Source organism: Nocardia africana NBRC 100379 (genome assembly GCF_001612635.1).
In the GTDB taxonomy this organism is placed as follows: domain Bacteria; phylum Actinomycetota; class Actinomycetes; order Mycobacteriales; family Mycobacteriaceae; genus Nocardia; species Nocardia africana.
The window spans coordinates 683010-740308 of sequence record NZ_BDAV01000006.1 but is presented as its reverse complement, the minus strand read 5'-3'; the positions used below and the strand labels follow the sequence as shown (position 1 = coordinate 740308).

Here is a 57299-nt window from a genome sequence, read left to right as displayed (position 1 = left end):
CGGTGGCGCGCTGCAGCGAGTAGTTCGGATCGTCCTTGTTCAGCCAGTAGAACTCGTCGAGAACGCTCGCGCCCTCGATCTCGATCGAGGGCACCGATCGGAACAGATCCCACAGGCATTCGAAGTGGTTCTCCATCTCGCGGCCACCACGGATGACGAAACCCTTTGCCGGCTCCTTGATTCCGTCGAGCGCGCCGCCGGGCAGCTTCAAGCGCTCCAGGATGGTGATCCGGTCACCGGACATCTGCCCGTCGCGGATCAGGAAGGCCGCGCCCGACAGCGAGGCCAGGCCCGCCCCGACGAACCACGCCGTCTTGTCGTCGACGCCCTCGGGTTTGCGCGGGCGAGCGAACGCCTCGTAGTTGCCGCTGCTGTAGTACATCCGGGTCTTCTCCTGCCTGTAGGTTGTTCGCGCCCCGACTATCGAATGTGACTGTGCTGTAACCCCTTACGCGTTGTATCGATAGAAGCCCTCACCGCTGGCCAGGCCGAGCTTGCCCTTGTCGATGTATTCCGACTTCAGCCACTGCGCCAGCTTCTGGCCGTCCTCGCCGCTGTTGACCAGGATGTTGTACGGCGTGGTGAGACCGACGATGTCGAGGATCTGGAAGGGGCCGGCGGGTGCGCCGGTGCCGATGCGCCAGGTCTCGTCGACCGCCTTCGGCTCGGCGTAGCCGCCCGCCGCCAGCGCCATCGCCGAGTTGAGGAACGGCACGAGCAGCGAGTTGAGGACGTAGCCGGCCTTCTCCTTGTGCAGTTCGATCGGCACCATGCCGATGGCACGGGCGAATTCCACCACCGCCTGGTACACCTTCGGATCGGTGTCCTCGGTACCCATGACCTCGGCGGTGTTGAAGTGCCACACCTGATTCGCGAAGTGCAGAGCGAGGAATCGGTCCGGGCGCCCGGTGGCGTCCTTCATATCGCTGGGCAGCAGCGTCGAGGAGTTGGTGGCGAAGATGGTGTGCTCGGGCGCGAGTTCGCCGAGCCGGTGATAGGTGTCCTGTTTGATCGACAGCACCTCGGGCACCGCCTCGATGATCAGGTCCGCGTCCCGGGCGGCCTCGGCGAGATCGCTGGTGAGCGCGATGCCCGCGGCGGTGGCCTCGGCCTTGCCGTCGCCCGCGCCCGGTACCTGCTCACGGTAGGTGGCCGCGAGTTTGTCGAAACGCTCGTGCGCCGCTGTCAGCGCCTCGTCGTTGATGTCGTAGGCGGTCACCTCGAAACCGTGGAAGGCGGTCTGGAAGGCGATCTGGGATCCCAGGACTCCGGTCCCGAGGACGCTCACCTTGCGAATCGTGCCGGACATGTCGACTCCGTTCTGCGGACCGTGGCCCGCGTTGGTGTTCTTCAGATTCCGGTGGCCGCGGCGCTGCGGAAACCGGCGACGAGCTGAGCGATCTGGGCGTGCAGATCGTCGATGGGATCGTGGTGGGGGTGGATGCCGGTGGACGGGCGCACCAGTGCCATGTGCAGTACCGCGAAGAGACTGCGGCCCGCCAGGCGAGCCGCCTCCCGCTGCGCGGCCGTCGGCTCGCCGGAGTCCGCAACAGCGGTCAGCAGGATTTCGGCGAGGACCGACTCGAGCCGCGCCACCAACGCCAGCCCCTGTTCCCGGTAGGTTTCCTCGGGCGGGCCGAACAGCAATTCGCGCTGGTAGGCGATGGTGTTCTCGGTATTGCGCGCGGCCGCGACCAGGATCGGCCGCAGCAGTGCCGTGATCGCGCCGACCGGATCGGCGATATCGCGCGCGCGGCGGGCGCCGGTCTCGAGTGCCGACCGGAAATCCTCGTTGTAGACCATGAGCAACAGCTGGCCCTTGGACGAGGCGTAGCGGAACAACGTGCCCGCGGCGATATCGGCCCGATCGGAGATCTGCTGGGTGGTGACGGCGGCGAACCCGTGTTCGGCAAACAACCGCGCGGCCACCTCGAAGATCCGGCTCTGCTTCTCGCGCATATTGCGCGCCCGCCGCCCGACCTGCTGGCTCTGCTGTGTACTCGCCACCCGACACCTCCTATCGGTCAGATAAGAATGAGTGCACTCATTAATGAGCATACTCAGAGCTACTGGAAGCGCAACACGTCCAGCATGACCTCGGACATCTGTGCCGGTCATGGCCTCGTCCCAGGCGTGGCCCGTTCGTGATGGCCGGCCCGCCCGCGACAATGGACCGACCGTGGTCGCGGCGACCGCGGCAGCGAAGGAGGGCCACGATGGCCGAACGGGTGACCACCGAGCGTGAGATCACCGCGAGTGTCGATCTGTGCACGCCGCGGGGCCGGCTGAATCCCGACGCGGTGGGCTGGACTCGGCGGCCGCTGCACCGGGCGAATCTGCGCGGCTGGGGTCGCACCAAGCGGTGGGAGTACTGGGGCATCGTCACCCCCGGCCACATCATCGGAATCGTGCTGACGTCGCTGGATTACGCCGGGCTGCAGGGGATTTATATCCTCGATCGGGCGAACGGCACCGAGATCGTCAAGGATGTGGTGAAGGCGTTCGCCCGCGGTGTGCACCTTCCCGATCGCAGCGGTGTCGGCACCGCGTCCGGACATGCCGGCGATCTGGTGATCGAATTGCGAAACGATCCGGGCGGCACCAGGATTCACGCCGCCACCCCGCGCATCGATATCGATCTGACGGCCGGGCTGCCGGCGGGACACGAATCGCTCGGTGTCGTGGTGCCGTGGAGTGGAAAGCGCTTCCAGTACACCGTGAAGGATCTCGGCCGTCCGGTATCGGGCACCCTCACCGTGGACGGCGTCGCCTACGTGATCGACGACGGGTTCGCCGTCCTCGATCACGGACGCGGGAAGTGGCCGTACTCCATCGCGTGGAACTGGGCCGCGGGCTGCGGTCCGGAGACGGCGATCCAGCTCGGCGGCAGGTGGACCGACGGCACCGGTTCGACCGAGAACGCGCTGTTCGTGCGCGGCCGGTTGCACAAGATCGGCGATGAGCTGGAATGGGAGTACGACCGCCGGGATTGGTTGCGGCCCTGGCGGATTCGCGGCCCGCGCGTCGCCGTGGAGTTCACTCCCTTCCATGTGCGCGAATCCCGGACCGCGCTGGGAGTCCTGGCCAACGACACCCATCAGTGTTTCGGGCACTTCACCGGCCGCGCCCGCACCGACGAGGGGGACTGGGTGGAGTTCGACGGCCTCACCGGCTGGGCGGAAGAGGCGCGCAACCGCTGGTGATCCGAACGCTACGTACTCGCAACAGCTATCGCGTTCTCGGATGCGATGATCGGACTCGCACCCGTTTCTGATCGAGGTCGAGGAGACAGCAGATGAGCTTTCCGCAGCGGTACGGGCCGTGGGCGTTGGTGGTCGGTGCCGCACTGGGACTGGGGGCCGAATTCTGCCGTCAGCTCGCCGAGCGCGGCCTGAGCCTCGTCATGGTCGCGCTCGAGAAGGACGAACTCGACACGCTGGCAACGGATCTGGCCGACCGCTACGGAATCCGCACCCACACCGTCACCGGCGACATCACCGCGCCCGAGGTGCTGGAATCGGTGGCGCTGCTGGTCGACGACATCGAACTGGGCCTGATCGTCTACAACGCCGGGCTCTCGGTGTGTGGCATGTGGCTGGATACACCGCTGGAACGGCATCTGAAGACGATCGATATCAACGTGACCGCGATGATGACCGTGCTGCACCGATTCGTCCCGCCGATGATCGACCGCGGCCGCGGCGGGGTGATTCTGCTCAGCTCCATGTCCGGCCTGCTCGGCACCCCCATGTACGCCTCGTACGCGGGCACCAAGGCGCTGACACTGAATCTCGCCGAATCACTGTGGGACGAATGGCGTCCGCACGGCGTCGACGTCGTCGCGGTCGTGCCCGGCCCCACCGACACCCCGGCTACCGCGCCGACCAGCCGCGCACGGTCCGCAATTCCCCGAAGGTGATGCCGGTGGCCCCGGTGGTCGCCGCCGGCCTGGCCGCACTCGGCAGACAACCCTCGGTGATCCCCGGTCGCGCCAACCGCTTCAACGGCACACTGCTGTCCCGAATACTGCCCCGCAAGACCGCCGTCGCCCTCATGGGCAAGAACATGCGAGAGATATACGCCGGGAAATAGACGAAGGCGGCAGCGCCGGCCTGTCACGGAGCGTCCGAATGTCCTGGAGCCGAGTCGGATTCAGGAGGCGAAGCGCGCGTCGATCCAGGCGAGGGCGTCGGGGAGTGAGGCCTGCAGGATGCCGCGGTGGTCGGCGCCGGGGTAGGTCCGGTAGGTGACCTGCTGATCGGCCAGGCGCAGACGGGCGACCATCGCGTCGGTCGCGCGCGGGGGCACCGTCGTGTCGTCGCTGCCCTGCGCCACCAGCAGCGGCACGTCGATGCGCAGTGTGCTGGGATCGTTGTCGGTCAGGACGCGGAGGAGGGGTGTGGCGTCGCCGAGCGGACTGAACGCCGCGTCGGCGGGCAGGCCGCCCCAGCTGTCCGGCGCGCGCAAGGCGCCGAGGCATCCGGTGTCGGCCTCGGGCAGCAGGCTCAGTGCGCGCGGGGTCAGGAAGCGGGAGGGATCGATGTTCCCGGCGGTCTGCGCGCCGCGAATCAGTAACGGCAGGAACGCATTCGAGTTGCCGAGCGCGCCGGTCAGGGCAGCGCCCGCCCCGACCGTGCTCGCCAGCCGCTGCGCTCCGATGCCGAATTCCACCTGCGACGCCGGTGCGAGTGCCACCACACCGCGCAGATCGAGTCCGGGTGCCCAGGCGCGGGCCTGCGCATCGGTGAAGATCGCCGCCTGGCCGCCCTGCGAGTGGCCGATCGCCGCCCACCGCGTGCCGATCGACGCGTCGAGTTCGCGGGCGGCCAGCGCCATATCCGCGACGGCGCGCGCCTCGGTGGCGCCGATCAGGTAGCCGTGCGGGCCCGGTGTGCCGAGCCCTTGGTAATCGGTCTGCGCCACCGCGTATCCGGCCGCGAGCCAGCGCTGCTGTACCTCGCGCACCTGCGCGGTGTAGTCGTGGGCGGGGTAGTCGGGACCGGTGTCGCGCGAGGGGGCGCAGATATCGGCCACTCCGGTGGTGCCGTGCGCCCACGAGATGAGCGGCCAGCCGTCCGGTGGCGGTGTGCCGTCGGGCACCGCCAGCGTTCCCGAGACCGCGACCGGATGGCCCTGCAGATCCACCGAGCGATACAGCACGAGCAGATTCCGCGCCCCGGGCAGGCCCGGATCGCCGGTGATGCTGCGGGCCCGGATCACCGAGCCGTGCGGTCCGGCGATCGCCCCGGCCGGTGCGTCGTAGAAGGCCTGCCCCTCCCATGCGGCCGTCGTGTCGGAGGGGTCCGCCGACGCGGCGGCGGCCGCGGTCGCGATCGATGCCAATGCCGCGACGACCACCAGCGGACCGAGTCGCGCCCGGCGATTGCGGGCGATCTTGGCCGGTGTCGAATCGCGAGACATGGATCCAACATAACCGCGCCGTGTAGAGACCGACCACCGCGCCGGAACCATTGTGGCTCAACTTGTCTGCATATCGATACCTGCGCGCAACTAGGCGGTTCGACGTTCGTGCCGGGAACCGCGACGCCGTACGCTGAGAAATTGCTGCATCGAGCGGCATGCGCCGTCTGCCCGGCGTGACCACCGTCGGCCGCGATTGGCGTTACTTATTCGGAACGAACGATGCCGCCTCCCGTTCTCCCGGGTAATCTCGGCGCGGAAACCGCTCGCCGAGATGAAGTGGAGCGACCTATGACGGAATCGGTTGACGCGCATACCGCGGACGAGCCCGACCGGCCCATCCTGGTCGGCGTCGACGGCTCGGAGATTTCCTATCAGGCGGTGGCCTGGGCGGCGGTCGACGCCGTGCTGCACGGGCGGCGTCTGAACATCGTCACCTCGGCCACGCTGCCGACCGGTTTCGGCTCGGAGGTGTGGACCGGTGGGGCCGATTGGGTGCGCGCGGACGGTGAGCGCATCGTCGCCGAGGCGCGCCGGATCGCCGGATTGGTCGAGGGGCCGCTGGAGGTCGATGCCGAGCTGGTGTTCGATCCGATCATCCCGACCCTGATCAAACGCTCGGAACGGGCCTATCGCGTGGTGGTCGGCAGTCGCGGGCGTGGCGCCGTCCGGCGGGTGCTGCTCGGTTCGGTGAGTTCGGCGGTGGTGCAGCGGGCGAACTGCCCGGTCGCGGTGATCCCCGGAAATTCCGCGACCGACATGGTGACCGCGGCGAAGCCGGTGGTGGTCGGTGTCGACGGCACCGAGAACAGCGAACCCGCCATCGGCGTCGCCTTCGACGAGGCGTCGCGGCGGAAGGTGCCGCTGATCGCCGTGCACACCTGGAGCGATATCAGCCTGCCCGAGGTCGCGGTGGCCGGCTGGGACGCCGTGCGCGAATCGGAGCGCGCCGCTCTCTCGGAGAGTCTGGCCGGATGGCGGGAACAGTATCCGGATGTCGATGTGCGGCCGGTGGTCTGGGCCGATCGGCCGGCTCGTGCGCTGCTCGCCGAATCCGAACACTCCCAGCTGGTGGTGGTCGGCAGTCACGGCCGCGGCGGATTCACCGGCATGCTGCTCGGTTCGACCAGCCATGCCCTGCTGCAGTCCTCCGAATGCCCGGTGATCGTGGTCCGCAGGCGGTGAGACCGACGCCGGGCGGCAGACCGGCCGCCCGGCGATATCCGTCGATCACACCGCCGAGAACTCCAACTCCAACTCCGGCTCGTTCGCCGGCGCCATGCTCACCGGCAGCGCCGCGAGTCCGCGGATCAGCAGACTCCGACGCCAGATCGGTTCCCCGTACTCGGGGTCCAGGGACAGCTCCGGAATACGATCGAGCAGCCGGTTGATCGCGATGGTGGCCTCCATCCGGGCCAGGGCCGCGCCGAGGCAGAAGTGGATGCCGTGCCCGAAGGCGATATGCCGAGTGTCCGCACGATCGACGTCGATCCGATCCGGGTGGGTGAAGCGGTCGGCGTCGCGGTTGGCGGCCGCCAGCGAGATCATGATGAATTCGCCGGCGCCTATCTCCCGGCCGCCCAGCACGATCGGCCGGGTGGTGTAGCGCGCGGTGGCCAGGTGCACCGGCCCCTGGCTGCGCAGAATTTCCTCGACATAGGCCGGAACGGTTTCCGGCTCGGCCCGCAGCCGGTCGGCGATGTGCGGATTCCGCAGCATCTCGTAGACCGCGTTGCCGATCAGGTTGACCGTGGTTTCGTGCCCGGCCGCCAGCAGGAGCAACAGCATCGAGATCAGCTCGCTCTGGTCGAGCCGGTCGCCGTCCTCCTTCGCGACGATCAGCTCCGAGAGCAGATCGTCGCCGGGGCTGTCGGTACGCGCGGCGATCAGCTTCGTCATATAGGTGAAGAAACCGATGCCCGCGGTGGTGCGCTCCTCGATCGGCGCGGAATCGTTGACGACCACCGCCGTCCACGCGCGGAAATCGTCCTTGTCGTCGTCCGGAACACCCAGCAGTTCGCAGATCACGGCGACCGGTAGCGGAAAGGCATAGGCGTCCAGCAGGTCGACCCGATCGCGGGTGCCCATCTCCGCGAGCAGTTCGTCCGCGATGGTGGTGATGCGGGGACCCAGTTCGCGGATGGCGCGGCCGGTGAAGGCCTTGGTCACGAGTTTGCGCAGGCGAGTGTGCTGCGGCGGGTCCGCGAACAGCATATTGTCGTTGATCGCGCCGTTGAACTGGTCGACCGCGCCGTTCTGCGCCAGCACGGCCCGGCCTTCCGGGGAGCCGATCTTCTTGCTGATTCCGGGCTCGAGAAAGGCCTGCTTGGCGACGTCGTGATCGACCACCAACCAGCCCAGCACCCCGTCCAGCCGGATGCGATGGATCGGGCCGCGGGCCCGGAGCTCCCGGTAGACCGCGTGCGGGTCCTGGTAGAAGTCGTCGGTCAGTTCGAGGATCGCGTCCGCGGCCTGCACCGAATCCGAATATGTCACGTGCCAAAGTCCTTTCGATGTTCGATCGACATCCGATGTGCGGCCGATGCGGCGCCGCGGGCAGGCCGGAGACAGGACGAGTCGACACGGCGTAACGGCGCGGCAAACCCAGGGCGACGACGCAGCTGTGGAGGGCGTCCCGCCGGGCAGGCATCGGTGAGGGTCGAGCACTAGCACTCGGTCTATTGACCAGGAAAAGCCCATGGAGAGAACAACTTCGGCCTCCGCGACGAGGAAGCGGCCGGCCGTCCGAGCTGTTCGTCATGATCATCGCACACCGTCCGCACGGCCGGGATCACCGGTCTCGAGCGGCGTTGTGTGCCCGATTCCCGGGGGTGTCGGGTCTCCGGCGGGGTTCCGAAAAAAAATTTCCTAGCAAAACGAAGGGTCTCGAGGACCTGCCGAGACCGTCGAGCGATGTGGTGCGTGCACAAACCTGTACCCGATTCCGCGCGACACGAAACTTCCGGCCGGAAGTGAAACGTGTTGTCGAGCAAGGTAACTCGCCGAGCGTCACGCCGTTCGTCTCGCGGACTGCGGTCCGGTTCGAGGGAGCCGATTCCAGCTGGAAGTTGCTGAAAAGTAGCTATTTTCGGGCTGAAGTGCGGCTCCAGGTTTTAGAGGAGGCGCTTGCTTGAAAAGTGGACGCTTGATATGTTGCCTCGGTCACTAACCGGTACCGGCCGTGACCGATAACTCTCAGACGTGATTCCGGCGCCTGAGAGGCGATTGAACACGCTCACAAAAGGAGATTCATCGATGGGTTCGATGGGCGACTTGCTTACCGCGTTGATTCCGGCCCTGGGTTCCGCAGTCGCGGGTGACGGGCTCTGGGCAACCTTCCTCGGATCGCTCGGAAACATCGTCAAGTAATTCGACGCAACCGCTCGTATTCATCGGGTTGCGCGCGGTAACTCGATGCACGGATATGTAGGAGAAAGATATGGGATCGCTCATCGATATTCTGGGAATGGGCACACAGAGCGCCGGTTCGGTCGGAACCACCATCGTGAATGCGCTCATCACCCTCAGCGGTGGCACCCCGGCCGCCGGAAAATAATCCAGTTGTCGATTGTGGGGGCTCACTCGGACCGGGTGCGCCCCCACAGTGGTGTGTAGAGGTGGTAGTGGTGTCGAGCGGTAAGAGGACCGGCGTGGTACGCGTGATCGCCTGTCTGGGGGCATATCTCGGGGCGGCCGCCCTGCTGTGGACGTCGGTCGCGCCGACCGTCTTGGCCGCGCCGGCGGCGCACATCGTCAGCGAAACCGCAGGTCCTGGACGTGTCCTTCAGATCAGTGTCTACTCGCCGTCGATGGATCGCGCCATCGCGCTGCAGGTGTTGCGCGCGAAGGACACCGATACCCCGGCGCCCACGCTGTATCTGCTCAACGGCGCCGGCGGCGGCGAGGACGCCGCGACCTGGCTGGCGCAGACCGACGCCGCGGACTTCTTCGCCGACAAGCACGTCAACGTGGTGATCCCGATGGAGGGCGCGTTCAGCTACTACACCGACTGGCAACGCGACGACCCCGGCCTGGCGAAGAAGTTGAACAACAACGGCCGGAACAGGTGGGCCACCTTCCTCACCGAAGAGCTTCCGCCCGTGGTCGATTCGGCCTTCGGCGCCACCGGCGTCAACGCGCTGGCCGGCATCTCGATGGCCGGGACCTCGGTGCTGGATCTGGCGATCGAGGCGCCCGCGCTCTATCGGAGCGTCTCCGCGTACAGCGGTTGCGCGATGACCAGCGACCCGATCGGCCAGTCGTTCGTCAGCCTGGTAATCAGCCTGGGCAAGGGCGATGCGACGAATATGTGGGGGCCGGTCGGGGGTGAGGGCTGGAAGGCGCACGACCCGTATCTGCACGCCGACCGGCTGCCGCGAATCCCGATGTACATCTCCAGCGCCAGCGGACTTCCCGGCCGGCACGACAGCCTCGCCGACCCGAGTGTGCGGGCGAACACCGGGGTATTGGCGAATCAGGTGCTGCTCGGCGGCGGTATCGAATCGGCGGCGAATTACTGCACGGCCAAACTCGCCGAGCGCACCCGGGAACTCGGACGCACGGACATCACCTACAACTTCCACCCGGCCGGGACCCACTCGTGGGGTTATTGGCAGGACGACCTGCACAAATCATGGCCGATGATGGCGGCGGCGATCGGCGCGGACTGATCCGATCCGCGCGCCGCCGGGCGGCCGATCACCCCCCGGTTGTGAGATGTTCACTCAGCTCGCGGAACGAGCGCAGCAGCAGTTCGCCGTAGCGCGCCGGATCCGGGAGCATGCCCGCGTCGGAGCTGACCGCGATCACCACCTGATCTCCCTGGGAGGTGATCAGATGCCGCAGCCCGTCGCCGTCCATGATCGGAAGGACACCGAAGACGCTGATCACCGGTGCGCCGAGGAATTCCAGACGGTCCGCGACCGGCGGCACATTGCTGACGGTGGTGTTGGACAGCGGCACCGTGTCGGCGTCGTCGAAATCTCGCTGTGCGCGAGCCCATCCGGCCAGCCGCAGCAGCCAGGCGGGTGAGGTCTGCATACGGCTCTCGCGGGCGATCACCGCCGGGTCGGCCCAGCGCTGCTTCTCGTCCCGGGTCGATTGCCGGATCGCGCGCAGGCGTTCCAGCGGATCGGCGAGGTCCGTATGCAGGTCCACCGACATCTGGCACAGCTGATTCGCCGAATTCCACTGGGCGAGCCCGCGCATCGAGATCGGCACCATCGCGCTCAGGGATTCGGGCGGGGTTTCGCCGTGTTCGCCGAGATAGGCCGAGAGTGCGCCCGAGACGACGGCCAGCAGCAGGTCGTTGACCGTAATGCGTTCCGCGACCGCCGCTTTCGCCGCCCTGACCTGCGTGAGTGGCAGGGTGACGAGATCGAAGACGGGCCTCGCGCCGATGCGGCGATTGAACCGCGTGGCGGGACGCAGCGGAATCGGTTCGCGGAGCAGGTTATCCGCGACCGCGGCCCGGACCGTGCGTGCCGCCGCCCGCGTACGGGCCACGCCGGAGACGAAACGGGCGAACCGATACGGCGTGACGGCGGCGGCGCGCAGCAGTGCGGCGCGCTGCGACCAGCGGTGATCGATTGTGGGGAGTGGCGGATGGGTGTCCGCCGCGCCGAACAGTCTCATCTCGAGTGCGCGGGTGGCCACACCGTCGCCGACGCTGTGATGAAACTTCAGCACCACGATCCTCACCGGCTCGGTGGTCCCGGGAAAACCGTGTACGCGGTCGAAGAGGTGCAGCTCCCACGGCGGTCGGGTGAGATCCATACGGGCCGCGGCGATTTCGGCCAGGCGCTCCCGCACCTGCGCCCAGGGCCACGACGCGCGTTCCTCGATCGTCACGTGACGATCGATGTCGACGCTCGGGTCGGGGACCCAGTACGGCAGGTCGACGTCGCCCGGTGCGTGTTCCAGCCGGCGATGGAACAGCGGTGCGTAACCGAGCCGCTCCCGCATCCATGCCCGCACCTCTGTCCGGCTCACCGTCCGGCCTTCGGATCCGGTCGCGTCCGCCGCGCCGGCGAAAACGTAGGCCGCGACGATATTCGATGGATGCCGCTCGAACTCGTCGTAGACGAATACCGCATCGCGCGGACTCAGTTGTTCGACGGTGACGTGGAGACCGCTGCCCGCGTCGCGGATCGTTTTCGTCGTCATGATTACTCCTGGCCGGACATTGTGCGGACGGAGAGAATTCGTCCGCACAATTCTTTCTGCGGCGGAGTCTACAGTCGCGGCCGCTGATACCGCGGTGGCGGCGGGAAATCCGGTGCGGAAATTCGCGACGGCCGAACAATGCGAAACTCCTCTCGCGAAGAATGCGGGAAACCCCAATGAGCGCGTGGATGGTGGGTGGTCTGAGCGGTCACTCCGGGCGGCCACGACCAACTATCGATTCCATGCAGTGATAGCTGTTGTGTATTAATTCGGCTCGGCAGTGTTATGGCCGATACGTTCCCCGCATGATTGCCGGAAGCGCCCTCGATGCAGATCCGTAGCCAAGATCGTGCGTGAATGGCAAGGAGTACCTCCCACTGCTGGGAGCGGCTTCCGGTTGTGCACCCGGGCAAGTGCTGGCATCGTCTTCCCCGCGGGACAGCAGCGGGCGTGAGGGATGTGATGAGTTCTGAATCCAACCGGCCGCCCGGGCACGCGCCGCAACCGTTCGGGCCGCCGGTGGGCTCCGCCGAGTGGTATTCGCCGCCCCGTCCGCCGCAGCCACCGCCGCTGCGGGATTCCCGCCCCGCGGCCTCGCCGCCGCGAATCGTCCGGCGCCCACCGGAGTCGCCGGAATGGGCGATCGATCCCGATGCCATCCAGCTCGCACTGGGTCCGGCGACGCGTCCGCCGCGCCGGCCTCGTGGCCGCAAATGGTGGATCGCCGCGTCGGCCGCCGTCGTCGTGCTCGCCCTCGCCGGTGCCGGAATCGCCCTGACGGTCACGGCGACGCGGAAGGAGCCGGGCACCGCCGCCGCGGTCGCTACCTCGACGACCCCCGCTCCGGCCGGCTCCACCGCAACCAGCGCCCCGGCCCCGGGGCCGCGGACTCCGGCATGTCCGGCCGAGGCGCACGACGGCATCGTGGTGGGCAACGGCGCCGGTGGCATCACCGACGGGCCGAATTCGATTCTGGGATTCGAATATTCGTACTACACCGAGCGCAGCGGCGAGCGCGCCCAGGCGTTCGTCGCCCCGGATACCGTCAACGTCGCCCCCGCGGAGGGGTTGCAGCAGGCGATCGACACCGTGATCCCGGTCGGGACCACGTACTGCGTCCACATCACCACGCGCGAGCCCGATCTGTTCGATGTGGATATCGAGGAGTATCGGCCCGACGGCGGCCATACGACCTACCGGCAATCCGTGCGCACGGTCGTCCGCGACGGCCGCACCCTGCTCTACGAGATCCGCGGCCGCTAGCGACGATCCGGCGGGGCTGTACCGATGCCGCGGACGCCGGTACGCTGCGAGATGCCGCGCCCGTGAGAGGATGTGCCATGGATACTCGCATTGTTTCGCGACAGTGCACTCTGTGTGAGGCGCACTGTGGAATCCGGGTCACCGTCGAGGGTGACCGCGTCGTCCGGATCGAGGGTAACCCCGACGATGTGCTGTCCGAGGGATATATCTGCCCGAAGGCCACCGCGATGGGTGCCCTGCACCACGACCCGGACCGGCTCCGCACGCCGGTGCGCCGAGTCGGGGATCGGTTCGAGCCGATCGGCTGGGACGAGGCTTTCCGGGAGATCGGGCAGCGGCTGCGCGCGATCCGCTCCGAATACGGTCCGAGCGCGATCGGCATGTATCTGGGAAACCCTGCGGCACACAGTTCTTCGGTGCTCTACGGCGTACTGCTGCGGGTGGCGCTGCTGACCCGCAACTTCTTCTCCGCCTCGTCGATCGATCAGTTCCCGCAGGAGTTCGCGGCCTGGCGGATGTTCGGATCCAATGTCCTGATGCCGGTCGCCGATATCGACCGCACCGACCGGCTGGTGATCCTGGGCGCGAATCCGGCCGTGTCGAACGGGTCGGTGACCACCATGCCGAACGCCAAGCAGCGCATCAAGCGGGTGCGTGAGCGCGGCGGCACCGTCGTGGTGATCGATCCGCGCCGCACCGAGACCGCGCGACTGGCCGATCGGCACATCGCGGTCGTTCCCGGTGGGGACGTGTATCTGCTGCTGGCCGTGCTCCACGTGCTGATCGACGAGAAGTTGTGCGACGAGCGGGCCGTGCGCGCGCGTTGTTCGGGCTGGGACGAACTGCGCGAGACCGTCGCGCAGTGCACTCCCGAACTGGCTGCCCCGCATGCGGGTGTCGACGCCGAGACCATTCGCGGTTTCGCCCGCGACCATGCCGCGGCGCGCTCGGCCGTGCTCTACGCGCGGATCGGCGTATGTCAGCAGGTGACCGGCACGCTCACGCACTGGCTGGTGAACACGATCAACGCGGTGACCGGCAATCTGGACCGGGCGGGTGGGCAGATGTTCGCGACCGCGCCGGTCGACGCCGCCCGATACGCCAAATACCTGCCGATGGGGCACGGGGCGTGGACCGATCGGTCGGGCCGCTACAAGTCCTTCCGTTCCGAACTGCCGGTGGCGGCGCTGGCCGACGAGATCCTCACCGAGGGCCGCGGGCAGATCCGGGCGATGGTCACCTATGCCGGCAATCCGGTGCTGTCGACACCACAGCGGGGACGCCTGGACGCGGCGCTGGAATCTCTGGATTTCTTTGTGGCCGTGGACATGTACGTCACCGAGACCACCCGGCACGCCGACATCATCCTGCCGCCGGTGTCCCAGCTCGAGCGCGAGGACGTCAATCTGCTGTTCCCGGTGTTCAGCGTGCGCAACAACCTGCGCTACGACGCCAGGGTCTTCGAGCCGCCGGCCGACGGCCTCGAGGACTGGCAGATCCTGGCGCGGCTGGTCACCGAGGTGGTGCCGCTGCCCGCGCGACGCCTCACCGGCAGGGCGCTCAACGCGGTCTTCGAACGACTCTCGCCTATGCGGCTGGCCGCCTTGGGCATCGCGGCCGGTCCGTACGGCGTGCTGCGCCGCGGCCGTGCGGGCCTCACCATCACCAAGCTGCGCGCCTGCGCGGGCGGGATCGATCTCGGACCGCTGCGCCCGCGCCTGCGCACGCTGATCGGCACTCGCGACCGCAAGGTCCGGCTGGCGCCGCCGGAATTCCGTGCCGAGGTGGCGAAACTGCTCGCCGATCTGCCGGCCGCACCGCGCACCGCAGCCGGCGGATTCGATCTGCGCCTGATCGGACGACGCCACCTGCGCAGCAACAACTCCTGGTTGCACAACGTCCCGGCCATGGTGAAGGGCCGCGATCGCTGCACCGTCCTCATGCACCCGGCCGACGCCGGCGCGCGCGGGCTGGCCGACGGCGAACCGGTCACGGTCTCCTCGCCGACCGGTTCGATCGTGGTGACTCTCGAGGTCGGCGACGATATCCGCCCCGGCACGGTCGCGATCCCGCACGGCTGGGGCCACCGCGAACCCGGCGTGGGCTGGCGGGTCGCCGCCTCGCTCCCGGGCGCCAACGTCAACCTCCTCCACGACCCGGCGCTGGTCGATCCGCTGTCCGGGACCGCCGCGGTCAACAACACCTGGGTCAAGGTGAGCGCTACCGCGTAATATGCTCGGGCACAAAGCGATTCGCGGGTGACCTATCGCCGGGGCTGTAGGGCGACTGTTCGAGGGGCGCGCCGGCCGCGGAGGTCCGGAGGCGCAGGCGCGGTGCGATAGGTTCGCACGAACGACAGACGATAGGGACGGGCGTGAAAGATCCGCACGATCATCCGGGGTTACCGACGCCGGCCCCCCATGGCGCGACCGCCGTCACCGCGGCCGTCACCGCGCTGGTCTTCGGTCCACTCGCCGGATTCGGCGGAATCATGTGGGTTCTCTACACGGTCGTCGCGATCGAGGATCACGCCCGCGAATATCCGGACACCGGCGGGAACACAGACCTGGTCGTCATGGGGATCGTCGCCGTCGGCATCGGGCTGGCATGGTGCGTCGGCGGGTTCCTTCTGCTGGCGTACCTGAAGACGGGTCGTTTCCTGTTGATCGTCGCTTCGGGCGCGGCACTGATCGCGAGCGTTGCGCAACTCCTCAACCGAGGTTTCTCCTTCCTGTTCGTTCCGATCGTCGTGAGCCTGCTGATTCTCGTGCTGTGCGCGGTCCCGGCAACCGGTCGCTGGATCGTGGCGGATGAACCAGGGCCGAATCCGCTTGCCGATGATCGAGACCGGGACTGAATCGGACGCTGTCGCTACGGATGTGGTTGGCTGTACCGTCAGCGGATACGGGCCGATCGACCGGAAGGGTGTCATGGCTGAGGAAGTGCTCGCGGAGATGGTGTCGACCGTCTTCCAGATCGTCGCGCAGGAGGGTGCGGCGGTGCATGAAGGTGACACCCTGGTCCTGCTGGAATCGATGAAGATGGAGATTCCGGTGGTGGCCGAGTCGGACGGAACCGTGGCCTCGATCAATGTGAAGCCCGGCGACGTCCTGCAGAAGGGTGATCTGATCGCCGTCATCTCGTAGCTTCCGCCGCGACACGACTTCGGCTCGCGGGCGCGTGCCGTAGCCTTTGTTCCCGTGTCCACTCTTAGTGATCTGCTCGCCGAACACACCGATCTCCCCGGTGCGGCGGTAGATCATCTGCAGCGCGTGGTGGGGGATTGGCAGCTGCTGGCCGATCTGTCGTTCGCCGATCTGCAGCTGTGGGTCGGCATCGGCCCGGTCACCGACGGGGCCGACGTGGTGTGCGTCGCCCAGTGCCGGCCCACGACCGCCCCGACCGTGCAGCCCGACGATCTGGTGGGGTCGCTGGCCTCGCGCCAGGAGCATCCGCAGATCTTCCAGGCCCTGAGCTCGGGGGAGATCGTGCGCGTGGAGGGCGACGGCGAATCCACCGGCGTCTACCATCCCACCCCCGCGCGGGTCATCCGCGAGGGTATTCCGGTGCGCTGCGGCACCGACGTCATCGCCGTGCTCGGCCGCGACACCGACATGCAGCGGTCGAAGGTCCGCGGCAGTCTCGAACACGCCTATATGAGCTGCGCCGACGATCTGTGTCAGATGATCGCCGACGGCACCTTCCCCACGCTGGAGGATCGCACCGGCTCCCATTCCAGCCCGCGCGCGGGGGACGGCTTCATCCGCCTCGACACCGCCGGCCTGGTCGTCTACGCCAGCCCGAACGCGTTGTCGGCGTATCACCGCATGGGCCTGCAGAGCGAACTGGCCGGACAGGATCTGGCCCAGTCGACCCGCTCGCTGATCACCGATCCGTTCGACGCGCAGGAAGTCGTCAGCGACATCCAGGCCGCATTGGCCGGCAAATCGGGCCGGCGGATGGAGGTGGAGGCGCGCGGCGCGACGGTGCTGCTGCGCACGTTGGTGCTACGCCCGCACGGTGAACTGGCGGGGGCCGCGGTCCTGGTCCGCGACGTCACCGAGGTCAAGCGCCGCGACCGGGCGCTGCTGTCCAAGGACGCCACCATCCGCGAGATCCATCATCGGGTGAAGAACAACCTGCAGACCGTCGCCGCGCTGCTGCGCCTGCAGGCGCGCCGCACCGAGAACGAGGAGGCCCGGGTGGCGCTCACCGAATCGGTGCGCCGCGTCACCTCCATCGCCTCCGTGCACGAGATGCTGTCGATGTCGGTGGACGAGGAGGTCGACCTCGACGAGGTGGTGGACCGCCTGCTGCCGATCATGGCCGATGTGGCGACCGTGCACACCGCGCGCATCAAGGTCCGCCGCGACGGTTCGCTGGGGGTTTTCTCGGCCGAACGCGCGACGCCGTTGGTGATGGTGCTGACCGAATTGGTGCAGAACGCGATCGAGCATGCCTTCGACGCAGGCGAAAATGGAACTGTCACAATACGTTCCGAGCGTTCGGCGCGCTGGCTGGATGTCATCATCAGCGACGACGGGCGCGGATTGCCGGAGGGATTCAGCCTGGACGGTTCCGATCGGCTGGGATTGCAGATCGTGCGCACTCTGGTCACCGCGGAACTCGGGGGCTCGATCGGTTTGCATCCGGGCGCCGATATCGGCACCGACGCGGTGCTGCGGGTACCGCTGGGTCGCCGCAACTCGCGCTGAAAGCGCCTCGCGCAAGCACCGCCACTCGCGGAAATCGGATAAGTCCGAATCGCCGTCCAATGGTTATGCGAAATAGGGCGGGAAAACAATCCGGCATCAAAAACAGTGAAGCCCGGCACCTTTCCGGTGCCGGGCCGAAATGCGTTACCGGTCGCGGCTGTGCGGTGTACTACGGGCCGGTAACGCCGCGCGTCTCAGACGACGCTGCGAGTGCGGGTTCGGGCGTTGCGCCGCTTCAGCGCCCGGCGCTCGTCTTCGCTCATGCCACCCCACACGCCGGCATCCTGTCCGGAGGACAGGGCCCAGGACAGGCAGTCGGCGGTCACGGGGCAGCGGGCGCAGACCAGCTTGGCATCGGCAATCTGCGCGAGCGCCGGACCACTGTTACCCACCGGGAAGAACAGCTCGGGGTCCTCGTCGCGACAGATGGCCTTGTGGCGCCAGTCCATTCCTCTGCTCCTTTGCATGGGCGCCGCAAGGCGCCGCTGGTTTGTGGTCCGTTCACTTGTGCGTCTCGAATGTTTCCGCACGGTTGCTTGTGAATGCTTTCACGAACACCGTAGATGTCAATAGCCTTCGGGTGCACCGTGGGGAAGCTCACGCTCTAAAGCCCTGAAAAGCCGGGCCTGCGGAGTCCTTTGTACTCGCTTGTGCTGGTTTCCGCAGCACAACTGCGATGTTTCTCAGTTGTGTCGGCCGGATACCGGCTTGGGAGCGACCACTTCGAGCACCTCCGGCACCGAGGTGAAATCCACCACGTTGCGGCGGCCGATGAAGTCGCCATCGATTTGCAGACCGACCTCGTCGTCGGCCTCGATTCGCACCGAAGATACATCGTCGACGCGAAATAAATTGCGGGCCTTCGGATCTCCGTCGGAAGCCAGGAGTTGCCTGGCAACCGACAGTGTCGGCAATACCCCCATCGTGCGCATCGCAAACACACCCAGTCCGCGTTCGAACGTCGTCCCGGGGTTGGTGCGCACCGGGGTGCTGTCGAGATACGTCCACGGACTGGTGTTCGTCACGAAGGCGTAATGCACGCCCGGCACCGGTTCGTGTCCGGGCACACGTACGGTGATCGCCGGCTCGCGCCGCTTGGCCCGGAAGAATTGCCGGACCGTGGTGCGCAGATACCGGGCCGGGGTCGCGGCGTGGCCCGCGGCGCGACTGCGATCGATCGCCTCGCACACGTCGGCGTCCAGCCCGACGCCCGCGCTGAACGCGCACCAGCGGCCGTCGGCGACCATCAGGCCGATCCGGCGGTCGCCGGCATGCGCGTCGTCGTGGTCGAGCGAGAGCAGGTCGATGAGCTGGTTGGTCGCGGCCACCGGATCCGCCTCGATACCCAGCGAGCGCGCGAACACGTTCGCCGAACCGCCGGGGATCACACCCAGTCGCGGGATCCAGGTGCCCGATCGTCGCGCGGCGGCCGACTCCGCGGCACCGGCCGGGTCCGGTCCGGACATGCCCTGTTCCGGCAGGGGGAGGAAGCCGTTGACGGTCTCGTTGACCGTGCCGTCGCCGCCGTGCACCACGATCAGGTCCATCTCGGCATCGGTCGCCCACTGCGCCAATTCGGCGGCGTGCCCGCGATGCTGGGTATGGGCCACGATGAGCTGGGTGCGGCTCTCCAGCGCGTGGGCGAGCAGATCCCTTGTGGCCGGAGTGGTCGAGGTGGCATTCGGATTCACGATCAACAGCGTCCGCACCCTGAGCAGCCTACTGAGCGATCGCCACCGGATCGCGCCGTGGAGGCGACCACGCGTGCGAGGCCCGGTTCGCGCGGTTCTACGCTGGGCGGGTGGCGAAGCAGAACGCGGACAGTGAGAGCACCGGCGGCACCACCGGCGGCGCGGCCGACCCGACTCCCGGCACGGTGCGCGGCGCGGGTGCGCTGGCCACGCTCGAGGGGCTGATCGGGGTGATCATCGCGATCGTGCTCGTGGTGCAGGGCATCACGTCGGCGGACACCTCCGCGAAATCGGCCTACGGCACCGCCGCCTGGTTCGTCATCCTGGCCGGCGCGGTGCTGGCCGCCGGTATCGGCCTGCTGCGCGGGAAGCGCTGGGGCCGGGCCATCGTGGTGATCGCACAGGTCCTGCTGCTGCCCGCCGCGTGGTACATGCTCAGCTCACATCGGTTCGAACTGGGCGTCCCGGTCGGGCTGGTCGCCCTCGTCACCCTCGGCCTGATCTTCTCGCCGCCGTCGGTGCGCTGGATGGCCCAGGCCTACGACGCCGCGGACTGACGCCACATCGGCCACAGCAGCGGTCCGCCCCCGGTGGCGTCGAGTTCGCCGCGCAGATCGAAGCCGTAGCGCTCGTAATAGGCGATATTGGCGAACTTGCTGGATTCCAGGTAGGCGGGCGCGCCGGTTTCGTCACAGTGCGCCAGCCGCGGCGCCAGCAGGGCGTGGCCGTAGCCCTTACCGCGGACCGCGGGATCGGTGCCGACGATGGCGAGGTACCAGTGCGGTTCGTGCGGATGCGCCTTGCTCATCCGATCCGACATCCGCCCGGCGGCGAGCAGTCGCGACCGGAACGCACGCGCCAATGCCGGCAGCATCCGCAGCTGGTCGGCGTCCGAGGAATTCCACCGCCCGGGCGGCGACCAGACCGCGCCCCCGACGATCCGGCCCGATTCGTCGAAAGCCGCGTCGACCGCCCCGTGCGCCAGGTACAGATGCCGGATCAGCGTGCCGAACATGGTCGCCGCGCGGGCGGGCCGGGTGCGGTCGGCCGGTATGCACCACCGCATGATCGGATCGTCGTCGAACGCCAGACCCAGCACCCGGGCCAGCTCCGGCACTTCCGATTCCGTCACGGGACGAACGGTGGCCTCCATCAGCCCACCCTATCGGTCGAGCTCGGCCAGGCGGCGGTCGAGAAATTCACGCTCGGCGGCGTTCTCGGTCAGCAGCAGGGCCTCGGAGTAGGCGAGCCGCGCCTCGTCGAACCGCCCGAGTTCGGTCAGGAAGTGCGCGCGTGCGGCGGGGAGGTAGCTGTACCCGGCCAGCTGCGGTTCGGTGGCGAGTGCGTCGAGCGCGGCAAACCCCGCGGCGGGATCGCCGGCCATCCCGATCGCGACGGCTCGATTGAGCGCGACCACCGGCGAGGGCCAGATCCGGCTCAGCACGTCGTAGAGCCCGCGGATCTCCTGCCAGTCCGTGGCGTCGTAGCTGGGCGCCTCGGCGTGCACTGCGGCGATCGCGGCCTGCAGCGCGTAGCGTCCCGGCCGCCGTTCCAGCGCGAAACGCACCAGCGCGATGCCCTGGGTGATCTCCTCCCGATCCCAGCGCGCGCGGTCCTGATCGGCCAGCGCGACCATGGCGCCCTCGGGGGTCACCCGCGCCGCGCGGCGGGCGTCGGTGAGCAGCAGGAGAGCCAGCAGGCCGGCGATCTCCGGGTCCTCGGGCAGCAGACCGTGCAGCATCCGCGCCAGATCGAGGGCACGTTCGGTGAGATCGCGCCGGATGAGGTCGTCGCCCGACGGTGCGGTGTGCCCGGTGGTGAACAGCAGATGCACCACCGCCAGCACGGCCTCGATGCGCTCGGGCAGTTCCGCGGGGCCCGGCACCCGGTAGGGGATCCGGGCGGCCGCGATCTTCTTCTTGGCGCGGGTGATCCGCGCGGCCATCGTCGGCTCGGCCACCAGGAAGGCCCGCGCGACCTCGGCCGTGGTGAGTCCGCAGACCAGACGCAGGGTCAGCGCGACCTGGGTCTGCGGGGCCAGTGCCGGATGGCAGCAGGTGCAGATCAGTCGCAGACGGTCGTCGGGAAATTGCGGGTCGTACGGGTCGATCGCATCGAAATCTGTTGTCGTGGTGGTCTTTTCGTCCGCGATCAGCAGCGGCAACGCCCGTCGCGCGGTGGACCGGCGGCGCAGCAGATCCAGTGCGCGGTTGCGCGCCACCGTGGTCAGCCAGGCAGCGGGCCGGGACGGAATTCCGTCCGCGGCCCATCGCACCAATGCCTGGGCGTACGCGTCCTGAACGCATTCCTCGGCGAGCTCGAGGTCGTGGGTCACCCGCGCGGTCGCCGCCAGCACGAACGCCCACTCCCGGCGATGCGCGTCGGCCACCGCAGCGACGACCCGGTCGGCGCAGGCGCGGTCGGGAGAGCCGCTGCCGGGGCGGCTGTGATCGGGGGAGCCACGGTCGAGCACGGTGCGGCTCAGCTCAATTCGAGGACCGGGCGCACTTCCACGCCCCCGGAGCTCATCGGCACCCGGCGGGCGATGGCGATCGCGGCGTCGAGGTCCTCGGCCTCGATCAGGTAGTAACCGCCGAGCTGCTCCTTGGTCTCGGCGAACGGGCCGTCGGTGATCACGAAGTCACCGGCGCCGTCCGGCCGCACACTGGTGGCGGTGTGGCTGTGGTGCAAGGCGTTTCCGCCGCGCAGCGCCGCCGCGTGGTCCTGACCGAACCGCCGGTGGCTGTCGAGCATCGCGCTGCCGGATTCCGGTTCGGCCGCGGCTCGCTCGTCCTGGTAGATGAGGATCAGATACTGCGACATGGGTTTCGTCCTCCGAGTGGGTGGCCCGCCTTTCGAGCCATTCAACTCTTCGACGCGCACCCCGCCACCGAATCGACAGCCGCATGGAAAATTCTCAGGAATTTCCGGAATCGGCGAGCCGGGCCAGCGCGTCACCCGCGAGCCGGAATCCGGTCCACTCGTCCTGCGCGACCGCGCCCAGGCCGCGGTAGAACTCGATCGAGGGCGTATTCCAGTCCAGCACCGACCAATCCACCCGGGTGTACCCGTTGGCCACGGCCTCGCGGGCCAGTTCGGCGAGCAGCGCCTTGCCCAGGCCACGACCGCGCGCCTCCGGCCGGACGTAGAGATCTTCCAGGTAGATGCCGTGCCTACCGGTCCAGGTCGAATAGTTCAGGAACCAGATCGCGCATCCGGCGACCCGCCCATCGACGGTCGCGACGTGGGCGAACACCGCGGGCGCCGGACCGAACAGAGCGGCGTGCAGGTCGTCGGCGGTCAGCGCGCAGAGTTCGCGTGACTTCTCGTAGTCGGCGAGGTCGTAGACCAGTTCGGCGAGGGCGGGGACATCCTCGGGCGTGGCGCGGCGAATCATCGGCCTGCCTCGGGTGACGCCACGATGTTGTGCGCCAGAATCGTGGCGGACTGATGGTCGTGGCCGAGCACGCTGATCGCGGCGGTGGACAGGAAGAATCGCCGTCCTTCCCGGGCCGGGAAACCGGCCCAGCGCGCGATCAGCACCCGGGAGAAATGTCCGTGCCCGACCAGCACCACATCACGGGTGCGCAATGCCGGCGCCACCGATTCCAGCACCCGATCGGCCCGCGCGCCGACCGCGTCGGCGGATTCGCCGCCCGGTACGTCACCGGTGAACACGGTCCAACCGGGGGCGGTTTCGCGGATCTGCGGGGTGGTCAGGCCCTCGTAGTCGCCGTAATCCCATTCGACCAGGTCGTCGTCGACCCGCGGATCGGGCAGCCCGGCCAGTTCGGCGCTGTGCACGGCACGCTTCTTCGGGCTGGTCAGCACCAGCGGATCGCTCAGGTCGAGACCCGCCAGGACCTTTCCGGCCGCTCGCGCTTGTGCTTCACCCCGTTCGGTGAGCGCGATATCGGTGCGCCCGGTGTGTTTGCGTGCCGCCGACCACGCGGTCTCGCCGTGCCGCAGCAGCACCAGCCGATAGTCCCTGTCCGATGCACTCATGATCCCGATCATGCCGCACCGCGGGACCGACCGGCCGGACGGATGGATGCGAGGACTCAGCTGGTTCCGTAGAGCCGGCCGCCCCGCAACTCCAGCACCACCGGCCCGCTCACGGCCAGCGAGATCGGCTCCCCGTGGTAGCCGCTGCGCCGCAACGGGATCCGCTTCTGCTGGGCGCCGCTGCCGGGATCGAGTGCCGCGATGCCGTCGGCCACCGGCACCAGGACGTTGCCTGCCATCATCGCCGGCGCGCCCAGGGCGTCCGGTGCGGTCCACAGCGGCTCGAAGGTGCTCGCGCTCAGCGCGATCACACTGTTGCCGGTGAACACGAAATACGCCGACCCGAGCCGGGTGACCGTGCTGTTGTCGGCGATCGGCGCGGAAAGGTGGTGCACCGCAAGTGAATTCGCATTGGCGTCGTAGATCGCGAATTCCGGTGGGGCGGCATCGGTTCCGGGAAGATACAGCGCTATCCGGTTGTCCGCGACCGCCACGACGCGGGCGTTGGCGGCCGCCGCTCCGGGTTCGGTCAAGACGTGCGAGCCGTACTCCTCCGGGGCGGAGGCCTCCTTGGGCGCAGGATTCAGCACCGTCAGCCGGTCCGCGGCGTCGTCGGGGCAGCGTTCGAGCACGGCCAGGCGACTGCCGCCCGAGGCCGCCGACAGCAGCGTGCAGTCGTGCCGGGGCTGCGTGTGCGGGTTCACCTGCGCGTCGACGTAGCCGTACTCGAGCGTGCGGACCAGATCCGAACGCCACACCTCCAGCCGGCGCGGGCCCTGGGCCAGCACGTAGGTGCCGTCGGTCGACAGCCGGACCTGCGAGTCCATATAGCTGCTGCGCGCGGTGCGCCGACGCCCGTCCTCCGCGCCGAGCATCGTGGTCTGGCTGCAACCACGCGGATCGCGATAGGTGGCGATCACGGTGGCGAACTGGCTCTCCAGCGCGCACAGGGGCAGATCGCGCTGATACTTCCACAGCTCGCGCCCGGTGGCCGGATCGAGACCACGGACGGTGCCGCCGTCACCGGTGATGGCGACGCCGCTGGAGGTCAGCGCTCGCGCGGAGACGTCGTCGGGCGCCTGCCACCGTTCGGTGAGGGCGTCCGGCAGCCTGTCGGCCGCCGGCGCCACCGAGGACGGATGCGCCGCGGGGTCGGATTCGGTGCCGCGGGCGTCGCTCGTCGACCACACGACAGCGGCCGCGATCGCCACCACAACGGCGATCGCGACTGCGGCATAGAGGTCGGCGCGCGTCCGCCGCTCGGGTGCGAGCACGTCAGCGAGACTAACCGATCCGGCGACTAGGCCGACGCGGCAGTCTGATCGCCACCTGTTGCCGCGCTACCGGTCTCGGCTGCCGAGTCGTCACCGCCGGTGGTGTCGCCGGCCTCCGCGGCGGGCTTCCGACGCCGGCGGCGACGACGCCGCGCCGGCTTGTCGCCCTCGGTGGTGTCACTCGCGGGCTGTTCGTCCGGAACCGATTGCGCCGCAGCACTTTCCGCGGTGGCCGTCGCGGACTCGGCCGACTCGGCCGTGGTGCTCTCGGTCGCGTCGACCGCCTTACCGCCGCGGGTGCGGCGGCGATTGCGCTTGCGGGGCTGGCGTGCCTCCCGCTCTTCCACGACCGCATCCGGCTCGCGCGCGGGTGCGCGCCGCACGGTTCCGGTCGCGTTCTCCGGAATGCCGAGATCGCTGCGCAGGTGCTCGGAGCGCGAGTAGGTTTCCACCGGCTCCGGCATGCCCAGGCCCAGCGCGGAATCGATGCTCGCCCAGCGATGCAGTTCGTCCCAGTCGACCAGCGTGACCGCGACACCGGTGCGCCCGGCCCGGCCGGTGCGGCCGATGCGGTGCACATAGGTCTTCTCGTCTTCCGGGCACTGATAGTTGACGACATGGGTGACGTCGTCGATATCGATACCGCGGGCGGCGACATCGGTCGCTACCAGCACGTCGATCTTGCCCTTGCGGAATTTGTCCAGCGCCTTCTCGCGCGCGATCTGCCCCAGATCGCCGTGTACCGCACCGACGGCGAAACCGCGGTCGGCCAGATCGTCGGCGACCTTCTGGGCGGTGCGCTTGGTGCGGGTGAAGATCATGGTCGCGCCGCGCCCCTCGGCCTGCAGAATCCGCGCGACCAATTCGCTCTTGTCCAGCGCGTGGGCGCGGTAGACGAATTGCGCGGTGCGATCGTGCACCGCGGAATCGGACGGTTCCTCGGCCCGGATATGGGTGGGCTTGTGCAGGAATGTGCGGGCCAGCGTGATGATCGGGCCCGGCATGGTCGCCGAGAACAGCATCGTCTGACGCTGGTCGGGAACCATCGACAGAATGCGCTCGATATCCGGCAGGAAGCCGAGGTCGAGCATTTCGTCGGCCTCGTCGAGCACGAGTACGCCGACCTTGCCGAGAATCAGATGCTGCTGTTCGGCCAGGTCCAGCAGGCGGCCGGGTGTGCCGACGACGACGTCGACCCCTTCACGCAATGCGGCGATCTGCGCGTCGTAGGGGCGGCCGCCGTAGATCGAGGTGACCCGCAGGCGTCCCTGCTGATTGCTCAGGTATTTGCCGGCATTCTCCAGATCCTGGGTGACCTGGACGCACAGCTCTCGCGTCGGCACGATGACCAGCGCGCGGGGAGTGCCGTCCAACGCCGTGGTGCCGGAATCGGCGGTGGAAATTCGGTGCAGCAGCGGGACGCCGAATCCGAAGGTCTTGCCCATACCGGTGCGGGCCTGACCGATCAGATCGTCACCGGCCAGTGCGAGCGGGAGGGTCAACTCCTGGATGGCGAATGTGTGTTCGATTCCGATCTCGCCGAGAGCGCGCACGATTTCGGGGCGAACGCCCAATTCGGCGAATGTCGGAGTGGTGTGGGTGGGGTCGAGTTCCGCTGTCAGCAGCGTGTCCGCCAACCCGGGTTCTTGTTCGACAGTGATCTTGCTCAGGATTCGTGCCTTCCTCGTGTTTGTCGCATCCAGCGCGCACGAGGGTGGATTGGGACCGGATTTCCGGGCCACCACATTTCCGGCGGGTTCCACCTGCACTCTCGCCACCCGGATCGCTGTCCGGGCGCGGCGCAAAGGGGTCGCGGATCTGGTGCGCGCACATTTTCGGTGGGCTTCGGTTACCCCTTGTCGCACTGCCTCGACCACCGGTCCCGATATGCCGGCCGGGATATGGCGGTGCGAGCGAAAATTTCCGTTGCCCATAGAGATTGTAGCGTGATAGTTTTCTTCGCCTCGCTCCCGCTGTCGTGCGCGGCGGTGCGGCGTCCGGTCCGTCTGCGGCACACGGTAATTCGTCGTGACCGGCGAAATTGCGCGGCCGGCGGGAACGGCGATATCGCGGGAGTATGTGCGCGCGCACCGAGGGTTCGATATGTCCGCTTTCGCCGCCGGGTTCGCGACCGGGGTCTGCGGGTGGTCCGGCCCGGCGTGGCCCAGCCCACATATGTGAGACGGTGTGTCACACGATAAATTGGTGTCCGTGAGCTTGGCAGAGACCGTGGGCGTCGCGGCCCGCAACGCATGGGCGCTGACCTTCGGCGACGGCATCGAGGAGCCCGCTCCCACTCCCTCGACGGTGCTCTGGGACGAACCGCACCGGCTGCTGCGCCGCTACGACGTCGATCCCGCCGGACCGCCGCCCGCCGACGACACGGCGGTGCTGATGGTTCCGCCGCTGGCGGCCCCCGCGGTGTGCTTCGACCTGCGCCCGGACCAGAGTATGGCCCGCTTCCTGCTGGAGATCGGCCGCCGCCCCTATCTGGTCGACTACGGCGAGATCGGCTTCGCCGACCGCCGCATGGGATTCGAGGACTGGGTCGACGACATCCTGCCCGAGGCGGTGCGCCGCGTCTCGGCCGATCGCGACGGAGCTCCCGTCGATCTGGTCGGCTGGTCGCTCGGCGGCGTGCTGTCACTGCTCACCGCCGCGGCCGACGCGACCCTGCCGATTCGCTCCGTGACGGCCGTCGGCGCACCGCTGGACTACAACCGCGTGAACGGGGTTCCGCAGGTCCGCGCGCTGGCGCGCATCGACGGCGGGCGGATCGTGTCGAACCTGGTCCGGGCGACCGGCGGTGTGCCGGCGCCGCTGACCCGCATCGCCTACCGGGCCGCGGCCTGGGACCGGGAATTGCGCCGGCCGATGTTCCTGGCGAGCAATCTGACCGATTCCGCGACGCTGGCCCGCATGGAGACCATCGACCGGTTCCAGTCCCAGCTGCCCGGCTATCCCGGCCGCTTCTACAACCAGCTCTGGAGCCGGTTCATGCTCGCCAACGACATCGGCGAGGGCGTGGTGCACGTCGGCGCCCGCCCGATCGCGCTGGCCGAGATCACCGCCCCGGTCCTGCTCGTGGGCGGGACCGACGACGTGATCACGCCCGCGGCGGCGGTGGCGCACGGGCAGCGGACACTGACGGGCGCCCGCGAGGTGCGGTACGAGACCTCGCCCGGCAGCCATCTGGGCATCCTGATCGCCCGCGACACCACGTGGAGCTATCTGGAGAAGTTCCTGGGCGACCAGGCGTGATCGGGCGCGTGATCGGCACCAGCTACTTGTCGGTTCGGACATCCTGGTGTGAGGTGCCGCCGGCGGGGGAACTCTTTCCGGCGTCGCGCCGCCGCCCCCTCCGGGCGCCGACCCACTAGGGTGGTGTCCATGGGTGCAAACACATCTGGCGCGCTGGGTGTTTCGACCGAATCCGATCATCGAATCCCCGCCGACCATCTCGGTGTCACCGATCTGTTCGCGGTTCTCGCCTACGGTGAGATCTCCGCGTTCTACCGCCTGGCGGAAGAGGCGAAATTATCGCCCACGCTACGAGGCAAGGTGGCGGTGGCGAAGATGGCCGCCGCCGAGATGGAGCATTTCGAAACGCTGGAGCGGGCGCTGCAGGGACGCGGAGTCGACGTCTTCGACGCGATGGCGCCGTTCGTCCGGGCGTTGGACGACTACCACGCCTCGACCGATCCCTCGACCTGGCTCGAGTCGATGGTGAAGTTCTACGTCGGCGACGGCATCGCCGCCGACTTCTACGCGGTGCTCGCCGATGCGCTCGCGCCGGAGGTGGCCGCGGTCGTGCGCGATGTGCTGGCCGAAACCCACCACTCGGAATTCGTCATCGAGGAGGTGCGCCGGGCGGTCACCGTCAGCCGCTCCGAGCGCGACCGGCTCACGCTGTGGGGCCGGCGGCTGCTCGGCGAGGCCATCACCCAGGCGCAGTACGTGATGGCCCAGCGCGACGAACTGACCGAACTGGTCCTCACCGCGACCGGCGACCTCAACGGGGTGGCGGCGTTGTTCGAACGGATGCAGAACTCGCATGCCGAGCGGATGCGGGTGCTGAGCCTGGGATGAGCCGCCGGCGACGGCCGTCGGGACCGGCGGCTGTTCGCTGACAGCACAGGCAGGCGCGTCGTCTCCGACCCGTTGGCTGCACTAGCCTGGGCAGCGACACCATCTGGACTCTAGGAGGTTGGCCGTGGAGGTCAAGATCGGCATTTCGGATAGCCCGCGGGAACTGGTGATCGCCAGCTCGCAGACCCCGGAGGAGGTCGAGGCGCTGGTATCCGGCGCGCTGAGCGGTTCGGGCGGTGTGCTGACCCTCGAGGACGAGAAGGGTCGCAAGTACCTGATCCAGGCCGCGAAGGTGGCCTATGTCGAAATCGGCACCTCCACCAGCGGCCGCGTGGGTTTCGCGGCGGTGTAGAAGCGACCGCGGCGAAGTCGCTGCGGGCATGACGAACGGAAAGGCCCCGGCCTGCTGTCGAAGCAAGCCGGGGCCGAAACGTTGTGCCGGATTTCCCGAGAACTTACCGCTGGGAGAGCGGGACGCGGGACAGACCACCCCAGCAGAGCTGGACGGTGGTGTCGACGGCCTCTTCCTTCGGGATCGGCCGGTCCGCCTCGAGCCAGTAGCGCGCGGTGATCTGGCTGGCGCCCACGAGGCCCACGGCCAGAATGCGGGCACGGTAGGGGTCCAGTCCCGAGTCGTGGGCGACGAGATCGAAGACGGCGTCCACACAGGCCTCGGTGGCCTGCTCGACGCGTCGCTGCACCTGCGGCTCGCTGGTCAGGTCGGATTCGAAAACCAGTCGGAATCCCTGGGTTTCGTGATCGACGAAGTCGAAGTACGCCGCGACGGCGGCCCGGACGCGCTGCCGGTTGTCGGTGGTCGACCGCAGCGCCTGGCGGACACTCGACACCAACGCGTCGATGTAGTTCTGCAGGACCGCCAGATACAGTTCGAGCTTACTCGAAAAGTGCTGGTACAGAACAGGTTTGGAAACGCCGGCGCATTGCGAGATCTCGTCCATGCCGGCGGCGTGGTAGCCGCGCAGCACGAAGACCTCGCTGGCCGCGGCGAGCAGCTGGGCACGGCGGGCCTCCCGGGGTAGGCGGGTTCCGCGCTTGCTCGGTGCCATGGCCTCGGACGACAGTCGCGAGGACGTCATCCGGTCCACGAGGTCAGTCATTTCGGTTCTCCCAATCGATTCCCGGCGGGAACGTGGATGTGCACGGTATTCAACGAACGATACTCGTTCGTGATGCAGCCCGCTGCGGGTCGGGGTGCACTGGCTGGGAAGCCGATCCCGTTCCTGCCGTTGTGGTATTCGAATAACCTTCCACACCTATTGGCAACCTGTCAGTAACTGGCCGCCGTGAGAAATCTCGCACAGTCGTGAGATTTCTCGCAACCCCCGCCGGTCAACGGCAGGTATGTAGGTGCCACAGAACGGCCTGTGAGAATCTGGGGGGGTGAGCGATCAACGGGGCAGACCGACCGGCGGGCCCGATTCGCCTCGCCCCGCCGGCGTTCTGGCCGCGCGCGCGGAATCGGCCGCTACCGGCCGGCGTGACCGGCAGCAATCGACGGAAAGCTCCGAATTCTACGATCCGCTCGGCCTGTATTCCGGCAATGGCGACCGTTCTCATCAGCCGCTGCGCGCGAAATGGGATCCGACCGGTGCCCACGAGTCGGCGAATCGGCCGCGGCCGGAACGGGATACGAAGAAGCAGAGCGCGCTGGGGCGGTTCGTGTCCACCTACGGCTGGCGGGCCTACGCACTTCCGGTACTGGTGATCATCACCGCGCTGGTGATCGTGGACGCCGTCAAGGGGGGTACCACCAATTCCGGCGGCTCCACCCCCGCGCTCGGCCGGCTCAGCCAGCACACCAGCAAGGCCGGCATCATCGGCGCACCACCCAAGGGCGACGGCAAATTCGCCGGCGATCCGCCCTCCGGCGCGCTGCCCGCCGGCGGGCCGTTCACGGAGACGGCGGCGGGCACCTGGCATATCGTCCCCGGTGCGTCGGCGCAGGTCGGGGCCGGGCAGGAACATCTGTTCACCTACACCGTCGAGGTGGAGAACGGGGTCGACACCGCCTCGCTCGGTGGGGACGATTCGGTCGCCAAGATGGTGGAGGCGACCCTGGCCAATCCCAAGAGCTGGACCCACGATCAGCGCTTCGGCTTCCGCCGGATCGACAACGGCGAACCGGATTTCCGCATCTCGCTGACCTCCCGGCAGACCACCAAATCGGCCTGCGGTTTCGAAATTCCGATCGACTCCTCCTGCTACAACTCCGATCTCGGCCGCGTGGTGCTCTCGGAGGTGCGCTGGGTGCGCGGCGCCACCGCCTTCGAGGGCGATATCGGCTCCTATCGCCAATATCAGATCAACCACGAGGTCGGCCACGCCATCGGCTACCACGAGCATCAGCCGTGCGAGACCGACGGGGGATTGGCGCCGGTGATGATGCAACAGACCTTCGGCACCCGCAACAACGACATCGCGACGTTGGACCCGCAGGGCGTGGTGCCGATGGACGGTAAGAAATGCCGCTTCAACCCCTGGCCGTATCCTCGGGGATAGCAACGGCATGCCGGCACCACGGCTCGCGGAGAGGCGGCACGGGAAGAACGGCTCGGTTCGCCGCGTTGCACATGCAAGCCCTATCGGCGAATTCGATTCGAGGAGTCTGCGACGTGTCATCACCACAGTCCCTGCCGCCACTGGTCGAACCGGCCGCGGAGCTGACCAGGGATGAGGTCGCCCGCTACAGCCGGCATCTGATTATTCCCGACGTGGGGATGGACGGCCAGAAACGCCTGAAGAATGCCAAGGTCCTGGTGATCGGTGCGGGTGGTCTGGGCTCGCCGGCGCTGCTGTATCTCGCCGCCGCCGGTGTCGGCACGCTCGGCATCGTGGAGTTCGACGAGGTCGACGCGTCGAATCTGCAGCGGCAGATCATCCACGGCGAATCCGATATCGGCCGCAGCAAGGCCGACAGCGCGCGCGATTCGATTCTGGAGATCAATTCCGGCGTCGAGGTGGTGCTGCACAAGATCCGCCTGGAGCCGGAGAACGCGGTCGACCTGTTCGCGCAGTACGACCTGATCGTCGACGGCACCGACAACTTCGCCACCCGCTATCTGGTCAACGACGCCGCCGTGCTGGCGGGGAAGCCGTACGTGTGGGGGTCGATCTACCGGTTCGAGGGTCAGGTGTCGGTGTTCTGGGAGGACGCCCCCGACGGCCCGAACGGTGAGAAGCGCGGCATCAACTACCGCGACCTGTACCCCGAGGCGCCGCCGCCGGGCATGGTCCCGTCCTGCGCCGAGGGCGGTGTGCTGGGCGTGCTGTGCGCGTCGATCGGTTCGATCATGGTCACCGAGGCGATCAAGCTGATCACCGGCATCGGGGAGACCCTGCTCGGCCGGCTGATGGTCTACGACGCACTGGATATGAACTACCGCACCATCAAGCTGCGGCGCGATCCCGAGCGTCAGCCCATCACCGAGCTCATCGACTACGAGGCCTTCTGCGGTGTGGTCTCCGAGGAGGGCCAGGCCGCCGCGGTGGGTTCCACGGTGACCGCGCGCGAGCTCAAGGACATGCTCGACGCGGGCAAGGACGTCGCCATCATCGACGTTCGCGAACCGGTGGAATGGGACATCGTCCGCATCGACGGCGCGACCCTCATCCCCAAGGACCGCATCCTGTCCGGCGAGGCCCTCGCCGAACTCCCGCAGAACACCCCGATCGTGCTGCACTGCAAGACCGGCATTCGGTCCGCGGAAGCGTTGGCCGCCCTGAAGCGCGCCGGATTCTCCGACGCCACCCACCTCCAGGGCGGAATCGTCGCTTGGGCCAACCAGGTCGACCCGAGCCTGCCCGTCTACTGACGGTGGTCGTTTCCGTGCCCTGACCTCCGGCGCGTTGTCTCGAGTGGACAAGTTCCCGGGGTTACGGTACGGCCGTGACATCTGTCGAACCTCCGGAGCATGTTCGGGCCACCTTCGGGCTGCGCGAAGTGTCCCCGGTCGCGCTGGGCGACTGGGACGGTGGGTGGCGGTGCGGAGAGGTGGTGCTCAGCCCGGTGGCCGATCACGCCCGGGCGGCGTGGTCGGCGAAGGTCCGGGAGACACTGCAGGTAGACGGGGTGCGGCTGGCACGGCCGGTGCGCGCCACCGACGGTCGCTACGTGGTGTCCGGCTGGCGTGCCGATACCTATATGGACGGCACTCCGGAACCACGCCACGACGAGGTGGTGTCGGTGTCGCTGCGCCTGCATCACGCCACCGCGCGGCTGGAGCGTCCGCGCTTCCTGGCGCAGCAGCCGATCGCGCCGTGGGGCGATGTCGACGTCTTCGTCGCCGCGGACCGGGCGGCTTGGGAGTCGGTGCCGTTGCGCAGCCTGAAGGCCGGCGGCATGCTGCCGGTGACCACGCCGGACGGCCGTCACAGCATCGACATGCTGGCGCAGCTCGCGACGTTGCGTAAACCGGTGCAGATACCGTCGCAGCTGGTGCACGGCGATCTGTTCGGCACGGTGTTGTTCGCGAACGGCCAGGCGCCGGGACTCACCGACATCACCCCGTACTGGCGGCCCGCGTCCTGGGCGGCCGGGGTGATCGTGGTCGACGCCCTGTCCTGGGGCGGTGCGGATCCGGGCTTGCTCGACCGCTGGTCGGATCTGCCGGAGTGGCCGCAGATGTTGTTGCGCGCGGTCATGTTCCGGCTCGCGGTGCACGCGCTGCATCCGCGGTCGACGGCGGAAGCGTTTCCCGGTCTGGCGCACACCGCCGACATGATTCGCTTGATGCTCTAGCGGGCCCGCCGATCGAATGCGACCGGCGAGCCCGCGGTTCACGAGTCCGCGACCCTAGACGCCCGCATGGGCCAGGGACGGCACCCGTCCGACGGCGAACGACGAGCGCAGATAGAACCACCAGGTGAGTCCGCCCATCACCAGGAAGGCGACGGCATAGGCCCAGAAGGCCGGTGCCATTCCGCCGAAGTGGATGTTGGATTCCCGCAGCGCCTGCTGCAGCACCCACCCGCCGGCCGCACCCACCGCGCCGACCACACCGATCGCCGCACCCGCCTGCCGTTTGGCCGCGGCCAGCGCGGTCGCCGGGTCCTGGCCGTGTTCGGCGGCGCGGCGCTTGGCCTCGGCTCCGAAGATCGAGGGGATCATCCGGTAGGTGGACCCGTTGCCGATCCCCGACAGCACGAACAGCAGCAGGAACGAGATCAGATACAGCGGGAAGTTCTTCACCGAGAGCGCGGCCACGATCAGCGCGGTGGCGCCGGCCATACCGGCGAACACGTAGACCGTGATCCGGGCGCCGGTGAACCGGTCCGCGATCCAGCCGCCGAACGGCCGGCTCAGCGATCCGACGAAGGCGCCGAGGAAGGCGAGATTACCGATCGTGGACATCCAGCCGATCTTGGCCAGCTCCGGAAAGGTGGATTTGAGCAGGGTGGGGAAGGCGAACGAGAACCCGATGAACGATCCGAAGGTGCCGATGTAGAGCACCGCCATGATCCAGGTGTGCCGATTGGTCAATGCCGGCCGATAGGAACTGCCGTCGGATTTCGCGCCGGTGATCGAATCCATGTACCGCAGGGCGCCGAACATGGCGACCAGGATGAACGGAATCCACACCAGCACGGCGAGGGTGATGCCGAACCGGTAGCCGGCCGGATCCTTGGCCATGAGATGGGTGCCGAGGGTGATGATCAGCGGCACCAGCAGTTGGGTCTGCGCGACCCCCATATTGCCGCCCGCGGCGTTGATTCCGAGCGCGGCGCCCTTCTTGCCCTCGGGGTAGAAGAAATTGATATTCGCCATCGACGAGGAGAAATTGCCACCACCCACGCCGGCGAGCGCGGCCAGCAGCATGAACACCCAGAACGGCGTGCCGGGCTGATTGACGAAATAGACCAGCCCCAGCGTCGGCAGCAGCAACATGCCCGCGCTGAAGACGGTGAACGCCCGGCCACCGAATTTCGGAATGGCGAAGGTGTAGGGCACGCGCAACGCGGCGCCGACGAGGGTGGGGGTGGAGGTGAGCAGCAGCGAATTGGCGACGGCGTCGGGCCCGCTCAGATAATGAAAGCCCGCCGAACCCATGGCGGTGACCACGCTGGCCCACAGCACCCAGATACTGAATCCGAGATTCTCGGAGAAGACCGAGAAGGCGAGATTCTTACGGGCAGTGCGTTTTCCGCCGTTCTCCCAGAAGGTTTCGTTGTCGGGCTCCCAGTGATCGAGCCAGCGGCCGCGGGCCTGATAGTGGAAGTCGGGAGCGGCGGTGGCCGATATCGCGGCGTCGGTGGTAGTCATCGGCGCGTTCCTCTCGAAGGGGTGCGACCGCCCTCATCTCGGGGACCCGGAGGTGCGGGTCCGGCGGTCGTATCCACGGTAGGAAGGCGAAATTACGTCCGATTCACGCTCCGTGACGTTCGCAGCAACACTCGCTCACCCCACGATCGGCACCGTGGTGACGAATCGTTTACCTGCCGGCGGAATCCGTCACCGTTCGGGGTATTCGGCGATGAGCGAGCCGAGGAAGCAGTTGGCGGCGCGAGCGGCCCGGTCGGCGTCGCCGTCGATCACAGCGTGGACCAGCTCGGCGTGTTCGTCGTGATACTGGTTGCCGTATTTGGTTGTGCGGGAACGGATCACGTCCTCGATCACGGGCAGCAGCGAATCGTAGAACTCGAGGTAGACGGTGTTGTGGCTCGCCGCGACGATGGCGCGGTGCAGGGCCACGTCCGCGTCGACCGCCGCGGTGCTGTCGGTATCCCAGACCTGGCTGCGCCGGTCGAGCAGTCGCAGCAGGGTCTGCACGTCGTTGTCGTCGCGGCGCAGCGCGGCCAGGCGGGCGGCCTGCACGTCGAGGGCCTGGCGCAGTTCGAGGACATCGCGTTCGACCGCGTCGGCGAAGTATTTGGTGAGGGTGCCGCCGAGGTCGGACGCGGCGATGACGTAGGTGCCCGAACCCTGCCGGCGTTCGAGCATGCCGGCGTGCACGAGCGCCTGCACCGCTTCGCGCACGGTGTTGCGGCCGGTGCCGGTCAATTCGGTGAGTTCCGGTTCGGTGGGTATGCGCGAGCCGATCGGCCAACGCCCCGAACGGATTTCAGCGCGCAGCTGTTCGGTGACCTGAGCGATGAGGCTGGTGCGCCGGACTGGTTGCACGGCCAATAGAGTACCCCTCCTCACATTTGTTGCCCGCTTTCATCCAATCATCCTATGATTTCTCGGTGACGGTTACCAATCTGCAGTCGACTACCGAAATCCGGCGCCGCGGCCTGACCGAGGGCCGGATTCTCGTTCTCGTCGCGATCGTCGTCTCGGCGCTCACGCTGCGCGTGGCGGTCACCGCCTTCACCCCGCTCGCCGAGCGGATCGGCGCCGATATCGGCTATTCCACGGCCGTCGTCGGCGTCTTCGGCATGATCCCGACCGCCATGTTCGCGCTGGCCGGATTGATCACCCCGATCTTCGTGCGCCGGCTCGGCCTGGAACGCACCGCGCTGGTCGCCATGTGCATGGCCGGGGCCGGGCAGCTCACCCGGGCGCTGGTGCCCGACACCTGGGAGCTGCTGAGTCTGTCCGCGTTGGCGCTGGCCGGCATGGGCATCGGCAATGTCGTGATCCCGCCGCTGGTCAAGCGCTATTTCGCCGACCGGCTGGCGGTACTGAGCTCGGTGTACATCACGATGGTGCAGATCGGCACCGTGGTGCCGGCGCTGATCGCGGTCCCGGTCGCCGATGCGGCCGGCTGGCGGGTCTCGCTCGGGCTGTGGGCGCTGCTCGGTTTCGCGGCGGCGGTGCCGTGGCTGGGTGTGCTGCGGGGGCGGCGCGGCCACGACCGCGCCGACACCACCGCGGTGGCCGAGGTACCGGGCGAACAGCCCACACGCGGGGGCAATATCCGGCGGTCGCCGCTGGCGTGGGGGATGGCCGCCATGTTCGGCATGACCTCGCTGGTCACCTACTCGATGTTCACCTGGCTGCCGAAACTCTTCGCCGACGCGGGCGCCGACGCGAGCTTCGGCGGCACGATGGTCGCCTTCTTCTCCTTCATGGGCTTGGCGGCCGCGTTGACCGCGCCCTCGTTCACCGCCCGCATCCGCAATCCGTTCCCCGTCGTGATCGGTTGCGCGATAGCGTTTTTCGCCGCCTTCGCCGGCCTGCTGATCGCGCCGATGAGCGCACCGTGGCTGTGGGTGCTGCTGCTGGGCCTGGGCCCGAGCACCTTCCCGATGGCGCTCACACTGATCAATCTGCGCACCCGCACCCAGGCCGGTTCGGCGGCGCTGTCGGGCTTCACGCAGGGCGTCGGCTACACCGTCGCCTGCGTCGGCCCGCTGCTGTTCGGCGTGCTGCACAGCGTGGTCGGCGGCTGGGGCGCGCCGTTCGCGCTGCTGGCCGTTGCCGTAGTGGTGCTGGTGGCCGGCGCCTGGCAGGCATGTAAGCCACGCATGCTCGAGGACACCTGGCACTGATCGGCTGCCGCGGCGCGACCTTTCGGAGATTTCACCGCTCGGGTTGCGCCGCGGTGAGCTTGTCGCCATGATGTGAGCCGACGCCCGCGGCATGTGGTCCGGGCCACTCGCCGGTATCGACCTCACCGACTTCCCGGGTGAGCGTCGGCACTTTGTGACGCACGGAAACCGTTGTGTCATATGGGCGAAACAAAGTCCCGGTTCTCACCGGGAAACCGCCGAACGCGTGAGCAACCGTTGATTTGCGCGTCATGCTGCGCAGCATCGCGGCAATACCCGTTTTCTACCTTGGGGCCAACCGGATTTCAGGAGGCCCTGTTGAGCACGCTGACGCGTAACCACGACATCGAGCAGTGGGATGCCGAGGATGTCGCGGCCTGGGAGGCCGGCGGCAACAAGATCGCCCGCCGCAATCTGATCTGGTCGGTCGTCGCCGAACATGTCGGATTTTCGGTGTGGTCGATCTGGTCGGTGATGGTGCTGTTCATGCCGGCGGACAAGTTCGGCATCGACGCCGCCGGGAAGTTCTTCCTGGTCGCCATGCCGACCCTGGTCGGCGGCATTCTGCGCATTCCCTACACCGTCGCCACCGCGCGCTTCGGCGGCCGCAACTGGACGATCTTCAGCGCGCTGATGCTGCTGGTCCCGACGCTGCTGACGCTGTACTTCATCAACCAGCCGGGCACGTCCTACACCACGTTCATGGTGGTGGCGGCGTTCGCGGGCCTGGGTGGCGGCAACTTCGCCTCCTCGATGACCAATATCAACGCCTTCTACCCGCAGCGGCTCAAGGGCTGGGCGCTGGGCATGAACGCCGGCGGCGGCAATATCGGCGTCCCGGTGATCCAGCTGATCGGCCTGCTGGTGATCGCGACGCTCGGCAATGCGTACGCGTCGGTCGTCTGCCTCGTGTATCTGGCGTTCATCGCGATCGCCGGACTCGGCGCCGCGCTCTACATGGACAATCTGCGCAATCAGAAGGCCGACCTGTCCTACATGCTGGAGTCGCTGAAGGTTCCGCAGTCCTGGGCGATCGCCTTCCTCTACATCGGCACGTTCGGCTCGTTCATCGGCTTCAGCTTCGCCTTCGGGCAGATTCTGCAGATCGGCTTCAAGGCCGGCGGTGATTCGGCCGCGCAGGCGAGTCTGCACGCCGCGCAGATCGCCTTCATCGGTCCGCTGCTCGGATCGCTGGCCCGACCCTACGGCGGCAAACTGGCCGACCGGTTCGGTGGCAGCCGGGTCACCCTGGCCGGATTCGCGGGGATGATGGTGGCCGCCGTCGTGGTCGCGGTGTCCAGCGTCTCCGCCGACCACCACGGCGGCGTGGCCTCGGGAGCGACCATGGTCACCCTGGTCGCCGGGTTCATCGCCCTGTTCGTGCTCTCCGGGATCGGCAACGGGTCGGTCACCAAGATCATCCCGTCGGTCTTCGACGCGAAGTCCAAGAGCCTTCCGGTGAGCCCCGAGGAGCAGGCCGCCTGGTCGCGCAACACCTCGGGCGCGCTGATCGGCTTCGTCGGCGCCATCGGCGCCCTGGGGGGTGTGGCCATCAACCTGGTGCTGCGCTCCTCCTACGCCTCCACCAATTCCGCGACCACCGCGTTCTGGGTGTTTCTGGCCTTCTACGTCGTCTGCGCCACCGTCGTCTGGTCGATCTTCCTGCGGCGGCCCGGAACGCGTTCGGCGCGAAGCGATTCCGGTGTCGTCGCCGAGGCGGAGGCGCTGGTGCTCGAGGCCGAACGGTCGCCGGACACCGATTCCATCCAGTCCACCACCTCGGCTCGCGCCTGACCATCGGAAAGCATCGGAGGACAGTCATGAACACGACAGTCGAACCCACGCAGCGCAAGACCGTGGTGGTCGTCGGCCACGGCATGGTCGGGCACCGGTTCGTGGAGGCGCTGCGCTCCCGCGACGAGGCCGGGCGCTGGCAGATCGTGGTACTGAGCGAGGAGTCGCAGGCCGCCTACGATCGCGTCGGCCTGTCGTCCTACGTCGGCGCCTGGGACAAGAGCGCGCTCGCCCTGCCCGGCAACGAGTACGCCGGCGACGCGCTGGTGGATCTGCGCCTCGGCGTGCGCGCCGAGGAGATCGACCGCGCCGCGCGTAAGGTCACCACCTCCTCCGGAGACGTGATCGGTTACGACGCACTGGTTCTCGCGACCGGATCGTATGCCTTCGTGCCGCCGGTGCCGGGTCACGATCGCCCCGAGTGTTTCGTCTACCGCACCCTCGAGGACCTCGACGGCATCCGCGCCGCCGCCCAGAAGGCGGGCCCCGGCGCGGTCGGTGTCGTCGTCGGCGGTGGTCTCCTCGGTCTGGAGGCGGCGAATGCCTTGCGGCTCATGGGAATGACGCCGCACGTCGTCGAGTTCGCGCCGCGGCTGATGCCGGTGCAGGTCGACGAGGGTGGCGGCGCGATCCTCGAGAAGCTGGTCACCGATCTGGGCCTGCACGTGCACACGGGGGTCGGTACCTCGGCCATCGAACCCGCCGAAGACGGTGCCGGACTGCGAGTTTCGCTGTCCGACGAGTCGGTGATCGACGCCTCGCTGGTGGTGTTCTCCGCCGGTGTGCGGCCGCGCGATCAGATCGCCCGCGACGCCGGACTGGAGATCGGGCCGCGCGGTGGTGCGCTCACCGACCTCGGCATGGTCACCTCCGATCCCAACATCTACGCCGTCGGCGAGGTCGCGGCCGTGGAGGGCACCTGCTACGGCCTGGTCGCTCCCGGCTACACCACCGCCGAGATCGTCGCGGACCGGCTGCTCGGCGGCGCGGGCGAATTCCCGGGCGCCGACCTGTCGACCAAGTTGAAACTGCTCGGTGTGGACGTGGCCAGCTTCGGTGACGCACACGCCACCACCGAGGGCGCGCTGTCGGTGGTGCTGCACGACGCCGCCAAGGGCACCTACGCCAAGCTGGTGATCTCCGACGACGCCAAGACGCTGCTGGGCGGCATTCTGGTCGGCGACGCCTCGCAGTACGCGGCGCTGCGCCCGCTGGTCGGCAGCGCACTGCCCGCCGAACCGGCCGCGCTCATCTCGCCCGCGGGCGCCGAGCTGGGGGCGGACGCGCTGCCCGACGAGGCGCAGATCTGCTCCTGCAACAACGTGAGCAAAGGGGCCATCGTCGGAGCTATCCGCGAAGGCGCCTGCGACATCGCCGGTGTCAAGAGCTGCACCTCCGCCGGAACCTCCTGCGGCGGTTGCGTTCCCATGATCAAGAAGCTGCTCGAGCAGTCCGGCGTGGAGATGTCCAAGGCGCTGTGCGAGCACTTCACCCAGTCGCGGGCCGAACTGTTCGAGATCGTGCGGGTCACCGGTATCCGGACCTTCTCGGAACTGATCGCCAAGCACGGCACCGGAATCGGCTGCGATATCTGCAAGCCGACCGTCGCCTCCATCCTGGCCTCGACCTCGAGCGATCACATCCTCGACGGTGAGCAGTCCGCACTGCAGGACACCAACGACCACTTCCTGGCCAATCTGCAGAAGAACGGCACCTATTCGGTGGTGCCGCGGATGCCCGGTGGCGAGGTGACGCCCGAGCAGCTGATCGAAATCGGGCAGATCGCCAAGGATTTCGGCCTCTACGTCAAGGTCACCGGTGGTCAGCGCATCGACCTGTTCGGCGCGCGGGTCGAGCAGCTACCGCAGATCTGGCAGCGACTGGTCGACAAGGGGATGGAATCCGGCCATGCCTACGGCAAATCGCTGCGCACCGTGAAGAGTTGCGTGGGCTCCACCTGGTGCCGCTACGGCCAGCAGGATTCGGTCGGCATGGCGGTGCTGCTGGAGAAGCGCTACCGCGGGCTGCGCTCGCCGCACAAGCTGAAGCTGGCGGTCTCAGGTTGTGCCCGCGAATGCGCCGAGGCGCGCGGCAAGGACGTCGGCGTCATCGCCACCGAGAACGGCTGGAACCTCTACGTCGGCGGTAACGGCGGCCTGACGCCGAAGCACGCGGTGCTGCTGGCCGGAGACCTCGACGACGAGACGTTGATCCGCTACATCGACCGCTATCTGATGTTCTACATCCGCACCGCCGACCGGCTGCAGCGGACCGCGCCGTGGCAGGAATCACTCGAGGGCGGCATCGAACACCTGAAGCAGGTCGTCTGCGAGGACTCCCTCGGCATCGCCGCCGAACTGGAGGAGAGCATGGCCCGCCATGTCGCCGGCTACAAGGACGAATGGGCTGCGGTACTGGAGGATCCGGCGAAGCTCTCGCGCTTCGTCACCTTCGTCAACGCGCCGGAGGAGGCCGATCCGACGATCGCCTTCGACGAGAGCGGGGAGCGCAAGACGCCGGTTCTGCTCGGCCTGCCCGAAATGCCGGCCATGCCGGCCGCAACTGCCACGCCCGGGAAATAGCCACGTAATCGTGCGGAAACAGGACACCGGTACCTATTAGGTAAGGCGTTCGGAGGAGATTACCGATGACCGTTATCGACACACCCGGCTTCGCACCGGCAACCACCACCGGCTGGACCTCGGCCTGCCGGCTCGATTATCTGATCCCCGGCCGCGGCGTGGCGGTGCTTCTCAGAGGCGGACGGCAGGCCGCGCTCTTCCTGCTGCCCGACGGCACGCTCTACGCCGTCGGCAATATCGATCCGTTCGGGCGGGCGGCGGTCATGTCGCGCGGCATCGTGGGTGACCGCGCCGGTGTGCCGGTCGTCGCCTCGCCGCTGCTGAAGCAGGCGTTCTCCCTGCTGGACGGCCACTGCCTCGAGGACGACTCGGTCGCACTGCCGGTCTACGGTGTGCGGGTCGTCGACGGGGTCGTCGCGGTGACCAACGAACCGGTGCAGTACGGCGGTACGCCGTGAGCGAAGCGCGACCCACCGAATTGAAACCCCTGGACGGCTTCACCATCGGTGTGACAGCCGCCCGCCGGGCCGACGAACTGGCCACGCTGCTGAGTCGCCGAGGAGCGAATATCGTTTCCGCCCCGGCGATTCGCATCATCCCGCTGGCCGACGACACCGAGCTGGAGCGTGTCACCCGGCAGTTGGTCGCCGATCCGCCGCAGATCACCGTCGCCACCACCGGCATCGGATTCCGTGGCTGGATGGAAGCGGCCGAGGGGTGGGGGCTGGCCGAAAATCTCCGGGACACTTTGGCTTCCACCCGGATGCTGGCACGTGGCCCCAAGGCCAAGGGCGCCATCCGGGCCGCGGAACTGCGTGAGGAATGGTCGCCGGCCTCCGAATCGTCGGCCGAGGTGCTCGATCACCTGCTGGCGGCAGGTGTCGAGGGTGTGCGCATCGCGGTGCAGTTGCACGGTGCGACCACCGAATGGGAGCCGGTACCCGACTTCTGTGAGGTATTGCGCTGTGCCGGCGCCGATGTCGTGCCGGTGCCGGTGTACCGCTGGGTGCCACCGGACGATCGCGTGCCGATGGACCGCCTGATCGAGAGCGTGGTCACCTCCGCACTGGACTGCGTCACGTTCACCAGCGCGCCCGCGGTGGCCTCGATGTTGATGCGAGCGAAGGAAACCGGGCTGCTCGAGGGCGTCCTGCAGGCGATGCGTTCCCGGGTGCTGCCGGCGTGCGTCGGGCCGATCACCGCCGCGCCGCTCGAGGAACTCGCGGTGCCGACGTCCATGCCGGGCCGGGCGCGGCTCGGGGCGCTGGCCCGCCACGTCGCCGAGGAACTTCCCCGGCGCGCCAACCGCATTCACGCCGCCGGGCACGAATTGAGCGTGCGCGGCGGCTGCGTCGTGGTCGACGGTTCGGTGCGCCAGCTCGCTCCCGCGCCGATGGCGTTGATGCGGGCGCTGGCCCGCCAGCCCGGCCGGGTGGTGTCCCGGGAGGATCTGCTGGCGGCGCTGCCCGGCGGCGGTGACGACACCCATGCGGTGGAGACCGGAATCGCCCGTCTCCGAGCGGGTCTCGGTACACCGAAGGCGATTCAGACGGTGGTCAAGCGCGGTTATCGGCTCGCCCTCGACCCCGCCGAATGCGTCGACAACACCCGCCCGCCGGTGGGGTACGCCCCGTCGTTGCGTCCGCAGCGACCCGCGCCCATGGCGGGGGTCTGGTGAGCGCCCCCGCGCTGGTGCTGGTGGCGCACGGCACCCGCAGTGCCGCCGGGGTGCGGATGATCGCCGCGGTGGCCGATGCGGTGCGTGCGGAGATGGGACGTACCGGCGCCGACGTGCCGGTACGGACCGCGTTCGTCGACGTGCTCGGCCCCACCCCCGCCGAGGTGCTGGGCGAGCTGAACGGTGTTCCGGCCGTAGTGGTTCCGGCCTTTCTCGCCTCCGGCTACCACGTCTACCAGGATGTCCCGCGCGAGGTGCGCGACAGCGGACATCCGGATGTGGTGGTGAGCCCCGCGATGGGCCCGGACCCGATGCTGGCCCGGGTGATGCGGATGCGGTTGCACGAGGCCGGGATGCGTCCCGGCGATGCGGTGGTCTTCGCGGCGGCCGGATCCTCCGACGCGCGGGCGCGCCACGATGTGCGCCGGGCGACGGCCATGCTGGCCGACGAGCTGGGGGTCGCGGTCCGCACGGCCGCTATCGCCACCGGCGAGCCGCGAGTACCCGATGTCGTTGCCGCCCTGCGTGAGTCCGGCGCCGAGCGGGTGTTCGTCGGCTCGTATCTGCTGGCGCACGGGCTGTTCCAGCAGCGCTTGCACGACGCGGGCGCCGACGGGGTCGCCGAACCGCTCGGTGCGCATCCGGCGGTGGTGTGCCTGCTGGTCGACCGATACCGCACTGCGGCGTCCGAATTCCTCACCACCGCCGCCTGATCCACGGCGATGGGGCCGGCGGCCGGTGTGGTGGCCGGCCCCTTGCCGGGCATCGGGAGATCAGACGCGGGGCGATGGTCAGATCGCCGTTGATCACCGTGTTGGTCATCTCGCGGGCGAGCATATTGTGCGGGAACCCAGGTTCGACGGCACTGGCCGCGTCCAGTCGATCCAGTTGCGCCGCATCGAATTCCACATCGAGGGCGCCCAGCTTGTCGGCGAGCTGAGCGGGGGTGCGGGCGCCGATGATGGGAGCGGTCACCGCCGGATTCCGCAGCGTCCAGGCCAGTGCGGTCTGCGCCGGTGTCCGGTCCAACTCCGCCGCGACCTCCTTCACCACCTCGGCGATCGCCAGGCCGCGCGCGTTCAGCGAACCGTTGGCCGGCGCGACGTTCTTGCGGCTGCCCTCCGGCGATCCCGCCGCCGAGGTGTCCAGATCGGCCTTGCTGTACTGCCGGTCAGCACACCGCTGCCGAGCGGCGACCACGGAATCACCCCGAGCCATAGGCACAGTGGTCCGCTGCGGAGAACTGCGGGCTATGCAATGATCACGAGGTCTGGTCGATCATACGGCGCAGTTGAAGGGGGGCGGGTCATGGAGCGTGCGACGGTCTACCGCTGGAACATCCGCAACGGCACCGGAGTGCTGACTCGGACGGACGGCTCACTGGCGTGGTTTCACTTGTCCACTGTGGACAAAGGTGACGTTTTCGCGCTGCGTGAGGGCGATCCAGTCGATGTCGAGATCGAGAATGTTCCTCAGGGGGAGTACAAATGTCGGGCGGTATCCGTGCGCAGGCACATAGAGTAAGCGTCGTATTTACAGTGCTGTCGGCTTGTGCCGCAGCGTTTCTGATTTCTGTGCCGCGCGCCGCTGCGGAGCCGGGAACAGCGGCAGGGTTTACGATTACCATCCGGGGGATCAAAGCTATCGCTACGAGGGGCAACACGGCACCTTCACGGGTGAGGCGATTTATGCGACGCAGAATGCGGACGGCGGAAATCGGTTGATTTGGTCCCTCCGTCTGTCGCCGTCTGTGCAGGCCGTCGTGCAAGGGCCGATGTCGTGCGGTGCTTCGGTGGTCGGCAAGAGCGGGTACCACGATTTCCATCCGTCGATCCCAGCGGACTACTGGTGGCATTCGGCGGTGACGGATCTGCAGTTGGATCGGACATATCGGCTGGAAGCCACGTGTGACTTCACGGCGACCAATGGACACACCACCGCGCCCGGCAATGTGCGGTACACCGTTGAGTTCACCCGGCATTCGCGCTGAGCGCACTTCGAACACTCTATCGGGGGATGGGCAACTCCTACGCCGATCGTCGAACGGACCGTGCGGGAGGAGATCGCCGGCCTGCGCGCCGCCTGGGCCGCCCATCCCGACGCGAGAAAATTCGCGAACTGTGTCGAATATGCGGGATCGGCCTCGACCAGGGGGTGACAGCGAGTTGGACACACACCCCAGGAGCGATCATGACCGACATCAGCACCTTCCTCTGGTTCGACACCGCCGCCGAGGAAGCCGCCCGGTTCTATACCGAGCACATTCCCGGCGGCCGCATCACCGGCATCACCCGCAACCCCGACGGATCGGCCTTCATCGTGCAGGTCGATCTGGCCGGACACGCGCTCACGCTGATGAACGGCGGACCCGGCCACCCCTTCACCGATGCGGCTTCCGTTCAGCTGGTGGTCGACGGGCAGGACGAGGTGGACCGGCTGTGGGCGGCGCTGACCGCGGGTGGCAAGCCGGGGCCGTGCGGCTGGCTGACCGATCGCTACGGCCTGTCGTGGCAGGTCGTGCCGGCCGAACTGCCGGCGTTGATGGGCGGCGAGCACGGGGCCGCGGCCGGCGCCGCGCTGCAGACCATGTCGAAGATCGATATCGCCGCGATCCGGGCCGCCGTCGCCGCGCACCGAGCCGCCTGCGCGGACGTCACCACCGGACCTTCCCGGTGGTGACGTCGGCGTGACGGGACCGGGGCCCGTGCGGTGGGATAGCCCGCAGGATGCGGACCGCCGGTGCCGGGCCCGCGGAGGTCACGGCCTGCGGACCCGGCCTCCCGGCGGACACACCCGCCGAGTGTGCTGCGGGGATCACGACAGGGTGGAATACTCCGCGTATGCACCGGCTCCCGCGCTGTTTTGCTGTCCTGTTCGCCGCCTTCGCCTCGATTGCCGCGATTGTGCCCGCGGTCGCCTCGGCAGATCCCGGCGGTCCCGCCATCGTCGACGTCCATCCGCTGGGCGGTCGCCAGTATTCGGTGGTGGTCTATTCCCCGGCGATGAACAAGCAGATCACCGTGTGGATGTCGCATCCGGATTTCGCGGCGCCGGCGCTGTATCTGCTCAACGCCGTCGACGGCGGCGAGGACGGCGGGCCGTGGACCACCCGCACCGACGTCGCGCAATTCTTCGCCGATAAACCGGTGAACGTGATCGTCCCGATGGGCGGGCGGGCCAGCTACTACACCGACTGGAAGTCCGACGATCCGGTGCTGGGCCGCAACCAGTGGACGACGTTCCTGACCCAGGAGCTGCCGCCGCTGCTGAACTCGCGGTTCCAGATGACGGGCCGCAATGCCGTCGCGGGCACCTCGATGTCGGCGACCTCGTCTCTCGATCTGGCGATCGGTGCGCCGGGTCTGTACCAGGCGGTCGGCGCCTACAGTGGGTGCCCGCTGACCAGCGGCCCGATACCGCAGGCGTATGTGTATTCGCAGCTCGGCGTCTTCGGGGCGAATGCCGGGAATATGTGGGGCGTGCCGGGTGATCCGGCCTGGGTCGCTCACGATCCGGTGGCGAACGCCGATCGTCTGCGCGGAACGGCCCTCTACATCTCCTCGGGCAACGGAGTGCCCGGCATGCACGACACCCTCGCCGATCCCTCGATCGGCGGCAACGCGGGCGCGCTGGCCAACCGGGTCGCGATCGGCGGCGTGATGGAGAGCGTGGTCGACTCGTGCACCGGGCAGCTGACCGGTCGCCTTGCCGCCCTGGGTATTCCGGCGACGGTCGTGCACCGCAACGGCACCCACGCGTGGGTGTACTGGCAGGACGATCTGCACGACTCGTGGTCGGTCTTCGCCCCGGCGCTGGGAGTGTAGGCCGGATTCCGGTCAGCCGGCCGTCTCCGCCGGTCCGGACGTGGTGCGGCGAGCCCGGTCGAGTTCCCAGTACGCGCGCAGGGCGGCGATGCGGCCGTCGGCATCCACCCGATAGGTGAACACCCCGTCGACCTCGACGGTGACCTCCCGCCGGATGCTGGTGATGGTGCCGACGAAGGCGACTTCGGCGCCGCAGGCGTAGGAGTCGCGCATCCGGAACGCGATATCGCTCTCGGCGATGGCGGTGTCCCAGAACGCGGCGATGGCATCCCGGCCGCGGTGGCCGTTCCCGGCGGGGTCGTACGGCGATCGGCCGATCGGGTCCTCCACCACCGCATCCGGAGCGAACAGATTCAGCCAGGTGGCGCGGTCCTTGGTGCGTACGGCGTGCTGGGATGCCAGTCCCGCCGCCCGAGCCGGATGGTCGGTCATGATTCTCCTATCGGCAGGCGGCGACGACGGTCTCGCCGTAGTGGGCGATCGCCTCGATCTTCTCGGCGAGACTGCGGGTATCCGGCGCGGTGTCGTGGACGCTGCGGAAGCCGACGATCACATCGGTCACTCCCGAGGCGGCCAGATTCGCGATGCCTTCGGTATCGAAGGGGTTACGCGATACCACGTGGACTTGGAATTCGGACGTTCGTGCGGGCGCCGAAGTCTCGTACTCCGAACGCAATGCGGCCAGGCGGCGCAGGAGCGCGGCCAGTTCCTCGGGGGTGCCGCCCGCGTGCATCCACCCGTCGCCGCGCCGGACCGCGCGGCGCAGCGCGGCCTCGCTGTGCCCGCCGACGAGGATCGGAATCGGTGTGGTGGGGACCGGAGTGATCTCCACGGCGGGCAGGTCGTATATCTCTCCGCGATAGGCGAATTCGCCACCGCCGCTCAGGCCGCGCACGATGTCGATCCCTTCGTCCAGACGGGCGCCGCGCCGCTCGAACGGCACGCCCATCATGGCGAAATCCTGTGGCCACGGGCTGATTCCGACTCCCAGCGAGAGTCGGTTACCGCTCAGCACCGCCAGCGTCGCGGCCTGTTTGGCCACCAGGACGGGCGGGCGCACCGGCAATTTCAGCACGAACGGTGTGACGCGCAGCGTGGTCGTGGCCGTGGCGATCGCGGTGGCGGCGATCATCGGCTCGGCAAAAGGCTTGCCGCGCAGGAACTCTCGCCGTCCGTCGGCGGTATACGGATAGCGCGGGTCGCCGTCGCGGGGATAGGCCAGGCTGTCCGCCAGGCAGATGCCGGTGAAACCGGCCTGTTCCGCGGCCCGCGCGAGGTCGACCCAGTGCGCGGGATCCCCGCCTGCCTCGGCGAAATGGAAACGCATGACCGCCATGGTGGCCGCCGGCCGCGGCGTGGTGGGCCGGCGGCCCGGTCAGCGGCCGTCCGGGACGACTCAGCGGGCCGGCGGGTTGACCCGGCACGCGCCGTGGTTCAGCGGCCCACCCGCCGGCGATAGGTCACCTTGTCGAATTCGCGGCCGTACTCGTCGACGGCCACCACGTCCATCTCACTGGCGAAGAATCCCGGCCGCACGTCGACCCGGATGAACGAGTAGTTGCGGAACCGCACCCGCGACCAGGGCGCGGCCTCGTCCTGTTTGGTGCCCGCCGGTGTCCACACGTAGCTGTTGGGGACCGTGGTGTCGGGCACCTCGTGGCCGCGGTAGGTCTCCGGGGAGCCGGGCTGGAAGCCGTAGCGGGGACGTCCGCCGCCGCCCACCGTGTAGTAGACGGTGCCGTCCACGTCCGGGTAGACGATCGAATTGTCGCCCGCCGCCTTGGTCGGGCGGCCGCCGCGGATCGGGTCGGTGCGCTCGAAGATGTGGTTGTGACCCTGCAGCACCAGGTCGACCTGATAGCGGTCGAACAGCGCGCACCAGGCATCACGCAGACCGCCGTCGCTGGCATGCGAATCGGTGGTCGAGTACGCGCAGTGGTGGAAGAAGCAGACGATGAAGTCGATGTCCGGATTCGCGCGGTACTCCGCGAGAGTCCTTTCCACCCAACTGGTCTGGGCGCCGCTCGAATAGCCGGTGTTGGCCTTGATCTCGTAGGAGACGTCGTTGGCGTCCAGCGACAGCACCGCCACATTGCCGTAGGTGAACGAGTACGCAGACGGACAGCCCGCGGGCCCGTTGGCCGGAAGGTCCAGGCGGGCGAGATGTCCGCCGTACCCGTGGGTGTCGTAGGCGGCCTCCATGTCGTGGTTACCGGTGGCGAACATCCACGGCGTGGTCGAGGCGCTGGATTCGATGGCGCCGAAATACACGTCCCACACGTACGGATTGAACTTGTCGAATCCGTCGGGCAGCTTGTCGCCGGCGGCGACGTAGCGCGGCTTCTTACCCGCGCCCGACGGGTCGGCGTAGGCGATATCACCGGCCAGCACATGGAAATCGGGTTTGCAGGCCACGATCTGGCGCATCACGTTGTCCGCATGCGGGACCGCCGGGTCGTTGTCGGGCTTGTAGTACTTGTCGTCGTAGTCGCCCGGTGCGACGCCCGCCGGCTGGGTGGGCGTGTCGTCGGTGCCCTGATCGCCCATCATGGTGAACCGGAAGGGCAGGACCGCGTTGCGCACACTCGGCATCGCCGTCGACGCGGCGCGGATGTCGCCGACGAATCCGTCGGAGGTACGCCACCGGTAGAAATGCGGCAGCCGTCCGGGCAGGCCGTCGACCGGCGCGTGCACATAGAACTGTTCCGCGGCGAGGACGCCGCTGTCGCCGGTGGGGATCTGGGTCACCAGATCGCGCACCTCCGCCTCGATGCTCGCGCCGAGCGCCGGGGTCGGGCCATGGTCGAGGAAGACCTTGGTGCCGCCGGGGTTTCGCGACAGCTGCGCGGCGAAGCGCAGCTGGCTGGCGGCGTCCGGGCCGTAGCCGACATGGCGGCCGCCGACCGCGAGCTGCGCCTGATCGGCATAGGCGCGTCCCGCGAACGGCGAGGTGCCGACGGCGGCCACCGCGGCGGCCGCGGCCGAACCGCGCAGGAAGTTCCGCCGCGACACCGCATGCCGCCGCAGATATCCCCGGTGCCATTCGTGCTGTTCGGCCATCGTCATGGTGGCGGCCAGCTGCTCGGGGATTCCGGTATCGGGGATGTCACCGGCAGGATTCAAGCGATTCCGCATGAGGTTGGATGCTGGTCCAACCACCGGACCGGAGCAACCGTTACGGGTTCCCAAGGGCGCGAATTCTCGGTGAATTCTTCGGACCGGCCGCCGCGGCATCGCGGCCGTATCTGTCGGTGCCCGGTGTGAGAATGCCGTATGGCCTATGACGAAGAGTTGGCGGATCGGATCCGGGACCTGCTCGGGCCCGCGGTGACCGAGACGGTCGAGAAGCGCATGTTCGGCGGGCTGGCCTTCCTGGTCGGCGGCAATATGGCGGTGGCGGCCAGCGGCCAGGGCGGACTGCTGGTGCGGGTCGATCCCGCGCAGGCCGAGGAGCTCATCGACGGCTCCGCAGTCGCGCCGATGGTGATGGGCGGACGGGAGATGCGGAACTGGCTGCGGGTGGCTCCGGAATATCTCGACGACGACGAGGTGCTGCACACCTGGCTGGATCGCGGGCTCGGATACGCCCGTACGCTCCCGCCCAAATAACCGGAAACGTTGTCCGGCAGCGTTATTCGGGAGCCTGCAGGGCGGGGAACCAGATATCGGTGAGGACTTCGGCGGCCGCGGCCGCGGTGACCTCGATCGTGCCCTGCATCGCCCACCGGGTGAAGAAGCGTTCCAGCTGCGCTACGAGTAGTTCGATGCGCAGGCGCGCTTCGTCGCGGCGGCCCTCGGGCCAGCGCGCCAGATAATCCGGCATCCCGTCGGCGAGTTGCATGATGCCTTCGCGCGCGAGGTCGCGGAACTCCGGTTCGAGGGCGGTCGCCTCGTCCCAGGCGGGGAGCAGATCCTTGTTGTCGAAGAACCACTCGATGGCCCGGCGCATCCACGTGGTGAACTCCGCGCGGGAGCCGGTGGCCAGGACCCGGTCCAGATCCCGGTAGAAGAATTGGACGCTGGCGAGCGTGCCCTGTTCGGCGATCGCCCGCAGCACCTCGGTCTTACCGGTGAAGTGCAGATAGAACGTGGCCCGGCTGCAACCGACCGCGGCCGCGATGTCGTCGACGCGCACGCCCAGGTAGCCCTCGCGCACGAACAGCTGCCGCGCCTCTTCCACGATGCGCATCCGCGTCGCCCGCTTCTGCTCATCGCGCAGCGATCCACGCCGGGTGGTCGATTCCGAAGGCATGACGTCGATGATAGACGCTCGCACACTCACTGGACGCCGTGTCCAGTGAGTGCTACCGTGTGTGCCACGTCACGTCCGGCGCTGCGCCGAACGCCGCGGTGAGGAAACAGAACATGCGCGCATTGCAATTGACCGGGCCCGGCACGCTGGAGCTACGCGAGGTCCCCATCCCCGAGATCGGACCCACCGATCTGCTGTTGAAGGTCGGAGCGGCCGGCATCTGCCATTCGGACTCCTTCGTTCTCGGCTTGCCGTTTCCGCTGCGCGAGGATCCGCTGACGATGGGGCACGAGATCGCCGGCACCATCGAGGCGGTCGGCAGCGAGGTCGACGGTCGTCGCGCGGGGGAGCGGGGCCTGGTCTATCTGTGCTGGTCCTGTGGCGTGTGCCGGGAATGCGTGAGCGGTAACGAGAACGTCTGCCTGGCGGCCGGTCGCACCGCGATGCCGCCGTGCCCCGGCCTCGGGCCCGACGGGGGCATGGCGGAATACGTTCGCATTCCGGCGAATTCGTTCGTGCCGATCGGCGAGCTGGACTTCGCGAGGGCGGCGCCGCTGGCCGATGCGGCGCTCACGCCGTATCACGCCATCCGCGGTGCCGCCGACCAGTTGCGGCCCGGCGCCACCGCCGTCGCGATCGGCATCGGCGGGCTCGGACATGTCGCGGTGCAGATCCTGAAGGCCACCACGGCGTGCCGCATCATCGCGGTCGACATCTCCGCGGAGAAACTCGAGCTCGCCACGGCGTGCGGCGCCGATCTCACGCTGACGGCCGACGAGAAGACCGCCGCCCGCATTCTGGACCGCACCGACGGCCGGGGCGCGGAGGCCGTGTTCGACTTCGTCGGCAACGACGCCACCGCGAAGCTCGCCGTCGAGTCGGTGGCGCCGAACGGCGCGTATCGGATGGTGGGACTCGACGGCGGAATTCCGGGCATCGACGCCGGGCCCGCCGGTGGGCCCGGCCTGCCCTGGGGCGCCACGGTCCGAAAGTCCTACGGCGGCACCAGAAGTGACCTGTACGCGTCGGTGGCGCTCGCGCAGCGCGGCGCCATCGACGTCTCGGTGGAACGTTTCGACCTCGCCGAGGGGCCCGCCGCATTCGAACGACTCGACCGGGGACTGATCCGCGGTCGCGCCGTGCTCATCCCGTAAGCAGAAAGTGAAGGTTATGACGCGAGCTGCCGACCCGCAGGCCATCGCCGCCCGGATCACCGCCGAGCTCACCGGTCCCGGTGGGCCGTTCGAAATGGCGGTCGAAGAGGTGCTGGGCGCGCCGATTCCGGTGATGCGCAACCGGCGGCGCAGTATGGCCGAGCTGTTCCACGCGGGCACGGCCTGGGGTGACCACGACTATCTGGTGACCCCGGACCGCCGGATCACCTTCGCCGAACACGGCGCCGCGGCAACGGCTCTGGCGCGCGCACTCGCCGATCGATACGGTGTCGGCAAGGGCGATCGGGTGGGGATCCTCGCCGCCAACACGCCGGAATGGGTGACGACGTTCTGGGCGGCGCAGGTGCTCGGCGCGATTCCGGTCGGATACAACGCGTGGTGGGCGCCGCGTGAAATCGCCTACGGTCTGGAGCACACCGCGCCGACGGTGGTCGTCGCCGATGCCAAACGCGCCGCCCTGTTGGCCGAGGTGGGCAGCGATATTCCGGTTCTCACCATGGAATCCGATCTGCCGCGGCTGATCGCCGACCATCCCGGCCCGGCGCCGGAGGTAGCGATCGCGGAGGACGACCCGGCGGTCATCCTCTACACCAGTGGCACGAGCGGCCGGCCCAAGGGCGTGGTGCACACCCAGCGCAACCTGCTGGCGGTCTGCGACTATCACCGATTCACCGATGCCATGGCCGCCGCCTTCCGCGGACAACAGCTCGGCCCCGGGCCCAGCGACCGCCGATTCCTGTTGACCTCACCGCTGTTTCATATCGCCAGCCTGCACAATCTGATCATTCCGCGGCTGGCCACGGGCGCGACCGTGGTGCTGAACACCGGCAGCTTCGACCCGCAGCGAGTGTTGTCGCTGATGGAACGGGAACGGGTGACCAATTGGGGTGCGGTGCCGACGATGGTCAGCCGCATGCTCGAACACGACCTGTCCCGCTACGACCTGTCGAGCCTGGTGGCGTTCTCGCTCAATGCCGCCCCGTCCTCGCCGGCCTTCCATCAGCGGTTGCGCCGGGAACTGCCGATGGCCGAGGTCGCGCTCACCACCAGCTACGGCCTCACCGAAAGCGGCACCGCGGCAACGGTTGCCACGCCGCCGGTCCTGGCCGCTCATCCCGAGACCGTGGGCATGCCGATCATTGGTGTCAGCATCGAGATCCGCGATCCGGACAACAGGACGCTGCCCGATGGTGAGGAGGGCGAGATCTGCGTGCGCAGCCCGTACGTGATGCTCGGCTACTGGAACGATCCGGCCGCCACCGCGAACGCCATAGACGCCGGAAGATGGCTGCACACAGGTGATTTCGGTGTGATCGAGGAGGGCCGGCTGCGCTTGTCGGGGCGGCGCTCGGATCTCATCCTGCGCGGTGGCGAGAACGTGTATCCGACCGAAATCGAGAATGTGCTCGACGAGCATCCCGCGGTGCTGGAATCGGCGGTACTCGGTGTGCCGCACGCGGATCTGGGACAGGAGGTGGCGGCCGTCGTGGTCGTCGCCGATCCGGTCACCGTGAGCGAGGACGAACTGCGGGCCTTCACCGCCGAGCGGCTCGCCTACTTCAAGGTGCCGGCCCGCTGGGTGATCACGGCGCAACCGTTGCCGCGCAACGCGACCGGCAAGGTCGTCCGGCGCGAGATAGAGATCTGACGCGCCCCGCCGGGGCGGGTGGGTGAAAGAGGAACTGTCATGTACGACAGCATCATCAAGGGCGGCACCTGGTTCGACGGCACGGGCGCGCCGTCGGCGGTGCGCGACGTGGGCATTCGCGACGGGCGGGTGGCCGCCGTCTCGGCCGAGCCCCTGGACGAATCCGGCTGCGACACCGTCGTCGACGCCACCGGCAAATGGGTGATCCCCGGGATGCTCGACATCCACACCCATTACGACGTGGAGGTCCTGCTGGATCCGTCGCTGTCGGAATCGGTGCGCCACGGTGTCACGACCGTCCTGCTCGGCTCCTGTTCGCTGTCCACCGTGCACGTCGACGCCGAAACCGCCGGCGACCTGTTCGGACGGGTAGAAGCCATCCCGCGCGGGCATGTGATCGACGCCGTCGGCGATATGAAGACCTGGCGGAACGCGCACGAATACGTCGCGGCTCTGGAAGCCTCGCCGCTGGGGCCGAATGTGGCCGCATTCCTGGGACATTCGGATATGCGCGCCGCGGAGATGGGCCTGGACCGCGCCACCCGCACCGAGGTGAAGCCGACCGCCGGTGAACTGCGCGCCATGCGCCGGCATCTGGACGAGGCCCTCGACGCCGGATTCGTCGGCATGTCCTCGCAGCAGCTGATGTTCGACAAACTCGACGGCGAGACCTGCCGCTCCCGGACCCTGCCCTCCACCTATGCGACGCTGCGCGAACGGCACCAGCTCAATGCGATCCTGCGCGCACGCCGGCGGGCGCTGCAGGGCGGCCCCGATGTGGCGCGGCCGCAGAGCCTGCTGGCGATGGCGCTGTCGAGTCTCGGAATCGGGCAGCCGCACCTCAAGGTGAGTCTGCTCTCGGCGGCCGATATCAAGGCGATTCCTCTGGTGGCGCACGTGTTTCCGGCCTTGGCGCGGGCGATCAACGCACTCGGCGGCGACTTCCGCTTCCAGCATCTGCCGGTGCCGTTCGAGGTGTACGCCGACGGCATCGATCTGGTGGTGTTCGAGGAATTCGGTTCCGGCGCAGCGGCATTGCATCTGTCGAATCAGCTGGACGAGCGCCACCGGATGCTGCAGAGCGAAAGCTATCGCCGGCAGTTCCGCAAGGATTACGACCGAAAATTCGGCCCGCGGGTGTGGCATCGCGACTTCTTCGACGCCGAGATCGTGGAATGTCCGGACAGTTCGGTCGTCGGCAAGACTTTCGGTCAGGTCGGCGTGGACCGCGGGGGAGTGCATCCGGTCGACGCGTTCCTCGATCTGGTGGTGGAGTACGGGCCGAAGGTGCGCTGGCGCACCACGATCTCCAACCACCGGCCGCGGGTGCTGGATCGCTTCGCCGCCGACCCCGGTATGCAGCTGGGTTTCTCCGACGCCGGTGCGCACCTGCGCAATATGGCCTTCTACAACTTCGGGCTGCGGCTGCTGCGCCGGGTGCGCGATGCCGAGCTGGCGGGCCGCCCGTTCATGTCGGTGGAACACGCGGTGCACCGGCTCACCGGGGAACTGGCCGACTGGTACGGGCTCGACGCGGGACATCTGCGGGTCGGGGATCGCGCCGACGCCGTGGTGATCGACCCGGCCCGGCTGGATGCGGGACTCGAACGCTATACCGAACAGACGATGCCGTGCTTCGGCAATCTGTCGCGCATGGTCAATCGCAACGACGACACGGTGAATGCCGTATTCGTCGGCGGCCGTTATGTTTTCGGCAACGGTGCGGCCGCGCCGGTGCTGGGATCGCAGCGTACGGGGCGCTTTCTGACCGCCGCGTGACCGGGGTGCCGGCTCGGGTGAGCCCGGATGCTCAGCCGAGGTCGCCGAGTTTGCGGTGCAGGACCGCACGCTCTCGGTCGTTGCCGCACAGGCGCACCGCCAGCTCCCACTCCTCGCGGGCTTCACCCGTGCGGCCCAGGCGGGCGAGCAGTTCGCCCCGAACCGTCGGCAGCAGTTGGGAATTCGGCAGCGCGCCCTCGGCGCGGAGACCGTCCACGATCGCGAGCCCGGCGTCCGGGCCCTTCGCCATCGCGACCGCGACCGCCCGGTTCAGCTCGACCACCGGGGACGGGGCCAAGCGGCCCAGAGCTTCGTAGAGGCTCACCACGCGGTCCCAGTCGGTGTCGGCGACCGAATCGGCGACGGCGTGGCATTCGGCGATCGCGGCCTGCACCCCGTAATAGCCCAGCCCGCGACCGACCTGTCCGGCGCGGGCGAGGGCGGCGCGTCCGCGCCGGATCGCCGCACGGTCCCAGCGCCGCCGGTCCTGATGCTCCAGCAACACCGGCTCACCGTCGGTCCCGGTGCGGGCCGGGAATCGAGCGGCGGTCAGCTCGAGCAGTGCCAGCAGTCCGTACACCTCCGGTTCGTCCGGCACGAGGTGGGACAGCACCCGCGCCAGCCGCTGTGCCTCCCCGGCCAGATCGAAGCGGATCAGTTCGGTGCCCGAGCTCGCCGACGAACCTTCGGTGAAGATCAGATAGATCACGCTGAGCACCGAGCTCAGGCGGGCAGGGCGCTGCGCCGCCTCGGGGACTTCGAACGGAATATGTTCGGCGGCAAGCGTTTTCTTCGCCCGGGTGATCCGCGCCTGGACGGTCGCGGCCGGAACGAGGAACGCTTTGGCGATCTCGTCGCTGGTGAGACCGCCGACCACGCGCAGCGTCAGGGCCACCCGCGCCTCCCGGGAGAGCACCGGATGACATGCCGTGAAGATCAGAGCCAGCACGTCGTCGTCGATGCGATCGGGATCCCACAGCGGTTGCGCCGCCGCGCGCATCGGATCCGAACCGGGCCCGCCGGTCAGCGTGCCGCCCTCACCCAGCTCGTGGGCGAGGGCGGCGTAGCGATCGTCGAGGGCGGACCGGCGGCGGAAGGTGTCGATCGCACGCCGCCGCCCCACCGTGAGCAACCACCCGGCCGGATTGCGCGGTGTCCCCTCCCGTGGCCAGGTGACCAGTGCTTCGGCCAGTGCTTCCTGCGCCAGATCTTCGGCCAGGGCGAAATCGCCGGTGTAGCGGGCGAGCGCGCCGACGATGCGCGCGGATTCGATCCGCCACACCGCGGCGACCGCCTCGCGTCCGGTGGGATCGGCCGTCATCCGGGTGTTCCGTTCAGAGCTGCCCGGTGGCCTCGCGCCACGCCCGCTCTTTCTGGATCCATACGTTGTCCTGCGGGAATTCGTCGATCGTCGGCACCCGCCGGATCTCGGTCTTGCACCCCTTGACGATGACCGGCATCCGCTTCGCCCACTCGATCGCCTCCTCCTTCGA

At 68.2% G+C, this 57299-nt stretch carries 56 protein-coding genes (2 of these 56 cut by a window edge); 30 read left to right on the top strand and 26 right to left on the bottom strand.

Annotated elements, in window-relative coordinates; genetic code table 11:
• The 3 genes from NA3_RS11610 to NA3_RS11600 form a co-directional block, all read right to left on the bottom strand.
• On the bottom strand, window positions 1-382 hold the beginning of the coding sequence (locus NA3_RS11610) for an oleate hydratase (RefSeq protein WP_062963497.1). 1385 nt of this gene lie to the left of the window's left edge; 382 of the gene's 1767 nt are visible here — the first part of the coding sequence; the start codon lies at window positions 380-382; its stop codon lies beyond the left edge, outside the window.
• Between the two features lie 66 nt (window positions 383-448).
• Window positions 449-1309: a 3-hydroxyacyl-CoA dehydrogenase gene (locus tag NA3_RS11605; RefSeq protein ID WP_062963496.1), complete on the bottom strand. Its 861-nt coding sequence runs from the start codon at window positions 1307-1309 to the stop codon at window positions 449-451.
• A gap of 41 nt (window positions 1310-1350) precedes the next feature.
• Window positions 1351-2007, bottom strand: coding sequence for a TetR/AcrR family transcriptional regulator (locus NA3_RS11600; protein ID WP_227995359.1), 657 nt, complete (start codon window positions 2005-2007; stop codon window positions 1351-1353).
• A 209-nt stretch (window positions 2008-2216) separates the two neighbouring features.
• Here NA3_RS11600 and NA3_RS11595 point away from each other — a divergent pair, with 209 nt between their 5' ends.
• The 3 genes from NA3_RS11595 to NA3_RS36835 all read left to right on the top strand — a co-directional run bounded on the left by NA3_RS11595 (window position 2217) and on the right by NA3_RS36835 (window position 4092).
• On the top strand, window positions 2217-3203 hold the full coding sequence (locus NA3_RS11595) for a DUF2804 domain-containing protein (RefSeq protein WP_218021803.1): 987 nt from the start codon (window positions 2217-2219) through the stop codon (window positions 3201-3203).
• A gap of 92 nt (window positions 3204-3295) precedes the next feature.
• Entirely contained in the window at window positions 3296-3919 is a 624-nt protein-coding gene (locus NA3_RS11590) for an SDR family NAD(P)-dependent oxidoreductase (protein WP_062963495.1), read from the top strand.
• Between the two features lie 5 nt (window positions 3920-3924).
• Window positions 3925-4092 (top strand): hypothetical protein, encoded by a 168-nt coding sequence (locus tag NA3_RS36835; RefSeq protein ID WP_157126545.1) that lies wholly within the window; start codon window positions 3925-3927, stop codon window positions 4090-4092.
• A 60-nt stretch (window positions 4093-4152) separates the two neighbouring features.
• On the opposite strand, the gene NA3_RS11585 is transcribed toward NA3_RS36835, so the two are convergent.
• The gene (locus tag NA3_RS11585; RefSeq protein ID WP_062963494.1) at window positions 4153-5421 is read right to left on the bottom strand and encodes an alpha/beta hydrolase family protein; all 1269 of its coding nucleotides are present in this window, start codon (window positions 5419-5421) and stop codon (window positions 4153-4155) included.
• Window positions 5422-5712: 291 nt separating this feature from the next.
• On the opposite strand from NA3_RS11585, the gene NA3_RS11580 reads away from it, so the two are divergent.
• Window positions 5713-6606: a universal stress protein gene (locus tag NA3_RS11580; RefSeq protein ID WP_062963493.1), complete on the top strand. Its 894-nt coding sequence runs from the start codon at window positions 5713-5715 to the stop codon at window positions 6604-6606.
• Between the two features lie 45 nt (window positions 6607-6651).
• On the opposite strand, the gene NA3_RS11575 is transcribed toward NA3_RS11580, so the two are convergent.
• Complete coding sequence (locus NA3_RS11575; RefSeq protein ID WP_227995358.1) at window positions 6652-7917, bottom strand: cytochrome P450 family protein; 1266 nt, start codon at window positions 7915-7917, stop codon at window positions 6652-6654.
• Between the two features lie 1130 nt (window positions 7918-9047).
• Here NA3_RS11575 and NA3_RS11570 point away from each other — a divergent pair.
• Window positions 9048-10091: an alpha/beta hydrolase gene (locus NA3_RS11570; protein ID WP_372464246.1), complete on the top strand. Its 1044-nt coding sequence runs from the start codon at window positions 9048-9050 to the stop codon at window positions 10089-10091.
• Window positions 10092-10119: 28 nt separating this feature from the next.
• Here NA3_RS11570 and NA3_RS11565 read toward each other — a convergent pair whose 3' ends face one another.
• Window positions 10120-11586, bottom strand: coding sequence for a wax ester/triacylglycerol synthase family O-acyltransferase (locus NA3_RS11565; RefSeq protein ID WP_062963492.1), 1467 nt, complete (start codon window positions 11584-11586; stop codon window positions 10120-10122).
• 462 nt (window positions 11587-12048) lie between these two features.
• On the opposite strand from NA3_RS11565, the gene NA3_RS11560 reads away from it, so the two are divergent.
• The 5 genes from NA3_RS11560 (at window position 12049) to NA3_RS11540 (ending at window position 17564) form a co-directional block, all read left to right on the top strand.
• Entirely contained in the window at window positions 12049-12849 is an 801-nt protein-coding gene (locus NA3_RS11560; RefSeq protein ID WP_128145106.1) for a DUF8176 domain-containing protein, read from the top strand.
• Window positions 12850-12926: 77 nt separating this feature from the next.
• On the top strand, window positions 12927-15080 hold the full coding sequence (locus tag NA3_RS11555) for a molybdopterin oxidoreductase family protein (protein ID WP_062963490.1): 2154 nt from the start codon (window positions 12927-12929) through the stop codon (window positions 15078-15080).
• A gap of 143 nt (window positions 15081-15223) precedes the next feature.
• The gene (locus tag NA3_RS11550; RefSeq protein ID WP_062963489.1) at window positions 15224-15706 is read left to right on the top strand and encodes a hypothetical protein; all 483 of its coding nucleotides are present in this window, start codon (window positions 15224-15226) and stop codon (window positions 15704-15706) included.
• Between the two features lie 73 nt (window positions 15707-15779).
• Window positions 15780-15995, top strand: coding sequence for a biotin/lipoyl-binding carrier protein (locus NA3_RS11545; RefSeq protein WP_062963647.1), 216 nt, complete (start codon window positions 15780-15782; stop codon window positions 15993-15995).
• Between the two features lie 54 nt (window positions 15996-16049).
• Window positions 16050-17564, top strand: coding sequence for a sensor histidine kinase (locus NA3_RS11540; RefSeq protein WP_062963488.1), 1515 nt, complete (start codon window positions 16050-16052; stop codon window positions 17562-17564).
• 194 nt (window positions 17565-17758) lie between these two features.
• Here NA3_RS11540 and NA3_RS11535 read toward each other — a convergent pair whose 3' ends face one another.
• Window positions 17759-18013: a WhiB family transcriptional regulator gene (locus tag NA3_RS11535; protein WP_030516005.1), complete on the bottom strand. Its 255-nt coding sequence runs from the start codon at window positions 18011-18013 to the stop codon at window positions 17759-17761.
• Between the two features lie 234 nt (window positions 18014-18247).
• Complete coding sequence (locus NA3_RS11530; protein WP_062963487.1) at window positions 18248-19273, bottom strand: diacylglycerol/lipid kinase family protein; 1026 nt, start codon at window positions 19271-19273, stop codon at window positions 18248-18250.
• A 92-nt stretch (window positions 19274-19365) separates the two neighbouring features.
• Between NA3_RS11530 and NA3_RS11525 the strand changes: the two genes are divergently transcribed.
• Window positions 19366-19812 carry a hypothetical protein gene (locus NA3_RS11525; protein WP_372464245.1) on the top strand — a complete coding sequence of 149 codons (447 nt, stop codon included), beginning with the start codon at window positions 19366-19368 and terminating at the stop codon, window positions 19810-19812.
• On the opposite strand, the gene NA3_RS11520 is transcribed toward NA3_RS11525, so the two are convergent.
• The 7 genes from NA3_RS11520 to NA3_RS11490 form a co-directional block, all read right to left on the bottom strand.
• Window positions 19794-20387 (bottom strand): GNAT family N-acetyltransferase, encoded by a 594-nt coding sequence (locus tag NA3_RS11520; RefSeq protein ID WP_227995357.1) that lies wholly within the window; start codon window positions 20385-20387, stop codon window positions 19794-19796. The two genes, NA3_RS11525 and NA3_RS11520, sit on opposite strands and share 19 nt — an antisense overlap.
• Window positions 20388-20417: 30 nt before the next feature.
• Window positions 20418-21644 carry an RNA polymerase sigma factor gene (locus NA3_RS11515; protein ID WP_062963646.1) on the bottom strand — a complete coding sequence of 409 codons (1227 nt, stop codon included), beginning with the start codon at window positions 21642-21644 and terminating at the stop codon, window positions 20418-20420.
• Window positions 21645-21736: 92 nt separating this feature from the next.
• On the bottom strand, window positions 21737-22078 hold the full coding sequence (locus NA3_RS11510) for a YciI family protein (RefSeq protein WP_062963485.1): 342 nt from the start codon (window positions 22076-22078) through the stop codon (window positions 21737-21739).
• Window positions 22079-22172: 94 nt separating this feature from the next.
• Window positions 22173-22652: a GNAT family N-acetyltransferase gene (locus tag NA3_RS11505; RefSeq protein WP_062963484.1), complete on the bottom strand. Its 480-nt coding sequence runs from the start codon at window positions 22650-22652 to the stop codon at window positions 22173-22175.
• On the bottom strand, window positions 22649-23260 hold the full coding sequence (locus NA3_RS11500) for an acid phosphatase (protein WP_084491490.1): 612 nt from the start codon (window positions 23258-23260) through the stop codon (window positions 22649-22651). The genes NA3_RS11505 and NA3_RS11500 overlap by 4 nt, the downstream gene beginning before the upstream one ends.
• 56 nt (window positions 23261-23316) lie before the next feature.
• On the bottom strand, window positions 23317-24534 hold the full coding sequence (locus tag NA3_RS11495) for an Rv3212 family protein (protein WP_062963482.1): 1218 nt from the start codon (window positions 24532-24534) through the stop codon (window positions 23317-23319).
• Between the two features lie 26 nt (window positions 24535-24560).
• Window positions 24561-26171 (bottom strand): DEAD/DEAH box helicase, encoded by a 1611-nt coding sequence (locus tag NA3_RS11490; RefSeq protein ID WP_174561066.1) that lies wholly within the window; start codon window positions 26169-26171, stop codon window positions 24561-24563.
• Between the two features lie 574 nt (window positions 26172-26745).
• On the opposite strand from NA3_RS11490, the gene NA3_RS11485 reads away from it, so the two are divergent.
• The 3 genes from NA3_RS11485 to NA3_RS11475 all read left to right on the top strand — a co-directional run bounded on the left by NA3_RS11485 (window position 26746) and on the right by NA3_RS11475 (window position 28975).
• A complete protein-coding gene (locus NA3_RS11485; RefSeq protein WP_062963643.1) occupies window positions 26746-27795 on the top strand; it encodes an alpha/beta fold hydrolase in 1050 nt (349 codons plus the stop codon).
• A 129-nt stretch (window positions 27796-27924) separates the two neighbouring features.
• Window positions 27925-28623, top strand: a complete 699-nt coding sequence (locus NA3_RS11480) for a ferritin-like fold-containing protein (RefSeq protein WP_062963481.1) — start codon at window positions 27925-27927, stop codon at window positions 28621-28623.
• A gap of 124 nt (window positions 28624-28747) precedes the next feature.
• The gene (locus NA3_RS11475) at window positions 28748-28975 is read left to right on the top strand and encodes a DUF3107 domain-containing protein (protein WP_030515993.1); all 228 of its coding nucleotides are present in this window, start codon (window positions 28748-28750) and stop codon (window positions 28973-28975) included.
• A 103-nt stretch (window positions 28976-29078) separates the two neighbouring features.
• Here NA3_RS11475 and fasR read toward each other — a convergent pair whose 3' ends face one another.
• Window positions 29079-29741: an HTH-type transcriptional activator FasR gene (fasR, locus tag NA3_RS11470; RefSeq protein ID WP_030515992.1), complete on the bottom strand. Its 663-nt coding sequence runs from the start codon at window positions 29739-29741 to the stop codon at window positions 29079-29081.
• A gap of 430 nt (window positions 29742-30171) precedes the next feature.
• Between fasR and NA3_RS11465 the strand changes: the two genes are divergently transcribed.
• The 3 genes from NA3_RS11465 (at window position 30172) to NA3_RS11455 (ending at window position 33382) form a co-directional block, all read left to right on the top strand.
• Window positions 30172-31143, top strand: coding sequence for a DUF3152 domain-containing protein (locus NA3_RS11465; RefSeq protein ID WP_062963642.1), 972 nt, complete (start codon window positions 30172-30174; stop codon window positions 31141-31143).
• Window positions 31144-31256: 113 nt separating this feature from the next.
• A complete protein-coding gene (gene moeZ / locus NA3_RS11460) occupies window positions 31257-32456 on the top strand; it encodes an adenylyltransferase/sulfurtransferase MoeZ (protein WP_062963480.1) in 1200 nt (399 codons plus the stop codon).
• A gap of 74 nt (window positions 32457-32530) precedes the next feature.
• A complete protein-coding gene (locus NA3_RS11455) occupies window positions 32531-33382 on the top strand; it encodes a TIGR02569 family protein (protein WP_062963479.1) in 852 nt (283 codons plus the stop codon).
• 54 nt (window positions 33383-33436) lie between these two features.
• Here NA3_RS11455 and NA3_RS11450 read toward each other — a convergent pair whose 3' ends face one another.
• Both NA3_RS11450 and NA3_RS11445 read right to left on the bottom strand, forming a co-directional pair.
• Window positions 33437-34903 (bottom strand): MFS transporter, encoded by a 1467-nt coding sequence (locus tag NA3_RS11450; RefSeq protein ID WP_062963478.1) that lies wholly within the window; start codon window positions 34901-34903, stop codon window positions 33437-33439.
• A gap of 189 nt (window positions 34904-35092) precedes the next feature.
• A complete protein-coding gene (locus NA3_RS11445; protein ID WP_062963477.1) occupies window positions 35093-35761 on the bottom strand; it encodes a FadR/GntR family transcriptional regulator in 669 nt (222 codons plus the stop codon).
• Between the two features lie 65 nt (window positions 35762-35826).
• On the opposite strand from NA3_RS11445, the gene NA3_RS11440 reads away from it, so the two are divergent.
• Complete coding sequence (locus NA3_RS11440; RefSeq protein ID WP_227995356.1) at window positions 35827-37074, top strand: MFS transporter; 1248 nt, start codon at window positions 35827-35829, stop codon at window positions 37072-37074.
• Window positions 37075-37105: 31 nt separating this feature from the next.
• Here NA3_RS11440 and NA3_RS39025 read toward each other — a convergent pair whose 3' ends face one another.
• Entirely contained in the window at window positions 37106-37237 is a 132-nt protein-coding gene (locus NA3_RS39025) for a hypothetical protein (protein ID WP_258562141.1), read from the bottom strand.
• 152 nt (window positions 37238-37389) lie between these two features.
• Here NA3_RS39025 and NA3_RS11435 point away from each other — a divergent pair, with 152 nt between their 5' ends.
• The 5 genes from NA3_RS11435 (at window position 37390) to NA3_RS11415 (ending at window position 43841) form a co-directional block, all read left to right on the top strand.
• On the top strand, window positions 37390-38868 hold the full coding sequence (locus NA3_RS11435) for a nitrate/nitrite transporter (protein WP_227995487.1): 1479 nt from the start codon (window positions 37390-37392) through the stop codon (window positions 38866-38868).
• Window positions 38869-38894: 26 nt separating this feature from the next.
• Complete coding sequence (nirB, locus tag NA3_RS11430) at window positions 38895-41450, top strand: nitrite reductase large subunit NirB (protein ID WP_062963475.1); 2556 nt, start codon at window positions 38895-38897, stop codon at window positions 41448-41450.
• A gap of 65 nt (window positions 41451-41515) precedes the next feature.
• Complete coding sequence (nirD, locus tag NA3_RS11425) at window positions 41516-41908, top strand: nitrite reductase small subunit NirD (protein ID WP_062963474.1); 393 nt, start codon at window positions 41516-41518, stop codon at window positions 41906-41908.
• Entirely contained in the window at window positions 41905-43128 is a 1224-nt protein-coding gene (locus tag NA3_RS11420; protein WP_227995354.1) for a uroporphyrinogen-III synthase, read from the top strand. The genes nirD and NA3_RS11420 overlap by 4 nt, the downstream gene beginning before the upstream one ends.
• The gene (locus NA3_RS11415) at window positions 43125-43841 is read left to right on the top strand and encodes a sirohydrochlorin chelatase (RefSeq protein WP_062963473.1); all 717 of its coding nucleotides are present in this window, start codon (window positions 43125-43127) and stop codon (window positions 43839-43841) included. Before NA3_RS11420 ends, NA3_RS11415 begins: the two co-directional genes overlap by 4 nt.
• Here NA3_RS11415 and NA3_RS11410 read toward each other — a convergent pair.
• The gene (locus tag NA3_RS11410) at window positions 43825-44328 is read right to left on the bottom strand and encodes an aldo/keto reductase (protein WP_227995353.1); all 504 of its coding nucleotides are present in this window, start codon (window positions 44326-44328) and stop codon (window positions 43825-43827) included. The two genes, NA3_RS11415 and NA3_RS11410, sit on opposite strands and share 17 nt — an antisense overlap.
• Before the next feature lie 349 nt (window positions 44329-44677).
• Between NA3_RS11410 and NA3_RS36830 the strand changes: the two genes are divergently transcribed.
• The 3 genes from NA3_RS36830 (at window position 44678) to NA3_RS11390 (ending at window position 46952) form a co-directional block, all read left to right on the top strand.
• Entirely contained in the window at window positions 44678-45118 is a 441-nt protein-coding gene (locus tag NA3_RS36830) for a hypothetical protein (RefSeq protein ID WP_128145107.1), read from the top strand.
• Window positions 45119-45318: 200 nt separating this feature from the next.
• Window positions 45319-45807, top strand: coding sequence for a VOC family protein (locus NA3_RS11395; RefSeq protein ID WP_062963469.1), 489 nt, complete (start codon window positions 45319-45321; stop codon window positions 45805-45807).
• A gap of 161 nt (window positions 45808-45968) precedes the next feature.
• Window positions 45969-46952 carry an alpha/beta hydrolase gene (locus NA3_RS11390; protein ID WP_062963468.1) on the top strand — a complete coding sequence of 328 codons (984 nt, stop codon included), beginning with the start codon at window positions 45969-45971 and terminating at the stop codon, window positions 46950-46952.
• Between the two features lie 12 nt (window positions 46953-46964).
• On the opposite strand, the gene NA3_RS11385 is transcribed toward NA3_RS11390, so the two are convergent.
• The 3 genes from NA3_RS11385 to NA3_RS11375 all read right to left on the bottom strand — a co-directional run bounded on the left by NA3_RS11385 (window position 46965) and on the right by NA3_RS11375 (window position 50087).
• Window positions 46965-47384, bottom strand: coding sequence for a nuclear transport factor 2 family protein (locus NA3_RS11385; protein WP_062963467.1), 420 nt, complete (start codon window positions 47382-47384; stop codon window positions 46965-46967).
• A 7-nt stretch (window positions 47385-47391) separates the two neighbouring features.
• Complete coding sequence (locus NA3_RS11380; protein WP_062963639.1) at window positions 47392-48279, bottom strand: TIGR03619 family F420-dependent LLM class oxidoreductase; 888 nt, start codon at window positions 48277-48279, stop codon at window positions 47392-47394.
• 107 nt (window positions 48280-48386) lie between these two features.
• Window positions 48387-50087, bottom strand: a complete 1701-nt coding sequence (locus NA3_RS11375) for a metallophosphoesterase family protein (RefSeq protein ID WP_062963466.1) — start codon at window positions 50085-50087, stop codon at window positions 48387-48389.
• A 138-nt stretch (window positions 50088-50225) separates the two neighbouring features.
• Between NA3_RS11375 and NA3_RS11370 the strand changes: the two genes are divergently transcribed.
• Window positions 50226-50561: a TfoX/Sxy family protein gene (locus NA3_RS11370; protein ID WP_062963465.1), complete on the top strand. Its 336-nt coding sequence runs from the start codon at window positions 50226-50228 to the stop codon at window positions 50559-50561.
• 22 nt (window positions 50562-50583) lie between these two features.
• Here the strand turns inward: NA3_RS11370 and NA3_RS11365 are convergent, their stop codons facing one another.
• Complete coding sequence (locus NA3_RS11365; RefSeq protein WP_062963464.1) at window positions 50584-51204, bottom strand: TetR/AcrR family transcriptional regulator; 621 nt, start codon at window positions 51202-51204, stop codon at window positions 50584-50586.
• 113 nt (window positions 51205-51317) lie between these two features.
• Between NA3_RS11365 and NA3_RS11360 the strand changes: the two genes are divergently transcribed.
• Genes NA3_RS11360 through NA3_RS11350 form a run of 3 tightly spaced genes read left to right on the top strand, consistent with a single transcriptional unit; the run spans window position 51318 to window position 55806 of the window.
• On the top strand, window positions 51318-52358 hold the full coding sequence (locus NA3_RS11360; RefSeq protein ID WP_062963463.1) for an NAD(P)-dependent alcohol dehydrogenase: 1041 nt from the start codon (window positions 51318-51320) through the stop codon (window positions 52356-52358).
• A gap of 16 nt (window positions 52359-52374) precedes the next feature.
• Window positions 52375-54027, top strand: a complete 1653-nt coding sequence (gene casG, locus NA3_RS11355) for a steroid-24-oyl-CoA synthetase (RefSeq protein ID WP_062963462.1) — start codon at window positions 52375-52377, stop codon at window positions 54025-54027.
• 39 nt (window positions 54028-54066) lie between these two features.
• Window positions 54067-55806 carry an N-acyl-D-amino-acid deacylase family protein gene (locus tag NA3_RS11350; RefSeq protein WP_062963461.1) on the top strand — a complete coding sequence of 580 codons (1740 nt, stop codon included), beginning with the start codon at window positions 54067-54069 and terminating at the stop codon, window positions 55804-55806.
• Between the two features lie 31 nt (window positions 55807-55837).
• On the opposite strand, the gene NA3_RS11345 is transcribed toward NA3_RS11350, so the two are convergent.
• Both NA3_RS11345 and NA3_RS11340 read right to left on the bottom strand, forming a co-directional pair.
• Window positions 55838-57127: an RNA polymerase sigma factor gene (locus NA3_RS11345; RefSeq protein WP_062963460.1), complete on the bottom strand. Its 1290-nt coding sequence runs from the start codon at window positions 57125-57127 to the stop codon at window positions 55838-55840.
• 13 nt (window positions 57128-57140) lie between these two features.
• Window positions 57141-57299 carry the 3' portion of a YciI family protein gene (locus NA3_RS11340; protein ID WP_062963459.1) on the bottom strand. Its footprint extends 258 nt past the window's final position, so the window shows 159 of its 417 coding nt (coding positions 259-417); its start codon lies off the right edge, out of view; it ends in the stop codon at window positions 57141-57143.

Excerpts from the sequence above, each read along its gene's own strand:
- NA3_RS11605 (WP_062963496.1), bottom strand. The coding sequence starts at position 1,309 with ATGTCCGGCACGATTCGCAAGGTGAGCGTCCTCGGGACCGGAGTCCTG.
- NA3_RS11595 (WP_218021803.1), top strand. The coding sequence starts at position 2,217 with ATGGCCGAACGGGTGACCACCGAGCGTGAGATCACCGCGAGTGTCGAT.
- NA3_RS11590 (WP_062963495.1), top strand. The coding sequence starts at position 3,296 with ATGAGCTTTCCGCAGCGGTACGGGCCGTGGGCGTTGGTGGTCGGTGCC.
- NA3_RS11585 (WP_062963494.1), bottom strand. The coding sequence starts at position 5,421 with ATGTCTCGCGATTCGACACCGGCCAAGATCGCCCGCAATCGCCGGGCG.
- NA3_RS11580 (WP_062963493.1), top strand. The coding sequence starts at position 5,713 with ATGACGGAATCGGTTGACGCGCATACCGCGGACGAGCCCGACCGGCCC.
- NA3_RS11565 (WP_062963492.1), bottom strand. The coding sequence starts at position 11,586 with ATGACGACGAAAACGATCCGCGACGCGGGCAGCGGTCTCCACGTCACC.
- NA3_RS11560 (WP_128145106.1), top strand. The coding sequence starts at position 12,049 with ATGAGTTCTGAATCCAACCGGCCGCCCGGGCACGCGCCGCAACCGTTC.
- NA3_RS11555 (WP_062963490.1), top strand. The coding sequence starts at position 12,927 with ATGGATACTCGCATTGTTTCGCGACAGTGCACTCTGTGTGAGGCGCAC.
- NA3_RS11545 (WP_062963647.1), top strand. The coding sequence starts at position 15,780 with ATGGCTGAGGAAGTGCTCGCGGAGATGGTGTCGACCGTCTTCCAGATC.
- NA3_RS11535 (WP_030516005.1), bottom strand. The coding sequence starts at position 18,013 with ATGGACTGGCGCCACAAGGCCATCTGTCGCGACGAGGACCCCGAGCTG.
- NA3_RS11510 (WP_062963485.1), bottom strand. The coding sequence starts at position 22,078 with ATGTCGCAGTATCTGATCCTCATCTACCAGGACGAGCGAGCCGCGGCC.
- NA3_RS11505 (WP_062963484.1), bottom strand. The coding sequence starts at position 22,652 with ATGATTCGCCGCGCCACGCCCGAGGATGTCCCCGCCCTCGCCGAACTG.
- NA3_RS11500 (WP_084491490.1), bottom strand. The coding sequence starts at position 23,260 with ATGAGTGCATCGGACAGGGACTATCGGCTGGTGCTGCTGCGGCACGGC.
- NA3_RS11480 (WP_062963481.1), top strand. The coding sequence starts at position 27,925 with ATGGGTGCAAACACATCTGGCGCGCTGGGTGTTTCGACCGAATCCGAT.
- fasR (WP_030515992.1), bottom strand. The coding sequence starts at position 29,741 with ATGACTGACCTCGTGGACCGGATGACGTCCTCGCGACTGTCGTCCGAG.
- NA3_RS11450 (WP_062963478.1), bottom strand. The coding sequence starts at position 34,903 with ATGACTACCACCGACGCCGCGATATCGGCCACCGCCGCTCCCGACTTC.
- nirB (WP_062963475.1), top strand. The coding sequence starts at position 38,895 with ATGAACACGACAGTCGAACCCACGCAGCGCAAGACCGTGGTGGTCGTC.
- nirD (WP_062963474.1), top strand. The coding sequence starts at position 41,516 with ATGACCGTTATCGACACACCCGGCTTCGCACCGGCAACCACCACCGGC.
- NA3_RS11395 (WP_062963469.1), top strand. The coding sequence starts at position 45,319 with ATGACCGACATCAGCACCTTCCTCTGGTTCGACACCGCCGCCGAGGAA.
- NA3_RS11390 (WP_062963468.1), top strand. The coding sequence starts at position 45,969 with ATGCACCGGCTCCCGCGCTGTTTTGCTGTCCTGTTCGCCGCCTTCGCC.
- NA3_RS11385 (WP_062963467.1), bottom strand. The coding sequence starts at position 47,384 with ATGACCGACCATCCGGCTCGGGCGGCGGGACTGGCATCCCAGCACGCC.
- NA3_RS11380 (WP_062963639.1), bottom strand. The coding sequence starts at position 48,279 with ATGCGTTTCCATTTCGCCGAGGCAGGCGGGGATCCCGCGCACTGGGTC.
- NA3_RS11375 (WP_062963466.1), bottom strand. The coding sequence starts at position 50,087 with ATGCGGAATCGCTTGAATCCTGCCGGTGACATCCCCGATACCGGAATC.
- NA3_RS11370 (WP_062963465.1), top strand. The coding sequence starts at position 50,226 with ATGGCCTATGACGAAGAGTTGGCGGATCGGATCCGGGACCTGCTCGGG.
- NA3_RS11365 (WP_062963464.1), bottom strand. The coding sequence starts at position 51,204 with ATGCCTTCGGAATCGACCACCCGGCGTGGATCGCTGCGCGATGAGCAG.
- NA3_RS11360 (WP_062963463.1), top strand. The coding sequence starts at position 51,318 with ATGCGCGCATTGCAATTGACCGGGCCCGGCACGCTGGAGCTACGCGAG.
- casG (WP_062963462.1), top strand. The coding sequence starts at position 52,375 with ATGACGCGAGCTGCCGACCCGCAGGCCATCGCCGCCCGGATCACCGCC.
- NA3_RS11350 (WP_062963461.1), top strand. The coding sequence starts at position 54,067 with ATGTACGACAGCATCATCAAGGGCGGCACCTGGTTCGACGGCACGGGC.
- NA3_RS11345 (WP_062963460.1), bottom strand. The coding sequence starts at position 57,127 with ATGACGGCCGATCCCACCGGACGCGAGGCGGTCGCCGCGGTGTGGCGG.